We start from the raw sequence: 57671 nt of genomic DNA on the forward strand, positions 1-57671 counted from the left end.
TCCATTTTAATTGGAATGGACAGACTACTAAAGTTTTCTTTGACGTAGGTCAAACCTTCATTTACTGTTAAAGCTTTTGCCTTTTGCGGTTCACTTAACTTTGAAACCTTACTTAAATGCTGTTGAGCATAACATAAATTGGAGGCAGAAATAAATAGAATTATTAATAATGTTTTCATAGTTTTTAATTGTTACAAGGTTTTTTACCAACAGCGCTATTGTTATTTATCATTTCAAGTGGTTCGTAGTCGTTAGAGCCGGGATCAGATTTATATAAGTTTAAAAAAGCACCAAATTTCAATAAAAATCTAAGGCCAGTAGGAAGATTTCCTCCACCGCCAAGTGCTTCGTAAGCTGCGAAATATTGCGATTTGGGAGTGTTTTGATAACTATTATATTCGGCCAAAAAACCATCCCAATTTTTTACAGTCACCACAAAGTTTCCCCAGGGAGTAACAACAGTGGTAGAAACATTGGCTTTGTAATAATCAATACCAACACCACTACTTTGAACCTTGGCCAAATCTGCAGCCATATGCATTATATCTGAAGGAGATGGAGCAGTACCATCCATATGGGTGTGGGCTTCGCCAATTGTAAAACCATCCGTGATGTTCCAAGTGAAACTCGGTGCAAACCAAGATGTCCCCGCATCGGTGGTTATATTTGACGCCCTATATCCATCCGCGGAACCCAATCCAGTTTTTTTAAATGCAGTTCCACTTTCAGAAGCATTTGGATCTAAACTGCTACCATTTATCATTTTCTTTAGAGAGTCAAGAGCAATGGATACCCTTGTATTCATTGCTGTCTTTTTCACATTAGTCTTGCCAACACAAGGGTCTGTATCTAGCACTGGATCTGGATCTTGTATTGTTTCTTCATAACCGCCACTGGTATTCTCGCCGTAATCAGGTTCAAAACTCTGGATGTCACACATCTTTATGTCATAACCCACAATGCTATTGGTACAGATGTCGGCTCCACCATTCACATCACTAAAACAAAAGGTAGCATAACGAGGTGAACTGCCGCAAGGAATCATTACGGCCACTTTAGAGCCTGGAGTGGGTATTTCATACCGAGTATACTTGATGTCTATTTTTCCTTGTTTATAATGCCATCCTACATTATATTTCCCATTCAATTGGTAATACTGGACAATACCGGAAAAGCTTCCTACATTTTTGTAGCGAACGCTCGCGAAATCTTGAGTGGGACTATCAGAAACCAAATTCATGAAATTGCCAGTTATGTTACCAGTTTCAATGTTTTTCACAATGACCAGACGAAATCGGTTCCTCTTTTGATATTCTTCAATTTGCGATGTTTCAATTTCTGTCTCTGCTGTGATGATATGGTTTGGATTTAAAACATCAATCTCATAGATAATGCTGTTTCCAGCATGAATCGTTGACATCTGATCCCAATCGGGCTGGATACCGGGTAATTGCTTATCTAAACCACTAGTTTTGTTTTTGAGGTACCAGGATTCAAGTTCGGTAAGTATTGGGCCTTTTTGGATTTCTTCAGAATTGTAGTTTTTCTTACATGCCGTGAACAGTAGAAGATAGGCGATGAAGCAGATACCAAATTTTTTCCAGTAAAGACTGAAATCTTTTTGAGAGTGTTGCATTTTTAATGATTAGTTTTTTTTTGTTGAAATGTCGTTATAATTTAGCAAGTTAATATCCTGTATCCAGTATTTTATTTAAACAACATTCAAATGTTTGAATAAATATCACCGTAGAACTGCTCAAATGCTTCTACAAAGTAGAAACATAAATCTAATTTAAAATTACGGTTTCCCGTAGACGTGTTTTAAACAAGAATTGGAATTATCTTAATAGAATGACCTCTGCATCTCGGCGTCTATACTAATTGGTTCTCTGAGTACAGATTTGTTTTTCGACCAAAATAACCAATAATATTAGAATTCAAGATTTTAAACTTTTGAAATATTACTGCGCGCCTTTAGTAAGCGCGTCAACTTTAACACCTCATGTCGTGTGGCTAATTTCGCAATATAACCCGTCCACCAAGGATTTCGCGGGGTATAAAACTCATGAAGCAAAAATTAATCGCATTGTTAAAGACCTCATTTGCAAACAAGGGCTTTAATGCAAAAGAATTAGAGGCTCTGGCTGATTTAGTGATCGGACAAAATACTCTAACAGATGAATCAACAGATGAGGATTTAACCACGGCAGTTACAGCAGCAAAACCAACAGCTGATTTCGTTCAGTCTGTTGCAAGCCGCCAAGTATCTGATGTTAAAAAGCCTACTAAAGTTGATGAGCCAGCAAATCCGGCAAACCCTGTAAAACCTGCGGAGCCAACTAAAACTGATGATATGCCTGAATGGGCAAAAGGATTGGTTACAAGTATTGGTTCATTAACTCAGGGTTTAGCAGCCATTAACGCTGAGAAAGTTGGCAACACCCGCAGGGAGCAATACGCTAAAACGTTGGAGGGGACTTCTGAAGCTTTTAAAACAAAGGCGCTGAAAGATTTTGATCGGATGGCATTTAAAGATGATGAAGATTTTAATTCTTATCTGGCTGATGCTACTGAAGATGCAAAAAGCTTTATTCAGGACGAAGCTAACGGCGGTTTAGGCGGAGATAGACCAGGCGGGGGTGCAGGTGGCAATAATGCCAGCACCAAAAAAGTAAAAGAAGCAACCGACACGGAGTTGGATGCAGTAATGGAAAATTTATAAACAAATGGCTACAGTCAATTTAACAGATGATGGTGTGCAGGTAAACACTGAGAAGGACAATGTCGCTATCAGAAAAGTGTTCGCCACTGTTCCAGGCGGAAAAGCCTTAGATGTTACAGGGTTTGCGCCCTTAGTAATTAACGCTGGCCATCCCATTATTATGGAAACAGCAACAAAAGAATACAAGCCGTTGCCTGTTAATGCAGGTGCGACAGCTTATGCCGCATTGCCAGATGGTCATGCTTATGTAGGTGTTTTGATCGCCAGTATTCTTACCAAAAAAGCATCTGCGGCTATTTTGACGCAGGGAGTTATTAACCCAGAGGCCTGTCCTTACGATTTCGCAACAGTTGCGGCAGCAGTAAAAACAGCAATGCCTCTAATTGGCCAACAAGCAGACTAAGATGGAACAATCAGCATTTATTCAATGGGTAGCTAAGTATCTCCCAGGTGTTACAGTCCGTATCACTAAAAAACTTAATGACACAACTAATCCATTACCTTACCTACACAGAACGTTGTTGAAACCTCAGTTTTCTGTATCTGGTAAATGGGAGACGTTGAGTCAGGAAAACATCCTTGTATCTGCGGATTACGTGGCCATGGATAGTGATGATCCATTGAAAATGCGTGATTCAATGGGTAAAGCTGGTGGTGATATCGCAAAGATGTCAATGAAGCTTTGGTTAAACGAAACCCAGTTGACTGCATTGGATACATTAATTGCCAGCGGTGGAACTGACGCGCAAATTGTTGCGGAATTGTTCAAAGATACCCAGAAAGTATTAGGTGGTGGCTACGAACTAAACGAAGCGTCATTCCTTGAAGGTTTTTCAACCGGTATCGTAATGGTAACGGATGATGAGAACGTTGGCCAAGGTATCCGTTTGAATTATGGTTATTTAGATAGCCACAAGTTTGGAGTAACAAAAGCATTAACCGACCCAACCTACAAATTTTGGGATGATGTAAAAAAGATCGTACAGAAATCCAAAGATGATGGTAGTGTAATTCAGGTTGCCTATACTGATTCGGCGACAATTGATGCAATTTCTAACTTAACACAAACAAAAGAGCTTTATGCTTTTGGTCAAAACTTCGTTGGAGGCAACATTCCTGCACCAGATATTGATCAGTTAAACGCATTAGCAAAAAAGCGTGGTGGTTTTACGTTTGTAGCCATTGATCGGACTATTCGTAAAGAAAAGAACGCTAAACGAACTCCGGTTAAACCTTGGAAGCCAGGCACAATCATTTACACCACTGCAGGCCAAGTTGGTTTGATGGTTTATGCAAAGCTTGCTGAACAAAACCATCCTGTAGATGGCGTAACTTATCAATTGGTGGATCAATACTATTTGATTTCTAAGTATCGCCATAATGAGCCGCAGGTATCAGAGTTTACCAAAATGCAGGCTCGTGTTGTTCCGGTAATTAATAACGTTGAGGAGATTTATCTTCAAGACACAACTGTTATTCAAGCATAATGGAAAACTTTAACAAGAACTCTTTAAAAGCGGCCGTTGCAAAATACGGTCCGCTTCACTCTGACGGTAAGACCGAAGCAGAAGTGAAAGCCGAATTGGGGAAAGATGAACGTGCGTTTTCTGCTGAACAGATTGATGAGATTTATGCGGCTATAGTAACGCCTAATTTGTTTGAAGGCGGTGATGAGCAGCCAAAACATATCGAAGGCACTTTGCAGGAGAGCGAAACTCCGGAATGGGTTCAAACAATCCTTGATAGCAATCAAGCTGTTTTGGAAAGCAATCAGGCTGTTATCGCTGCCCTTGAAGATTTAAAGTCTTTTGCTGATGAGCGTTCGAGCAAAACAGATCGCCCGGTGACTACTAAAATCTTGATTGAGGATGAATTCGATGAAGATGCGGATTATGAAGTTGCACCAGGTAAAGATTTCGCTGATAAATCAGACTTTACTAAAAAGTATTCTGAAGGCGATGATGTCACTCATTTGGGTGCCGAACGCTTAAAAGAATTATTAGCTAAAGGCTTAATCGTAGAATCATAATCCAATTAGGTAAGACATGACCCTAAAAGAAGCGTTAAAAACCAAGGCTGAAAACCTTTCACTTAGTTCGGCAAAGATTGAACTTGCATTATTCGAGGGCAACCTTGAAAAGGATGCTGGGTATGATCCGAAAACCATGGGAAAGGCGATTGATCTGGTATATGTAAAGCTTCTTTTGGAATCAATAAGTGTATCAGAGGTGAGGGAGGATGATGTTAGCATTAAGTACACCTCCGACCTTAAAAGCATCGTCTCTGCAATTATGAGAAAGTGGGACCTGACTGATCCATTTGCTATTGCAAAACCAAAAGTAACCCAAAAACAAATATGGTAAGCTTAAGACCGCATATTTTGAAATGGAGCACACTTGATGGTGAGGCGGGCGAAACACCAGAAGGTTATCCTGTACCAGGCATTCCCGGAGTTGAAGTTGAGCAACCATGCAGGTTTCATCCGGACCGAAGCAAGATGCTGAAAAATGAAGATAGCACTGAAATCTTGCAGGTTGGGAAAATCCGATTAAGTAAGGGAGATGCTGTTCCTCATCTATGGGCTAATGTGTTAGTGATCGATGACGCAGGTAACGAAGTTTACTCTGGTACGGTGAAAAACCGTTTTGTTGGGCAATTATCAGGAGGGTGGGTAGAAGTATGATCACCATCACAGCAGATTTTGATTTTAAAGACCTTGACACAATTATCAATAGCGATGTACAACACTGGCTTGATGATTTGGGCACCTCATTGTTTGAAGCTGGCAAGAAAATAATTGATGTTCAGATCGCTAAACCTAAAGGGCCACCTTTTTCAGGAGAGGGATTTGGCAATATTACATACAATCTCCGTTCGTCAATGGGTGTTGGGCTAGTAGTGAAAAAGGTTGTTAAACAGGATTATTTCCCTTTCGGAAAAGGAGATGTAGGTCAAACACATGGGCGGGAACTGTTGAAAACCGTAGCTTCTGAAACTACAGAAGAAATTTGTCTTGTAGTGGTTGCCGGTGAATATTATGGTGTATTCGTGCAATCTAAAGGATATGACGTAATTAAAATGGCCGAAGGGACATTGCCTCCAGAATTTTTAAAAGAATTGCAAAATGGCTAAAGATAGCTTTGATCTGGTTGCCGATGTGCGTGGGTTGCTTAATGTTCCAGCAATAACGACTTTGTTAGAACCCGGAGGTAGAGTAGACCCATCGGTAAAAACTACAGCAAGTACTGTAAAGGGTATCGTGGTAAACTCATTAGGCATAACCTATACACAAGATCAAATTGGTTTCGGAAATATTAATTGTTATGCGCCTGCAATCCCATCAACAATCAATGGTAAGACCGTTCTGTTGCCCGACCAAGCATACCTATCTACTTTAGCGAAACAAGTAACGAAATTGATTGACGGTGTATACGCAAGCACTTTCAGAGTTTGGGTTGAGGAAGGGGCATTGATCTTGCAAGATACCGACGGAAGCTATTTCGCTAACATCAGATTCAGATACCAAAGCATACAAGAGAATTATAAAAACATTTAAAAACCGCCTCCAACCGTTTAGGGTAAAGGCATTAAAACAAATATTATGGCAACATTCGTAGTAGGCGGAATTGAAAAGATCGAATACGCCCCGGCATCCTTAGTCGGAACTGTGGAAACTTGGAAAGAAATTCCAAACATTGCGCCTGACTCGGTAACATTTACCAGAAATCAAGGTACAAAATCATCTATCGTTCCGGAAGACAAAGACGTGGCTTTTATTAATTTTTTCACTCCGGCTGAAGGTGACACTTTGGTTTTGGCAGTATTGGAGCAAAACCCAGAATTGGAACAGGCTTTATTCAATGTTGAATATACAGCGGCGACAACTACTACCAGGTTTAAAGCAAAAGAGAAAATTGCTAATCTAGCTTTCCGTATCACTTGCAGACCGATGAAAGATGGTAGAAAAGCGCAAATCACTATGTTCAATACTGACACCCAAACAGGTTATGCAAATAACTTGACAAAGACGGATGCTCAGCGTTTAGCGTTAACCGCAACATTGGGCACTTATCGAAAAGCTGGTGATACTGAAGATTTTGTGTATGATAAAACATTTCTTACGGCAGCTGGTGCAGCTATTGACTCAAGCGGTTCGTAATCATGAGGTGGGTTAAGTTTAACAGAGCCCTTTTTGTAGAAGCTACAGGGGTAGAGCATAAAGCCGGGGATGTTGCGGAGGTTAGCGATGAGTTTGCCAAACGGCATGGCGATGACGGAACTGGAATAGTCCAGCAAACAGATGAACCTGTTCCCGAGGTTAAATCGCTTAAAAAAACTAAAGTTAAAAAAGAGGAAGCCGCACTTTCAGAAGAATAAATTCCAATCGTTCAGCGCAAATCCACTGAAAATTAAACAAAATCCCTCTACAAGTTAGGGGGATTTTTAGTTAAAAACACATATGCAAGACAACGAAATTTTACATGCAATTACTGAGACAATAACAGATAAACCTGTGTATACAACCACGGTAAGCATTAAAAGACCTGTACCCATTCCGAAAAGATCTATTTGGGATAGGTTAAGAAAAAAACCGATTATTAAGCAAGAAACAGAACGAACGTTCACGATCAATCCTTGTGTTGTAGGGAACATGTATCGAATTGCTGGTAAAGCTATAGATTTGCCTGATGAAGTATTTCAAGGGACAATATCAGAAGTAGTTTTACCACTTATTTATAAACACATCAATGACATAGTATATATCATTGCAGCTGGTATCCAAAATGATCGGGATGAACCAGACCAAGAGCTTATCAATTTCATTAAGGACAATTTTGAATCCCAAGATTTATTTGATGCTTTACAGCCTGTTTTAGAAAACATAGGTATGCAGTCTTTTTTGAATACTATTGCCTTGGCGAAAGGTTCAGTAAAAATCCTAAAACCAAAAGCAAGTCCATTAGACGGGAGCGAGTTGATAGCCTCCCACACAGCGGTATAGGTAGCGCAGTTCGTTACTTTAAAGGAGGTTTGAATTTGGATGATCTTCTTTGGAAAACCAGCTGGAAGAATTATACGCTATACTTGGCGGCAATTGATAGCGAAGACGAAGAAGATGTTGCACCGGTATTAGAAACTAAAGATGCTGTCGATCTATTTTAATACCCAGTAGTGTCGGAATATTTAAAATGAGTGTCAAAGTACGTTTGGCACTCATTTAAGCTTTTAATTTGATTCCGGATATTGACATTAAACGTTTCGTAGTTCTGTTTTGAGAATTGTGTTTTTGAGATCATATCATATGTGGATTTAGAAAGTTCGCGATCACGCATATCCTCCAGGTAATGGATAAAATTATCTATGGTTAAGCCTCTATTATATGATCTTTTTCCGTTATCGCCTTTGGAAGCAAAATATTTAAGATCAGCTATTAAATTATCGATTAATCTTTGAGAGGTCATAAACTGACCAAGCATATCCATTCTGGTTTCATCCAAATCTTGTTTGGGTTGAATATTCACTTGATAGATCGTATAGCCAATACCAATAATAGCGCATATCCCGCCTATAATTTCCCAGCTCATATATTTTGGTTTTAAAACCTACAATATAAGAAATGGATAAAATAGTTCACTAAATATTGATACGCTTTTTTTAAATTAACGTAGTAGACCATTTAAAATTTAGTATTCTGTAGCTTCGCTTTGCCTAATTATTGAATTGAAATTCGTCTTCTTGTAAAATTACAGCCAACTATGCCAATGCATAAAGCAAACCACCAGATGTGATCATCTATTGGTACATTACAAGCACGAGTGAATGGTGCTGATACACTTGCATAGTATAAACCGGTTTTAGTAACCTGCCCATCAGTAACAGTGCAACTTCCCGAAGAAGTTCCATAAACTTGTATATACGTATGCGGACCGCAGGTGCCTGTCCAATTTACAAAGTTGTATCCGTTACCGGGTGTAAAAGTAGTAGCGCCAGATGCAGTTGGACGATTGAAAACTTTATCATACTGATCATATTTTGCGATAAGGCATCCTTGGCTATAGCAGATCTGAAAACTTATACTTACTAGAATTGCCGTTAAAACAATACTGCATTTCATTAGGAAGAATCTTATAATTTATCTGATAAATAATTCTTTCATGGATTCAGCCAAAATGCCTTCATATGATAGCGCTATGAGAATTGCGATTCCGAATAGAATGGCAACCACTAGTTTGACCTGTCTAAAGAGATTAGAATACTGGTCAGCAAAGCCAGTTTTCAAAACTAGCCTGTTGTAGGTAGATATTATTAAATTCATGATAGGGGATAGATCAAAAAATCAAACATCATTATTAGAACAATGTTTAAAATAAAATTATTTGTTATACAAATGTTGTTCTGATATACGACGCATTCGTAGAATAAATAATATACAAAGGTAATTGTCGGTTAGGTAATTTAATCGTTCACGGAATCTGAAATAGGATAAATTTACACGAAACCAATTTCTGCTTACACAAAAGGCTACGTTTTATTACACAAATTTGAGTAGGGCATTTGATATTTTAACTATCAATGCCTTTTCATAACTCTTGAATTAGACGAGTGTAAAACCAATGGTTGTATGTTTTCTGATACACCGTTTTATAACTATGTATCTTTGCTGGCATGTCTATCTCTTTGCGGTTATTGGCCACGCTATTTGTGCTGGCATGTACTTTTATTTCATGTTTTTCTCAGACCGGATGTTACGTTCCAGTGGCAGGTAGTGCCGGCGGTACAGAAGCGAAGGTATATTACATGCAACAACCAGGAGCAAATACCAATCCCGTAAGGTATTATTCAGTTGATTACTTTTATTATGAAAATTGCGTCGCAGGATCTACGACACATGCAGTTAATCAAGGTAACACAACAACCCCTTCAACATCATGTTATGTTCAATATAAAGGCAGTGGCAGTTATACAAATTCAGGAAGCTACATACAAAATGGCCGTCTAATTAATTACAGTATACAACAATGCCCACTTGATTCAAACATAGTGGTAATGGTACTCGGATTAGCAGGATTTGTGGCGGTTAGGCGCGGATTAGTATAAAAAAAATCCCTCGCTTGTGGCGGGGGATTTTTTAAATGGATAAAAAGTTTTTTAGCTGGCTTTTTTCTGTTTAATAACATTCATTATTTTTAAAAGCTCTCTTCTAAAAAATGGTTTTGCACTTTTAGGTGGTTTACCTTCAATTCGACGAACATCATCTATAAAACAATGAATTTCACAATGAGCGTAGTTACACTCTTTTGGATCATATACGACACTTAATCTACAAACAGAATCCTGCTTTCCATTTTGAAAATTAAACCTCATGTTTTTTGATATTTCATTTATAGGTAATGAAATAATTCCGTGATCGTCAAATATTTTGCCGTCCTCATTAATCAGTACATCTTCTGCAACAGACAAAGAAGATCTATTGTGTGAGTCATTAGTTAGGTGAAATATTCTTTCCAATACCTTCAAATCTAAATCCAAAAGATTGCCTATTAAGAGCTCATTGTGTCTCCTGTAAATTAATTCACCATTAACAAATGGCACGTCTATTGGCTTACCCTCCATACAAAGCGTTTCAGGAATACCTAATTCCAAACAACTCTGACACGACATTTAAGACAATAACTCCTTCAATTTTTTTAGTGATTGACTGAATGTAAGATCCCAGCCTTCTGGATTTTTAGCCGGTTCTTCTACATACAATGCTGCATCTCCTTCGTTATCAAATTGTAAATGAATGTATTTATTTACGTACATCATTTCAAATGCAATCCCACCCTCTTGTATCGGAGATATACTTTTAATACCTAACTTTTGATCATCAACTATTTTGAAGCTCCTGATTATTGCTTGAATACAATTTGCATCAGGTTGGAGATAATTTTGCATCTCTGCTTCAAATAATACATCAATTAGTTTAGACTTATATCTCTGTACTATTGGTGAATTAATATCAAACCTATTAATATTTGTAGTCGGTTTGTTAAATCGCTTTAACGTACTGCCCTTCGACGGTGTATGTTTGACAATGCATTGAACAGGTCGTTTTGTTGCTTCCGCTGCTAAAGCATCAGCACTAATCATTGGTGCGTACATAATATTCCGTTTATCTACTATTGGTCTTGACTACTATCAAGCTCTTTAATCTTATTTCCTAACCAAACATAAAAACTCTTGGCGGTATGCAAGTCAATATTTATTGACGAAACAATCTCCCTGACTGTATACGAATCATAATTGCCTCTTGATTTTTCCTCGCCAATTACCTTACCAGTTTCCGGATCAACATTTAGAATAACTTCCTCTGGTAAATTTACCGATTCAGTGTAAAAGTTCATGCTTATATTTGACGTCGGAAGAACTCCTCCAAATACGCCATCGATACCTATTGCAACCGTATTTTGAGATTTTACGTATTTAATAGAATGCTTCTGGTTCTTAGCTTCTTTGCTCAATTTTGTATTAGTTTTATTCTATTGGTATAAACCAAAGTTATACCATTTTTCTGTCTTTCCCTTATCCTTGATGCTGCTATTTGTCTGTCTCTCCGTAATACTGCTTTATCTTATTTTTCCTGTGATGATATTCTTTCTCGTTCTGTTGTTGCTTATACTTTTTGTTTTAACGTAGTTTTTCTGCTCTATGTTTAACGATCGCGATGCGATTAGTGTATTGTTGTGATTGTACAATACATATGCGCTTAAATCAAAAAAAAAAATTAAATAGGCTGTAAATATAATTTTCTATTGTAACTAATATATTACAATTATATTACAAGACTATCAACCTTTTAGCGTGATTTCGAAGAAAAAGCGATAAAAATTCTGTTAGATTTTGGACAAAAATGAGGACGAAAAACCGGATATTTATCTTTATAGGTTAACCTACCTATCTTACCATCCCCGCCAAGTAAGCGCGCGCAACATTTACCCCGGCGCGCGCCCGGTATTTTTGCCGTATGGCAAAAGTAAGTAGCAATAGGGGATTGAATTTTACAGCGTCTCTTGATATTACCGAGGCAAAAAGAAACGCGGCAGATTTGAAAAAGGTGCTTGCGGATCTGGGCGTGGTCGCGGCGAAGGGGATGGACACAAAACCGCTAACCGGATATCAGCAGGCGCAAATTGGTTTAAAACAATCGCTACTTGATTCGCAAAAAGAAACTGAGCGCCTTCGTCAGGAATCAGCACGCTATCGCGCAGAATTAGAACAGGGCAGGGTTGCGCAGCAGGCAAATAGAACTGAGCTCGAACGATTGAGAGCTGTTGAGCAACAGTTGAAAAATGATCTTCAGCAAGGTAAAATTGCCCAACAGCAATATAGAACCGAGATTGAACGAAATAGAGTAGCGCAGCAACAGCTATCCGCTACGCTTATTCAGGGTCGAATAGATCAGCAAAATCTGCGCACTGAGATTACGCGCATGAATCTTGCGCGCAGGCAGGAAGTAGAAGCTGCGCGGGCGGCCAGACGAGCTGAGCAAGAGGTTGCGGGGTCATATAATGAGGCTCAAAAAAGGCTTCAAGCACTTGGGAGAGAAATTAAATCTACAGCTGATGGCTTTAAGCGACTTACTCCTGAACTTCGTGCGAAGATTAAAGAATACAATGAGCTGAATGATGCGCTGAAGAAGTTTGATGCGCAAATGGGAAACCATCAGCGGAATGTAGGGAATTATCGGGGTGCGATAAAATCGGCTGCACAGGATCTATTGGGTTTTGCCTCTGCGTATTTGTCAATTGGTAATGCTTTGACATATGTATTCAACCAAACGTTAGCTTTCCAGCGGATAAAGACGCCGCTTAGTTATATTTTGGGCTCTGAAGGGGAAGCTAACAATAAACTTGCCGAGCTTAAAAAATTGGCAAATGATTTGGGCCTTCAATATTTCACAATAGCCAATTCTTATCGTGCATTTACGGCAGCGGCGCGGGCTTCCAATTTTGATCTTGCGCAGTCCGAAAAAATATTTACCTCAGTAACTAAAGCTTCTGCAGTTCTTGGATTGTCAAATGAACAATTGGAAGGATCTTTATTGGCGGTGCAGCAGATGATTTCAAAGGGAAATGTTCAAGCGGAAGAGTTGCGCGGTCAATTATCAGAAAGACTTCCTGGGGCATTCGCTTTGGCCGCAAAGGCAATGGGAGTTACAGAAGCAGAATTAAATAAGATGCTTCAAACCGGACAGGTTGTAGCGAGCGAGTTATTACCAAAATTGGCTACAGAATTAGACAAGGCCTATGGTGATAAAGCGTCTGATGGAGTCAAAGGTTTAAATGCTGAATTGGGAAAACTGTACACCAATTTACAGTCGTTTGCCGGTGAAGGTTCGAAATTAAGCGAGAATTTGTTTGAGCCTATAATTCGCGGGGCAAGACAGGTTATAGAAGAATTAACCCAATATACAAGAGGTAGCTTTATGGAAAACGTGAGGTATGCCTTCACCTTTTCGAATTCCGGACTTGCCAATCAAAGGCGAGCTTATGATCTCCGAGATGTTCGCAAGAACAATGAAAATGCCCAATCAGAAGCAGAAAAATATTCTATTGAAGGAAAATCTGTCGGCGATCTAAAAACCAAATATGATCAGCTTACGATTACCATGCGGAGTGCGGTTAAAGCGCAGAATGATTTTAAGAAAGGGGTGGCGGATGGAACGTTGAAAGAAACCAAAGATGGTACCGTTCAGACTTATACCGCAATAGCAAATGGAATCATTGAACAGCGTAAAAGGATAGGCCAGGCTTATGCTATTGCGAAATCATTGGAAAAATCGACAAATAAAGAGATTTCAGATGATGCTTTGAAATCTGTTACGGAGATAAGGAAGCGGATTGCCGAACTAAATAAATTAGCGGGGTCAGCAATTGTAGGAAGTGATATATATAATCGTATTGAAGCGCTTAAAGGGAGGTTGAAAAAACCAGGATCAGATTATCCAGAGGTTCAGGCCCAACGTGCGCTACAAGCTGAAATTGATGCCTTAAATAAAAAGGGCCGTAACAAGCAATTGAGCGATGATGAACAGGAACTGGCAGATGTAGACGCGAAGTATAAAAAGCTAACTGAAAAGGCTGTTAAATTTAATAACGACCCGAAAAATAAGGCGAGAGGTCTCCGTGTGGATACCGGTAATTTAGATTATTCCCGTAGTAGTGAAAGAGACGCATTAATAGACAAACAAGCATCTGAAAAACTAAAGGTTACCATTAGCGAGCAGAAAAAGCTATACGAAGATTTCGAGGAATACAAAACTGCTTTTGGACTAGCTAAAGCAAAGGAACGTTATAAAGATCTGATCAATGTTGAAACAACTTATGAACGTTATCTTGCTGGGTTAGAATACAACCTGCATGCCGACCCGAAAGCTAAAGGAGGCGATGAAGATGGATACATCCGAAAGCAATTAGAAGTTGTCCAGGCAGCCACTAAAATAGCCGTAGAAGAAGAACAAAAGCGTACTGATAAGTTGCTAAAGGAATTCATGGATTATTCCCAAAAGCGTGCTGTTCTCATTGAGACATACAACCGGGATTATGCAGCATTGGAAAATAATCCTCAAGAGCAGGCGCAGCGCAAAAAGGTTTATGAAAAAGATCTGAAAGAGCTTGACGATGCTAATGCAAAAAAACTAGATTCCTACCAGGTATTATTTGAAGGTATCGAAAGCCTTTCACGTAAACAGGCCCTTGCTGTATTACAATCCGCCCGTTCCCAATTGGCAAAAGATATTAAGTCAAAAGCCATTGTAGATCCGGAAGAAATTGCCAAAATAAAGAAGTATTTCAACGATGTAGAAAATACCATCAAAGAAGGTTCTGGCAAAGCACTTACAGACCTGGGAAAGCAAATCGAAGATATCGCCGGCTCAATACCCGGCATCAACGACGCATTTAAAGAAGTACTCTCTACTTTAGGCGGCGTACTCGGTCAGGTGGGGAATATTAGGAGGGGATTCTCTGAATTGAAGGTCGCTCAAAGTACTGGCAGTATTACTGGACAATTAACTGCTGGCTTCGGAATTTTTAGCGCAGGAATGGCAATATTCCAAAGTGTTGTTAAGCTATTCGATAGAAGTGAGCAGAGAGAAGCGCAAGCAGCTTATGCAAGGGATTTGCAAAATAAGCAAACTGAAGCCTTAAATAAAGCACTAGAAAGACAAGTTGCTTTACTTGACGATGTTTACGGAATTGAACGTATTAAAAATTATGATGCCGCCATTAAACAAGCCAGAGAAAATCAGGCTAAATACGCGAGTGAACTAACTTCAAGATATGTTTTAACTGGTGACAAAGATTTCGATGAAATTTTAACAAATATCAACAATGGCAATGGAACTGGAATAAAAGGTTTGTTTGCAGACAAATACATTCGAGATAATCAGGCTAAGTTTGATGCACTGAAACTTCCATCTGACCTTAACACCCTCCAACGCCTTTTGGATGAAGGTAAACTTGACGCGAACACGGCGACCATTGTAACCAATCTGATTAAGGCAAATGAAACCGCTGAGCAGTTGATGAATAATCTTCGCGCAGAAAATACCGGTACTACGCTTGATCAAATTGCGGAAGATTTCATTTCTACCCTTACTGATGGGACACAGGATTTCGGTAAAACGTTCGAAACTACTATTCAAAAAAGCATATTGAATGGATTTAAGGGAGAATTGATCCGGAAACAGTTGCAAACATTTTATACTCAGTTCGCCGATCTATCAGAAGGAGGGCTAACCAGTGATGAAATTGAAACGCTTAGAGCATCTTATTTGAAAGCAAGTGAACAAGCTAAACTGGATTTAGAAGCACTTAGTAAAGCAACCGGTATTGATTTGAGCACAGATAGTTCTAAAAACTCTTTATCCGGAGCGTATTCAGCAGCATCGCAGGACAGTATCAACATCCTATCAGGTTATACTGCGGGGGTACGTCTTCAATTAGTAAAGGTTGAAGCAGCAACATTTAATTTGGGTGGTGGTAAATCGCTCGGTGATCTTTATTTGATAGCGCAAAGTAAGCTCGATACATTATTGAGGATAGAGGCCAACACCCTTCGTACGGCCAATAATACTGATCGCCTCGCCAATATAGAGATGGCCGTGGCCCAGGTGGCAAAGAATACGTCTTCTACCGGATCATATAATCCGGCATTGAGCGCTTCAGGGACAAAGGTTCCGTAATGCTTATTTGGCGAGCTTGGTAAGCGTCAATATCGTATACGCGAGGCGCTTACCAATAACTTTGCTTTTAACAGTAAAGTGGTGTTAGGCGAATGGCATATAAATACACATTAGGCGGAGTAGACCTTGAATCGATTGGGGTTTTAGTAGAATCGGGGAGTGCTGATTTTTTGAAGCTTCCGGATATGAAGGATCCGTACAAGTATGAATGGCCGGACAAGAACGGTGTAGATGTGGATTTAGATAATCCGGTTTTTAAGGAAAAGGAAATAACACTCAATCTGGCAATCGTTGCTTATTCAGAGGATGAGTTTTGGCGTAATTACAACGCTTTCTTAAACCTTATCAAGACCCCTGGAACAAAGCGAATGTACGTTGGTGATCTTGGCCGATCTTTTTTTGTGTATTACAATAAAATGAACTCGTTCACAAAGCTTTCGCCAATATCGGGCACAAGTAAGATCGGCGCGAAATACAGCGTCACCTTTAATGAACCAATCCCAAGCATGCTTAAACCATTTGCCTTTTTAACGACAAAAGAAGGCAGGCCAATCACCACAAGTAAAACAAACAACTTAATAAACGTAGCATAAAAATGGCTGAGAATAACGAAAACCAACCCATTGACGAGATTGCACCAGCAACCTCCATCGCGGGCGCAAAGATTTTGGGAATTGCCGCTAATGGTGACACGAACCTTTTTGAAATTAGCGATATCAAAGGGGATTATAAAGGTCTTGCACTACCAGACACAAATCCTGGCGTTCCTGTTCTCGCGCAAAGCTACGACGCAAAGCCGGGCGTGACATACCCTTTATTTTTAGGAACCAATGGCCAGCCAATTTCTATTCCTACGAGCGTAGAAGGTAAACCGGTTATCGCCGCCAAGTTAATATTCAATGGGTCTAATTGGGTTGCAGAATATAATGGAACTGATATTGATTTAGTGGATTACACCAAAACGAAAGATCTACCTATAGTGGGTGGAGGAAAAAATTTAGCAAACTATCAAAGTTATATCGATAATTCTGCAATCGAAGGAAGTACGGGCAATTTGATATATTTAGATGGAGGTAGGGTATCTACCCCAATTAAGGTTAGCTCTAATACAAATTATACATATTCGGGAAATGAATATAGTCGTATTGCATTCAGAGATATGAATTTTAATAATTTAGGAGGTTTGGGCGAAGCTGGTGATCCTCATTCATTTAGGACACCTTTTAATTGCGCCTATGTTATTGTAAACCTTAAAAACCCTGGGGAAACACAGGATAATATTCAATTAGAATATGGGAGTGTTGCAACAAATTTTGAACCTTTTATTGTCGCTTTTAGCCCTGAATCAATACAAGGCGGGATAACTACTACTAGATCGCTGGGACAAGAAATGTCATCTAACTCTGATAAAAATGGGTTATATGTCCTTAATAACGATGTCTCAAATATACATAAAACCGAAGGATCATCTTTAACTTTAAATAAAAATACAAGTCCGTCGCTACAGCAATTAATGCTTGTTTTCAACACATCAAACGAAGGCTATAACCAATTTGACTTAATGACAGCAGGAAAAGTAGACTACACTGTAACTTCAGTTATGGGCTTTTGGATTGATACCACGGAGTTTACAACAAGCACAACTTTAAAATTGTTGTTGTATTTTTTTGACCGAGATATTAACGATATTGGAAATCATCAAGAACTAGAGCTTACTAAAGCTAATTTGACTTCTAAAGGTTATTTTACCCAAAATGGTGCCATTCTTGAAGTGCAAATTAAGGAAGTCATAGGAGATTGGTCATATGTTGAGTATTTGATCAAACCAAATATTGGAATCGTAAATGTTGATTATTTTCGTGTTTATTTTGTTTTAAATCCATTAGTGGCGAATAAAAATTACAATTTTTCTTCATTCACCTTCTTAAATGGTTACAATCAACTCAATGCTTTCTCGACTTATTCCTTGCCGGAACCTACCGTGCTTACCCATAATAATGATAAATGTATCTTTTTTGGCGATAGTATTACTGCAGCAGATCAATATCAAAAGGAAATTCAAAAAAGGTTAGGGATAGTATATAAAAATAATGCCGTGCCAGGGTCATGTGTAACTCCTGGATTCGGTGCTAATCCGTCCGGCGGAGTTTCTTTAGTTGATAGATTAGACGCTGTTAATTCTGAAAATGCAAAAGTGATTGGAGTTTTCGCAGGTACAAACGACTATGGCTATGAAGTTCCTTTGGGGAATATATCAGATACGGATATAACTACATTCTACGGTGCATATAGGACATTGCTAAGCTCTTTACAGACCAATAATCCTTATTCTATTATATTTACAATTACTCCATTGTTTGGGAATAACGGGATGGGTCCAAGTGCCGGAAAAACTAATGAGGAAGTCTGGAATTTAAGAAAGCCATTTGTCGACGCTATTATAGAGCTTTCTAATTTATTTTCAATACCTGTGTTTGATGCTTTTAGATTGAGTGGGATAGGTATTACAAATTATCCACAATGGTTAGCTGACACAATTCATCCGAACGAAGCTGGTTACAAAAAGATTGGTGTGCTATTTAGTTTATTTTTAAGAAATATATTATAGAATACCATGCTCCAGATCAAAAGAGGGAATAATGATATTTTAAGTGTCAATCCTGATATAGCTTCTTTCATACAAAAGCAGCGTAACGGGATTGATTATGTGTCTGTGAGTTTTCCACAAATCACAAATAGCCCCATGGATTTAGATTGGGATGATCATATTGAGGTACTTGGCACAAAGTATTTCATTATTTCCAGACTACCGACAATCAATAAAGAAGCCGAGAGGCGGTATGATTACCAGTGCGTATTTGAGGCTGAGCATTACAAGATGAAGAGAGTAAAATACTTTTTCCTCAATGCGAATAATCAATTGAAAGAAAAGGCTTTTACCGTAACCGGCAACCTTGAAACCTTTGTTGGGTTGTTATTGCTTAACCTTGATCGCGATAATAAGGGAAAATGGGAGATTGGAATTATTGATTCTACTGAGTTTCAAAACCTGTCCTTTGACAATCAAAACTGCCTTGAAGCAATTGCCACATTGGTAAGCGCTTTCAAGACAGAGTTCTGGATGGAAGGGAATAAAATGAATTTTACCAGCAAGTCTAAAGATAGCGGTCTTATTTTTAGTTATGGCAAAGGAAACGGATTATACTCCATGACCAGAGTTTACGATGATGATTTGATGCCAATCACCAGATTATTCGTTTATGGTGGCAGCAGAAATCTTCCTGATGGATACCGAAACTATGCCACATCATTGCAGCGCGATGAACCTTTAGAATTATTAAACAGTGGATTTCCTTTGAATGAGGAGACCGTTACTTTTGATGATGTTTATCCAAAATATTTGGCCACAGTTACTGCCGTTAGCGATGAGTTTACGTTTTGGGCGCAAGACCTCCCGTTCAATGTAAATGATCAGCTATTGCCTGGCGTTACTCCAAAAGTTATTTTCCAAACAGGAATGCTCGCCGGTTACACAATAGAAATATCTTCATATGAACCAATATCAAAGCAATTCGTATTAAAAGAAGTCGAGACTGAGCGTTCAATGAAAGTGCCTTCGGAAATCAATTTTGCAGATGTTGGCGACATATTTATTATTGTAGACATGGAAATGCCGGAAGTTTTTGTAACAGAAGCAGAGGATGATCTTGGAACTTTTGGTATGGATTATTTCAATCTGAATAACTTCAACAGAGCAAAATATACAGTTGCGCCTGATCGCTTAAACTTCAAACAAAGAAACATTCAGTTAACTGTTGGCGATTCTGTTAAACTCATTGACTCTGGCCTTGGTATTGATCGGACGGTACCTATAGAAAGCTTTAAACAATACTTTGTAATAAGTGAATTTTCATATGAGATGCAATTATCTGATTACCCGATTGTTGATTTAGCAACCAGATTAATCAGAGAACAGATTAAACAATCTAATGCAGGAAATCCCAAGCCGCCAATTCAAAGTCCTAAAGTTTACCCGTATACTCGGTCTAAAATTTTCACAAGAAATAATTGCACAGGATCATTAGTTGGATCTCAAGTTGGTTTTTCTCGAAAATACATTTCAAATGTTAGCATGGCAGACGCAGAAAACATGGCGAATTTAGACAATGCAAATTTCGATGCTGCAGGCCAACTAAATGCAAACACAGTTGGTGTATGTACAGTACCAAAGCCTATAAACTTTATCCGGGTTCAGCAGGTAAGTATGCCGGGAGATATCGCCGAGTTTACAATTGTCGCGGACCACCCAGTTAAAAGTGACTTAACTATATTGGTGGCAGTTACAGGCAGTGATTCTGGTATTACGCAAACGGGAACAGCAACCATCGCGGCAAACACAACGACAGCATCAGGATTTACATCCAATTCATCCGGATCATTCTATACTACTGATGAAGGATCTGGCACTATAGCCAATATCAACCCGAACGAAGATAGCGTATACAGATATTCCGGCGCCTAATCTTATCTAAGTTCATTCGTAAATACAAATACCCCATGCAATATAAAGTGTTGGGTATTTTTGGGTTATGGAAGGAAAAGACTTAATCCCATTTCTAAAAAAATACATCGGACGGCCTTATGTTTTCGGGGCGATGGCACCCAAAGACGACGCGAAATACGCTGGCGCTTTTGATTGTGCTGAACTTATTTCATATGGCGTTTTCCAGGTTTACCGTTTTCTTTATGGAACCGATATTCACGATGTAAAAAAAGCCTCTAAAGCTGATGCATATAGCGGATACTTTGGTGTTGATGCACAAAAATTAGGTATAATCATTTCGGTAGAGCAAGCAGCCCGAACTGCAGGAGCAATCCTTGTGCGTTTGCCTACCGGTAGTTCAATAGGCCACGTTGCAGCATCTCAAGGAGACGGTAAAACAGTTGAGGCATACAGTACGAAATATGGCGTTATTCAAAGTAAAGTAGATGGTCGCCGTTGGAGCTACGGAGTTTTGTTACCAGGAGTTCAATACACAGAAAACGCTTTTGTACAAACCAAAGCGCCAATCATTGTCTACCGATTAAAATCGCCATATATGAAAGATGCTTACGTGGGTAAAATTCAAAAAGCATTGAATCTTTCAGTGGACAATATCTATGGGCCAAAGACCCAGGCAGCAGTAGTTGCTTTTCAAAAGAAAAACGGATTAGTTCCGGATGGTGAAATTATGCCTGGTGGCGAAACTTCAAAAGCACTTAGCATATAATGCAAAACCTACCTAAATTAACATTTAGCCAAGCGATGAAATCGCCACCCGTATATATTATGATGGTGGCCATTTCCATTGCCTGGTTTTTTGTGTATCAATTCGCAAATACTTCATCTCAAGTAAACAAGAACTGTGAGTCCGAAAATCAACGACTACGCATTGAGCTTACAAACAAAAGCCGGCAGATGGACGATTTGACTACTGCACTTTTAGTGAAAAACGGAATAATTAATGAAATTAAAAAGGCCACGGACAGCGCCGCGAAAAAGAGTTTCGCAGATGAGGCCAAAAACATAATTCAAAAGTAATATGAAAAACTGGAAGATTTATGCAGTCATATCTCTACTGCTTTTTGCGGTGGCGGCCGCCGGAACTGCTTTATATTTTAAACATCAATTTGATAATAAAGAATTGCTTAATTCAGGCGTGAAGAAAGACATTCAAACTGAGGCATCAATAATTGCAAGGGAAGTTGATAAGAATGGCTTGCAGCACGTGACAATTGAAGCGGCTAAAAATATCGTATCTGTAGGAGATATTGATAAGGTTGCAATCAGTAAAGGTATTATGGATACAACGGCTCTGGCTTTAGGTATTCAAAAACGACAAATTGAAAGTCTTTTATCTATCAACGCAACATTAAAAGCCGAAAATTTAAAAGCCAAACAGATCATATTAACAAATGGGCAAGTGGCTTTTCAATACCAGGATAAATTCATCAAGAATTTACGGTATACTCCGCCGGCGGGGATAGATACGATGGATCACGGTAATTTTGATTTTGCATACAACGCAGATCTGAACATAGTTCAATATTGGAAGCGGAAATGGTTTTTAGGAGCTAAAAAGAGTTACATTGATATTTATTCCAACGATAAAAGAACTACTGTTAATGGTGCTCAACAATTAACAGTTCAACAAGATCAGCCTGATTTTGGATTGAGGATACAGGCCGCGGCAAATTATAACCCGCAAACAGGAGCTATGGGGTTCGGTCCCGCTGCCAGAATAGACTTAGGCCGGTTTAGCATTCAAGGCAATTATACCTGGTATCCACAATCCGATCGGTGGCGGCCATCAGTCAACGCAAACTTTGATTTAATAAGATTTTAAAAGTAGCCTTCCAGATCGGAGGGCTTTTTTGTTAATAACTGATTTTGCGTTTGCTAAAAATATTAGTAAAATTTGCATAATGAAAATCGCAGGCGGATCACATTTGGAAAGTTTTCACGACAAGCAAATGGGCACATTTACTAATATGTCTATTGTCGCAGAAGCAAAGCGGGCAAATTGCTGGCTCTACAATAAACTAACTAATACTTGGTATACACCAGAAGAATTTTATGCTAAATATGCAAATCACCGAGATACAAATATCAATATCCGAACTGTTTTAGAAAATATCTCAATTCGTGACCCGCAATCAGGAATCAAAGCGTATCACAAAGCATTAGCAGAAAAACTTATGCAGATGGAGGTTGAAACTAGATTGCTTCGGGAACGTGGTGAAAGCTTTTCCCAAAAAGTAATCGATTATTATCAAGCGAAAACAAAAAGTAAATAAAGATGAATACAGTTAAAGCAGCAACAGTACAGAGAGATATTAAAATAGGTCCGGATGTTATATCTATTGAAGGCGTGAAAGGTGATGATTTTCTTTATCGTGTATCAATCAACAAATCATTTAAGGGCTATCTACAAAAAAGGGATGGAGTTTATCACCGGCTTGACGGCAGCGATATTCATAACCTGATTTTCGCAAAAATCTGCCAGCACCTTGAGTAATGGCGGCAAGATGTATAAAATTCATTGGTGCTTTTCCAGACGGGGACATTGAAGTAGAATTAACAACTCCAAGCGGAGGCGGTGGAAGCTCGTACCACTTAATGGTTGGGAAATTCTATTGGGGACAGGTTGTTAAATATAATATTGGCTGGAGAGTATGCCTCCAGATTCCTAATCCAGATTATTGCTATGGAGATCTTTATCCTTTGGTAGATATTATTGAGGAGTGGGAGAAAACCAATTTACCATAAAAATGTTGATGTGTGCATGTACAGCTTTCACTTCAATATAAAACCACTTGGATGCCAGATAGATCAGGATTGCATCATCCATATTGATGAAGGTATTTACTATGTACATATTGAGGGCGTTTTTATTGGATCTATGATTCGTGATGCAGATTTTTTTACCACAGATAGTCCCGAACTTAAAGCCTTGCTACCAGATATTCTTCCTCACATTAGCAAGGTATTATCCAGATCAAACTTCCACGTCACATTGAAAGAAATGTTCAATGTGATCATCCGCGCTGAATACACGGATGAAGAAACAATCATGATCACGGTGCGCACCGATACTTGTTTACAAGAATTCGCTTCAGCTATTCAAGATACCATATATGACTTTATCGATTTTAAAGAAAGGATCAATCTGGTAATTTCTAAGAAAGGATTTGATGAAGTGGTGATTGTTGAAGTAAATTGATACTTTCGTACATGTGTTATCGTGTATCGCAAAAAGTTAAAGGCACTGAACTAGTGAAGCATTATAAAGCTCCATTATTTGAAGAGTTGCCAGGTCAGCCAGTATATTACCATGCAAATGGATTTTCGCATCCTGATTTATGGACTTTGGCAAATAACAAAGATGGTGATAAGCAAACTATATCCATGAAGTGGGGGCTAATGCCCAATTGGAAAAAGCCATTATCTGAAATGCTGGCATTATCCAATAACACTTTGAATGCGAAAGGTGAAACAATTTTTGAGAAGCCATCCTTTAAAGGATCCATCATGACCAAGCGGTGCATTTTACCTGTAGATGGTTTTTACGAATATAAGGAAGTCGGCAAAGATAAACTACCATACTTCATTCACCCTAAAGAACAGCCTTATTTTAATTTGGCTTGCATTTACGCAAACTATCAAAACCCTGAAACAAACCAGTGGATCAGATCATTCTCAATTATAACTGGCCCTGCCAATGAGCTAATGGCCGACATTCACAATACTAAGTTTCGCCAACCAATTATCTTGAGCGATTCGCAAATAGATTCTTGGCTAGATCCAAATATCAGTAAAGAAGAAGTTATACATCTTATGGAGCCGTGCGATGATACAGCCATGGCAGCATATCGTGTTGACCGTAATTTAATTAAAATCGGCAATAATCCGGAAGCAATGACGCAGTTTAATGATTCATTATTTTAACCTAATTGAACATAATTTTCACTGTTTTGGTTCAAATATGTTACAATTTAAATATATTTAAAATTCAAATATCTGATTTTTAAATGATTATGCATATCTCAACTCTTCTTTGTATAAAAAAGGCATCGCCGATGAGTTTTTACGGGCCTGCTGCTCGTAAAACAGAAACAAAAGTTCTTTGATTTTTAGCTCGGTAAAGTATCGTTTGTATTTCCCGCTGTAAGTGTTTCCGCAAAGGCTGGATAAAATTCTATTCATCTCCGGACTTATCGCCAAGCCACATTTATTTAAAGGATATGGTATGTTATTTTGAACGCAGCTGCTTAACTGATCATTAAAAATATTTCTTCCATAAATAGCATTTAAAAAAAAGTCTCTAGATAAAATGATACAGACGTATCGCACATTGCTATTGCCACTCATTTCAATCTGGTTTAAACTGTTTTGCTGAAAATGACAACGCATAAGACCTTCATCCAAAATAAAATCGTTTTGTTTTTGCGAATCTATAACACGGGAATGCCCTTGAAAAAAGAAAGAAAGCATCACATGCCCGCCATGCACAGCAAAACAATCGATAATCTTTTTTTGGGTTTGCATGCTGGTTTCAACAATACAAAATCCGTTGCCGTAAAACTGCCGACTTTTAAAACTGCAATATCCGTCAATTACATTTTCAGAATGCTGTTCATAAAATGATTCCTCATCATTGGACTTTGCGTTGGTGGTGATTTGGAAAATATATTTATCGGAACCGACAATTTTTGAATAGATACGCATTTCTCCCTCAATAATGTTTCGAAATTTATTGTAGGGATGTGTGTTGCAAAGTTATTTAAAATTAATCTAAATAACCTGTTAAATCAATTTAATTTTAAAAGCATAACCGCAGTAAAAGTTTTGGGAAACCTTTGGGTATAAAAACAGAAAAGAGGCCAAAGCCTCTTCTCCTGTTTTATGATTTAATAAATGTTATTTAACCAATGCAAATGGAATATATAAGCCAAATGTGATGTTTCTACCTGGATTGTATACGCCCAAATCTGGATTTTCATAACTAAATCTTCCTGGTTTGAATCTGCTTAAAGCATCATAATATTTTTGATCCAATAAGTTATTTGCCGAAACGGACAAACGTACGGGCTGTTTGCCGAATTTAAAGGTTGCACCAATACCGGCATTCAACAACGTATAACCGCTTGTTGGTGTTTCAAAAATTTGATCTACTCTACTTTGTTTAAATGCAGAATTTATACCAACCGATAAATACGCATCATTTGTACCTTTTAATTTAGGTTCAAAACGCAATTCGTTTCTCAAAGTTCCGGCAGGTGTAAATGCAAGTGGCTTGTTTAATGTTGTGTTTTGTGCATGTACGTAGCCAAAAGTATTTTCGAAGTGAATGAATGGTACCGGATGAATGGTCAATGTAGCTTCTGCTCCATATAAATTGGCATTGACCTGGCCGTAACGATAAACTGGGAAAGTTGTTCCATCAACATCAATGGTTTCGCCATTGTTGGAGGCGTAAATAAAATTGTGGATGTAGTTGTTGTAAATACTTGCACTTGCGCTTACCATTTTTCCTTCATATTCTAATGAAGCATCTACCTGGTAACTGCGCTCCGGACTTAAATTTGGGTTTCCAACTTCATAACGGAAAGTACCTTCATGAACACCGTTTGAGCCAAGTTCTGCCGGATTTGGCGCGCGGAATGCAGAACCCGCGTTTGCTTTAAAGTTCCATTGCTCGCTAAACTGATGCGTAAAACCCAAAGCTCCACTTACATTTGAAAAGTTATTTTTAAATGGCGCGAACAATTCCTCACCATCTTCTAGCAATTGTTTGCCTGTATTCTTTCTGTAATCGTATCTTGCACCAACACTAAACGTACTGTTTTCCCAGTTTTTCTTTGCATAAGCAAATACACCAACGCCGTAAGTATCATAAGCAGGAACTAAAAATTCTGTTCCTTTGTTCTGGCTATTGCCAGCATCGGCACTTACACCAAAAACAGGTTGCCATCCATTGGTTTCGTGGATGTAATATTTCAAATCTGCATTATATGTTTTCAGGTCGAAAAATAACGATGGATCAGGGCCATCTTCTAATTCTCTGCGCTGGTTTTGTTGAAAACCGAAATCGGCCTTCAAATTTCCATTGCCTAAAATAAAGTTATTGTTTAATGCAATTTTGAAATGTCTGATGTCCTGACGGGGATATGCCAAGTCGCGGCTTTTATAATCGCCGGTAATAAATGCAGATCCATCTTCTTTTACAAAGTTTCCATTATCATCTGTATCTCCTTCAAAAAAACCAATGTTGTTTCTAAAGCTAGATACATTTAAGTGAGTATAACCCCAGCTTTTGTTTAATCCAACCATTCCGCTTATATCGGTTTCATTAAAACCAGAATTTGGAAAATAACCGGTTGGTGTTTTAAATGAGTAGGCATTTTTATACGTGCCACGAGCTCTCCAAACAAAACCATTCTGGTTTCCGGTAAGCATCAACGAATTTGCGGTTAAGCCATTGTTTGTAGAATAATTGCTGATAAACTCTCCGTTTACCTGGCCTTCTGGTGCAGTACTTGGCTCAAGTAAATTGATTACACCACCAAGTGCATCAGAGCCATACATTAACGAAGCCGCGCCGCGTAAAATTTCTACACGGTCTGATTTGAATTGATCAATTTCGATACCGTGCTCATCGCCCCATTGCTGTCCTTGTTGTTTAATACCATCGTCTAAAGTTACAATACGGTTGTAGCCCAAACCCCTGATTACGGGTTTTGAAATGGATGGTCCGGTTGTAATTTGCGATACGCCTGCAACTTTTGCCAACGCATCAATCAAATTGGTAGAAGGCTGCAACAATTGATCTTTCCCTACAACTGCAGAAGATGCACTGTTTCTTTTGCTGGTACTGCTAATTAAACTTCCGGTAATTACAACCTCTCTGGTTTCTATTGCAGTTGGCTGCAGTTCAAAATCCAACGCTCCGGAAGCAGCCAGATTTACAATTTTAGTTGCAGTTTTATAACCAACGTAATGCACTTCAATAAGGTAAGATCCTTTCGATGGCAAATTGTTCAATGTAAATTCTCCATCATTGTTGGTTACTGCAGTAACTTTTAAGTCTGGTATATAAATGGTTGCTCCAGGGAGCGATTGTTGTGTAGCGGCATCGATAACCTTTCCTTTAATATCTTTTAAAACGCTCGCAAACGCAGTTGTGCTGAGTAAAGTATATAGAATTACAAGGCCAATAAGCTGTAATTTTTTCATATTTATAATGTTAAATAGTAAATTTCCGTGCATTTGCGCTGATGCAAATTGCCGGATCTTATAAGAAATAAAAAATTAGACTACGCGTAATTATGGCGTTTCTGAATAAGGAATAATTACGATAAAGGAGGCCCGCGGAGAAAACAGCGCTTAATTTGAACAAAAGAACTTTTTAAAACAGGCGCTGTCGGATTAAATATCTTGGCTGAAAGAAAAACCCTGTACACATTATGTGTTTGTACGTAATTCTTTTCAAAACTTGCATTACAGATTAAACAATTTTCTGCACTGGCTTTAACATGAGTAATGTGTTTGCAGTTTTTTTCGTTTTTTATAACAGGAAGCGGCTCATGATGGTGTAAAACACTCCAAGGCGTTAGTGCAATAGCAAAAACAACCAGCATAATTGCTGAGAGATATTGTTTAATATGTTGTTTATGCTTTTTCAAGTCCGCTAAATTAGGAAATACAAATTGAATTTGTGTTTCTAAAAGGTAACATTGCTTTTATAAGCCAGCATAAACGGATTTTATTAGCTGATTGTTTTCCCGAAAGGCGTAAAAGCCAGGTTCATTAATTTGAAATGCTGCCTGCCGAATGGAATCCCGATGATGGTAATGCAAAGTAAAATCCCGAAGAAGAAATGCGTTAAAGCAATCCAGAAACCACCACAGCACAACCAGATTACATTCATCACAGTAGAAAGACAACCCGTGTTTGAAGAGGTATCTGTTATCCGTACACCGAAAGGCGCAAGTCCGACTATTGCAAATTTGAAACATTGAATGCCAAATGGAATGCCTACAACCGTAAGACAAAGGATTAAACCTCCAATAATGTATTCAAAAAAGATAAAAATGCCGCCGAAGATAATCCAGATAATGTTGCCTAAAAAATTCATATCAGTTATTTAACTATAGATCGGCTCAGGCCAAAAATGTTACAATATATGGATTTAAGGGTCTTTGTAGGTTTAGAGCTTCTTGCTATATTAGGCAAATACTAATATATTCCGATATGAGAAAAATCATTTTTTTAATGATCGTCCTTGGGGCGTTCGTTATAGAAAATCTTTGCGCGCAAACCGTTAGTGGTTTTAAACTTGCAGATATTAAAACAGAATACGTAGAAGCTGCTGTTACACAATTTTCAAAAACTGCCTGGATTAATCTGGATTTCGGCCAGAGAGTAAGCGATAACTTCGTTCGAACAGAGGATGGCAAAAAATTGGAATATAGCTCTGGAATTGAATTTGTCAATAAAATGGCCGCTCAGGGTTACGTACTTTTTCAGGCTTATACCACACCATCGGGGCAAAAAATATACATTCTCAAAAGAAAATAGGTGATAACCTTCGGCAACCGCCTTTTTGATTTTAAAATATAATGTTAAGAGGCCATTACATCCAATCAATATTATTGATGAAACAGCCTCTTGATTACAAAACCGTTAAATAAAATCCAGTGAATTAAATTTTTTATTCAGGATATCTGCATTGTTTACATCAAGCCATTTATCGAGGATCGTACCATAAACTTCTCTAAAATCAATCTGGTACTTTAAGTCGCCAGTATCAAGATCTGTTAGATTAGGCGCGGCATTAAAAATGCCTTGTTTTTTTAATCTTCCGCCAAAAACAAACATATTGTTTGCTGTGCCATGGTCGGTTCCATTACTCGCATTTTGTTCTACACGCCGGCCAAATTCAGAAAATGTAATAACCAGTGTATCATCAAGTTTGTTGTTCGATTTCAGGTCTTTGATAAAAGCAGCCATGCCTTCGCTATATTGTTTAAGTAAATTGCCTTGTTGTCCAATCTGGTTTACGTGTGTATCAAATCCACTTAACGAAACGTAATAGACGCGGGTTTTTAATCCAGATGAAATAAATTTCGATACCGTTTTTAGCTGATTGGAAAAGCCGGTTGTTGGATAGGTAAATTTTGACTGGTATACTTTTGAGGTATTTTGGATGTAACTAGCCGATGAGGAGGTTTCAATCATCGTTTTATATAAATAGCCCAAATTGTCTTCATCCAGATGTTCTTTATCATTTTGAAGCATGGATTTGAAAAATGGATCATTAGTATTGCGGAACAATGCCGCTGGATCTTTCAATGCGATGCCTTTTTTAGATTGCCCTTTCAGCGCCAGTGATAAAGAATCGTCTACTTCAATTGCCGTATATGGAAACTTGCAGGTTTGGCAATTGCTATCCAGATATCGGCCAATCCAACCGGTAGAAAGAAACTGACTGCTATCGCTACCCGTTTGCCAAATATCCATCGATCTGAAATGTGAACGGTCTGGATTTGGATAACCCACGTCGTTAATGATTGTCATCCATCCCTGATCATAAATTTCTTGCAAAGCAGCCATGTTCGGATTTAGGCCCTGCATATCATTTAGTTTTATAATTTCTTCGGGTTTTATTGCAATACTTTTTCTTTTCTGATAATAAATATCATTACCGAAAGGAATTACCGTGTTAAGGCCATCATTTCCCCCAGAAAGCTGTACCACAACAAGGTTTTTATAAAGCGATAATTCATCAAGCGCCATCGCTTCCAAAGGTTTCATAAACGCAGGAACAAATAACGATCCGGCAGCTACAAAACCCGTATTTCTTAAAAAATTTCTTCTGTTCATCTCGAATTTTGGTTGATTGTAAAACTTAACAGAGCTGATATTCTGGCATGCTGGTTATCTCTACTGCAGTATTTCTTAAACCTTTATTGTCTTTAACCAATGAAGTGATTTTGTTAGTTATTTTTGGCTGAAGTAAGAAATCTGCAAGCGCTACCGGGCTTAAATCTTTAGGAAAAGTGTCTAGAAATTTTGGCCAATCCGCCTTTGCATCAACAAAAGATTTAGGTTTTGCTTTAGTATTGGCATTTGCTGTCGCATTTTTATTGAGTGCAATTACCGCTTCATCTTCCGGATCGGCTTTGCCGCTGAAATCAATCTGGCCATCATTTAAAACCAGCGATGGAATACGCATTCTTAACATAAGCGAGGAACTGTCTATCCAATTTTGCCCGCCAGGCCAGCCCGCAACATTTGGCGGATTAAACAGGTATTGCCCCAAACTGCTTTGCAATTGAATTAATACCTGAGGTTTGTTGTAGGTGACAAAAAACTCTCGACTTAAACCCACTAAAAATTCTGCCGGAGATTTAATTTTGTTGCCTGTATTTTCTGTGCTGTAAAACCAATCGGCATTAAAAAGTTTTTTCATCAATGCGGTAATGTCATATTTAGAGTTGTAGAAATGATCAGCCAACTCCTTTACATGTTGTTCATTTACCTGATCGTTTACAAAAAACTTATAAATTTTTCTCGAAATAAATTCGGCAGCCACAGGTTTTTCCAGAATAATATCAATAATGTTTTCGCCATCAAGATTTCCGGTTTTACCGAAAAATGTTTTAGTTCCGGTATCGTGTTGGTTTTGTCTGAAGATGAAAGAACCATCTTTATCATACATCCATCCCGTAAATGCGCGTGCAGATTCTTTAACATCTTGTTCGGTATAATTGCCGCGGCCAAGCGTAAAAAGTTCCATCAACTCTCTTGCAAAATTTTCATTTGGATGGTCTTTTTTATTTTGTTGGTTATTCAGATACTGCAACATGGCAGGCGATTTAGATACTTCAAGAAGTAAAGTTTTGAAACTCCCAAGTCCATTTGCCCTTTGTATATTATTCAGCTGTTGTGCAAAATATGGGTTGTTGCTTCGGCAGGCAAAATGGCCATGCCAAAACAGCGTCATTTTCTCTCGTAAGGGCGTTGGCGTGTTAATCATCCGTTCTACCCAGGCAATATTCAAATCGCGGCTTACTTCATTTTGCATCCGCACAATTTCTTGCCTGGTTTTCTTTTCCTCTTCTGTAAGATCCTTTTTTGCATACAGGCCAGCTTGTACCAACAGTTGTCGTTTAGATTCAAAATTGTCTACCTGTTTAAGATCGTCATTTTCTTTCGGCGTTTTTAAAAGCGTATCGATTACTTTTTCGGGTTTTTTGTGGCTTAATTTTTTCAATTCGGCATAAGAAATGCCAAAGGCCGCACGGTTGTAGAGATGCTTTACTTTATAAAAATTGTCATTTGCATTCATAGTGGGATGATTTTAAGCTTTTTGACATATTTAAAACGTAAGGGTTTAATGTTTGTTTTCTTGTTATTTTTGTGCATGTTTTTTCAACTGCCCGATGATGAATTGATTTTTCCAGATCCTGCGCTTGCAGAAGAGGATGGTTTGTTGGCCATTGGTGGCGATTTAAGTACGGAACGTTTGCTTTTAGCTTATCAGAACGGAATTTTTCCCTGGTTTAGTGAAGGCGAGCCTATACTTTGGTATTCGCCACATGAACGTTGCGTAATTTATCCCGATAGGATAAAAATCAGTAAAAGCATGAGAAAGGTTATGGCTTCCGGAATTTTTGAAATCTCCATTGATCGGGCTTTTGCCGATGTGATTTACAATTGTGCCGAAACACCAAGAAATGGACAGGAGGGAACGTGGATTACAACTGAAATGCAGGAAGCTTACGTTGCATTACACCAAAAAGGTTATGCCCACAGTGTTGAAGTCTGGATGGATAAAACGCTGGTTGGCGGTTTATATGGAATAAAAGTTAACGATGTTTTTTGTGGCGAGAGTATGTTTAGCCAGGTAAGTAATGCATCTAAAGCTGCGCTGATTTTTTTAAGCGAACTGAATGTAGATTTAATTGATTGCCAAATGCCCAATGATCATTTAATGAGTTTGGGTGCGGAAATGATTAAACGCGAGTTATTTGTCCAATACTTAGGTGCAAAAAAATAAAAAACCTGCAGTTGCCTGCAGGTTTCAGTATTATAATTCTCTAACCCAGATATTTCTGTAGCTAATCGGCGGACTCGGATCTCCGTGATCTTGTAGTTTTATAGATGCTTCTCCATGTTTTTTGTACTCTGGTGCACCAATCCATCTGGTTTCTCCTTTTAGTACGTAGTGATTTTGAAGCAAAACACCATTTAAAAATACTGTCACATTTGCCGGCGTCTTTACTGTTCCATCTTCATTAAAACGTGGCGCATTCCAGATAATATCGTAATACTGCCATTCACCTGGTTTTTTATTTGCGTTTGCCAGGGGAATACTTTGTTTGTATACACTTCCGGTTTGGCCATTTACGTAGGTTTTGTTGTTGTAGTTGTCCATAATCTGGATTTCGTAACCATCATCGCCACCACCGGTTGATGCCAAAAACACACCGCTATTGCCACGTGCCTGACTTTCGCCAGTTATATTGCTTGGGATTCTCCACTCCAAATGAAGTTGGTAATCGGTAAATTTCTTATTGGTTTCAATATTTCCAGTTCCTTTTTTTACCGTGAAGAAACCATCATCAATGGTCCAGCCGGCAGGTTTTGAAGCATCTTTTACAGAGTGCCATGCATCCAGATTCCGGCCGTTAAACAATACAATTGCATCAGAAGGTGCATCTTGCGGTAAATTGCCCGGCGTTACAATTTTCGGTACGGGTTCCCATACCTCTGTTTTTGCGGCTTCTTTTGCCGGATCATTTTTTTTATCCTGTGCCAATGTTTGCATTGCAAATAAAGTAGGGATGAATAGTAATGCGTACTTGCTCATAATAATGGTTTAACATTTAAAGTTAACCAGTTTCTTAACAAATGGAAATTTAGTATTGAATTTATTACGACAAATCATCTACTACATAGGTTTCTTTTACAATGATTTCGTCTGGAATGATTTCTTCTTCCTGTTCAACAAAATCTTTAACAGGGCAATATCCTGTAATTCCTCTAAATAGAAGTCCGGCGCCAATTGCGGCTCCCGTAAGTCCAATTACCGGGTGGCGGAATAAGCCTGTTAAACCTTTAATAAGTAAATAACTTCCTGTTGCGCCAGATAACCAGCGTTCTGATGCAGAAACATTTTGAAAAAGTTCTGGATATTTTAGTGCGTCTTTTACGTTTTTAAGAACGATATCTATTTTTTGAGCTGCCATGTTTATGTTTTTTGTCCAAAGGTTTAACAATAGTTAGGCTTCAGAGTTTTAACATTAACAATTATTTACATGACGCCTAATTTAGAATTTCGCGGATGTCATCTTTACTTAATGATTTAAAGAAACTTTCTTCTGTAGTAATTAAAGAACTGGCTAAAGATTTTTTTCTGTTTTGCAGGGCAAGAATTTTTTCTTCTACAGTATCTTTAGCGATGAATTTGTAAATGAAAACCTTTTTTGCCTGGCCTATGCGGTGTGTACGGTCAATAGCTTGTTGTTCTACCGCCGGATTCCACCACGGATCAAGAATAAATACATAATCTGCCTGCGTAAGGTTTAAACCCACACCTCCAGCTTTAATAGAAATCAGAAATACTTTGAGATCAGTATTTTGCTGAAATTCAGAAACAATTTCTCCGCGGTTTCGTGTTCCACCATCTAAATATGCGAAAGGAATATTTTCGCGTTCAAAGTGTTTTTTAAAAATATCGAGGTGTTTTACAAACTGCGAGAAAACCAAAACTTTATGACCGCCTTTTAAAACGTTATCTAATGTGTGGATCACGTTCTCAAACTTGCCAGAGTCTGAAACGTAAGAACCATCAATCATTAACGGATGATTGGCCAGCTGCCTTAATGCGGTTAATCCTTGCAGTAGCTGAACTTGTTTTTGAGCAAAAGTACCATCATCCATACTTTGAAGTAAATCGTTCCGGTAGGCAGATTTTGTTTTTTCATAATATGCTGCCTGATCTTCGCTCATATCACAATAAATTACCTGCTCTGTTTTTGGAGGCAATTCTGCCGCAACCTGCTCTTTTGTACGTCTTAACACGAAAGGTTTGATGAGCGACTGCAATTTTCTGGCTTTGTCTTCATCTTTCTTTTTTTCAATTGCCTGAACGTATTCTTCGTAAAAGAAAGCCTGTGTGCCCAATAAACCCGGATTCAAAAACGTCAATTGCGACCAAAGATCGCTTACGGAGTTTTCTACAGGAGTACCACTCAAAATTAGTCTGTGCCGCGATTTTAAACTGCGTACCGCTTTGAAAGATTTTGAAGATGGATTTTTTATATTCTGGCTTTCATCCAGAATGATGTAATTAAAATAGAAACTCTTTAACTCATCAACATCTACGCGGGTAACGCCATACGTAGTTACAATAACATCATAATTGGCAAAGTTGGCTACATCTTTATTTCTGTTAGAACCGGTATGTGCCAGTATCTTTAACTTGGGTGTAAATTTCTTTGCTTCCGTTAGCCAGTTGTAAATGAGCGATGTTGGCATTACGATTAAAGATGTGGTATGAGAACCAGCCAAATGATCGTCTTCCTTTGCTTTCTGCAACATAGCCAGTGTCTGGATGGTTTTACCCAAACCCATATCATCTGCAAGGCAGCCACCAAAATTATACTCGCGCAAAAAGCTGAACCAATTGTAGCCTGCTTTTTGATAATCGCGCAAATGGCCTTTAAAATGTTCGGGCATTTGCGTATCGGCAATATCCTCAAAATTGGATAAACGTTGTAGCTTCCGCTCAAGCGTAACATTGGCCAAACTGTCTTCAGCCAAATCATTAATTAAACCAATGTGGTGTTTTTTAAGTTTCAGGTTTTCGCCGGTTTCGGCAAGACTAAACAAACTTCCATATTGTGTAAACCACTTTTCTGGTATAATTGCCACTTCACCGTCTGGAAGTAAATATTCTCGCTTTTTGTGTAATATATGTTGTTTTAAAGAGAGGAAAGGGATTTGATATTTGCCAAACCAAACAACGGCATGAATATCAAACCAATCGTTTCCTTCTTTAATTTCAAGATCTATTTTACTGGCACCTAAAACAAATCTTTTCTGCCCGGTTGCCTGTTCAATTTCAAAATCAGCTGCTTTTAAAATTTCAATATGTTCATTTACCCAGTTAATTGCCGCATAACTTGGATTGTCTTCTTCATTTGCAACTTCCAGGTTGCTGAATAAGGCACTTGCTTTTCGCAAACCCAAGCTAAGCAAAAGGTTAAATTGTTTTTTCTCCCAGTCTGCAGATCGTTTTATGCGGTGGAAAATATAATCGTCGCCAATTTTTTCTAAACGAACGGTTACTTTATGTGCGTTTTCTACAGAGAAAGTATACTCGCCATATTTAAAGTATAACTGAATTTGAGAAATTCCACCATCTACGTACAAAACCTTGATTACCGGGATGGCTTCAAATTGTTCTGTTCTAATTTCAAATCCTTCAGCATACACATGGTGTTTTTCAATCAGCGGAGCTACAAATTTTTCGAAATAAGTGGCTTCTGTTGCTTTTGGAATGGCAATGTATCTTTTTGCTAAAAAGGGTTGCAGTTTTTTTCCTTCAATATCCTGATCAAAAAAATACAACACATCATTTAATAAAAGCCATGCAGGTTTATTGCTGATGATCTGTGCATCTTTAAACATAAATTCGATACGCAGATTTTGATATTTTATGGTTGGGAAATAGCGTGTTTCAATTTCATTACGTCTAAAATGAAAGAGGATAGAAGCAGGCTGATCGGCCAGTTCAATTTTACGCTCAACCGGCCAGCCATCTTTATCCATCAAATACAATTCATCATGTACTTTCATGATTTCCAGCGCTTCACCTAGTTTTTTTTCAATTTTTGGCCTTACAGTTTCATAAAATTTACTATCGAAAATTTTTGTGAAAAATTCTGTAGGGCGGATCAGCTTCTTATAATGTTTTTTGATTAATGCATCTTGCTCTATATCGTCAAGTAATTTAATCAGTTTATAATCTACATCCGTTAAACAAGATTTAAATTCTTCAGCTGTGCTGGTAAAAATACGCTGGTAGGTGAAAGAGAAATCGCCATGCGGATTTAATTGAACAACATGAGGTTCAATTAAATAGCCCAAATACTCATGTTTGCACAAAGAGTATACAATTTTACAAGGTTTTGAGCTATCTACGCGTAACATTGAAGATGATGAAAATTTTATTTAATTAGTCGCTTAAAAAACTTTAAACATACAATATTTTGGTATCACATCAAAAAAAAGTGTGTCTTTCAGGTTAGAAAAACACATTTTTATGTAGAATGACGAGAATATGAGAAACACAAAAAGTAGCTGAAATTTGATGATATAAAAAAGGGCATCTTGAGTTAATCAAGATGCCCTTTTTAGCAATATTGCTTTTCCGGGTTATTTCCAGCCGCCACCTAAAGCGCGGTAAAGCTCAACTACGGATTGCAGTTTCTGCAAACGATCATTTATAGAACTTAGTTGCGCAGTAAGTAAACTTTGCTCAGATGTTAAAACATCTGTATAGTTGGTTGCAGAACTAAAACGCAACAATTCTTTTGTAAAATCTACTGCTTTTGTTAGCGATTCGATTTGTTTCGCACGAGTGATTTCTTTTTCTTCTGCGGTTTGATAGGCATACAAAGCGTTAGAAACTTCTTGTCCGCCGGTAAGCAATGTTTGCTGAAAAGCGAAGAACGTTTGTTGCTGAGTCGCTTGTGCTGTTCTCAAACGTGCTTTATTCTGGCCATTTGCAAAAATCGGTTGTGTTAGTCCGCCAATCAGATTGTAGAAAATTGAATTGTCGAAAAAGTTTTTCAATTGCAAGGTCGAAAGTCCGCCTGTGGCGGTTAGTGTTAACGAAGGATAAAAATATGTTTTCGCAAGATTGGTGTTTTCAAATGCAGATCTGAATTCAAATTCTGCTGCAATTACATCCGGACGATTTTGCAAAAGCTGAGCAGAAACACCGGTTTTTAAATCGCTGTATGGAATTTGCTGATCCAATGTTGTTCTGTTAATGCTTCCTGGTGCTTGAGCCAATAAAACATTCAATGCATTTTCGCCTTCTTTAATGCTTCTTTTTAAATCCGGAATGGTAACCTCTGCAGCATATAAATTGGCTTCGCTTTGTACAACAGCTGCGCCATTTACAATTGCACCATCTTTTAATGCACGCATGGTTTCTACGTCACTTTTTCTGATTTCTATTGTTTGCTCTGTAATTTTTAGTTGCTTGTCTAAAGCAAGTAAATTGTAATAGGCATTTGCAATTGAAGAAATTAATTGCGTTTGAACAGCTCTTTTTGCCGCATCTGTTTGTAATAACGTTGCATATGCAGCTCTTTTAGCGCTGCTTAATTTTCCCCAGATATCTGCTTCCCACGCCGTACTTAACTGTGCTTTGTAGGTTTGTGTTTCCAGGTTAATACCAATTCCTGCCGGAAAATTTAATGCAGCCGCAGATTGTTTTGCATCTGTAACCGATAAATCGCCTTGTAAGCTCGGTAAAAAAGCGGCTTTACTTTGTCTCAACGTTGCATCGGCAATTTTTATGCGCTCAATAGCCTGTTTTAAATCCAGGTTTTGATTTATGCCTTGCTGAATCAAGGTTTGTAAAGTGGTATCTGAAAACAAACTTTTCCACGGCAAATCTGCCATGGTTGTTGTATCAGTCGTATTTTGCCCACGGTATAATTCATCTTTAGTAAGCTGCGGGCGTGTGTACTTTTGGGTTACACAGGCGCTCAGACTCAGTATGGCTACACCGATAAAAATTGAATGCTTATATGTGAATTTCATATTCTTTAAATTAATGTTTGCTGGTAGTAGCCAATTTATATTCTTCTTCACTTTGCTCGTGGTCTACACCTTCATTGAATGGAGACTTATTACTTACTCTTTCCTGTAAACTTTGGAATATGATAAATAACGCCGGGATCACAAATACTCCGAAAATTGTTCCAATTAACATACCACCAACAGCACCTGTACCAATTGATTTATTTCCGGCTGCACCTACGCCGCTGGATAACATCAATGGCAATAATCCGAGGATAAATGCAAAAGAAGTCATCAAAATCGGTCTTAAACGTGCCGTTGCACCATCAATTGCCGAGTTTACAATACTCATCCCTTTTCTACGTCTATCCACTGCGTACTCTACAATTAGAATTGCATTTTTGGCCAATAGACCTACAAGCATAATTAATGTAATTTGTGTATAGATGTTGTTATCGATTCCGAAGATTTTGTCAAAAACAAATACACCGGCCAAACCAACAGGTAGTGAAATCAATACTGCAAAAGGCAGGATATAACTTTCATATTGTGCGGCAAGTAAGAAATACACAAAAATTACGCAAAGTAAAAAGATGAAAATGGTTTGACTACCACTGCTGATCTCCTCACGGGATAATCCAGAGAATTCATAACCATAACCTGCCGGAAGTGTTTTCGCAGCTTCTTCTTGTACTGCGGTTAAAGCATCTCCTGAGCTGTATCCAGGATTCGGGTTACCAGTAATAGAAATTGAAGTAAATAAGTTGAAACGCGAGATTGCCTGAGGTCCGTAAACTTTTGTCAGCTTAATAAATTCAGAAACCGGAGCCATTGTACCGCTCGAATTGCGCACGTAGATGCTTGTTAAACTTTGTTCGTTGGCTCTGAATTGTGCGTCGGCCTGATACATTACCCTGAATTGTTTCCCGAATTTATTAAAGTTAGATGCATAAACACCACCATAATAACCTTGTAAAACACCCAGAACATCCGTTACCGTTAAACCTGCCTGTTTCACTTTCGCAACATTTACCTCAATTTGATATTGAGGAAAGCTTGGATTAAATGAAGTTGCAGCGTATTGAATTTCAGGCCGCTTGTTCAGCGCTGCAAGAAAGGAATTTCCGATATCGTTGAATTTATTGATATCGCCACCTGTTTTATCCTGAAGCTGGAATTCAAAACCTCCACTTGTACCAAAACCCTGAATGGTTGGTGGAGCAAAGAAGATGATTTTTGCACCTTTAATGCTTGCTGTTTTAGCAAACAACTCGCCGATGATGGCTTTAACATCACGTTTTCTTTCATCCCATGGATGTAACCTTGCGATAACCATTCCGTAAGAACTTCCAGAACCACTGATCAGACTTCTCCCCACAACTCTAAGAGAGTTTTTAATTTCCGGAATAGTATGTACGATACTGTCAATTTGCGCAATTACCAGATTTGTCCCTTCCTGTGAAGTTGAAGCCGGCAAGGAAATGTCAGACATAATTGTACCTAAATCTTCATTGGGCACAAAACCTTTAGGTGTTGTACTCATTGTCCAAACCAAAACGGCAGTAAATACCACAATTGCAACACCAACAATCCATTTTGCACGAGACAAAAAGCTAACTGATTTTTTATATTTCGCAGTTACACTATCGAAAGCTGTATTAAAAGCACCGTAAAAACGTTGCAAGAAATTTTTAGATTTTTCATGGTCGTCTGCATGTGGCTTAAGGAACAATGCACACAAAGCAGGACTTAATGTTAAAGCGTTAATGGCCGAAAGGATGATGGAAATAGCCAGTGTTAAACCGAATTGTTTATAGAATACACCAGAAGATCCGGAGATAAAACTCACCGGAATAAATACAGCCGCCATGACTAACGTAATCGATATAATTGCTCCGCTGATTTCGTCCATCGCATCAATAGTTGCTTTTTTAGCATCGGTATACCCTTCATCCAGCTTGGCGTGCACCGCCTCAACCACAACAATCGCATCATCTACCACAATACCAATGGCGAGTACGAGGGCGAAAAGAGTTAATAAATTGATGGTAAAACCGAAAAGACTAAGGAAGAAAAAAGTACCTACAATAGCCACCGGAACACTGATTGCTGGAATTAAGGTAGAACGGAAATCCTGAAGGAAAATGAACACTACAAGGAAAACGAGGATAAACGCTTCTACCAAGGTGTGAATTACTTTTTCGATTGATGCATCAAGGAAATCATTCACATCAACCAATGTAGCGTAGTGAACGCCGTTTGGGAAAGTTTTTTGTGCTTCTTCCAAGGTTTTGATTGAGTTTTCGATTACTTCCTTTGCGTTAGATCCGGCAGTTTGGTTAATGGCAATACCCAATGCGGCTTTGCCATCAAAACGTACACTACTGGCATAACTTTGTGCACCCAGTTCTATACGTGCAACGTCTTTTAGACGCAAGGTTTGTCCGTTTGCATTTGCACGGATAATGATGTTGCTAAATTCAGTTTCGTCTTTTAAACGACCTGTATATTTTAGCGTATATTGAAAAGCCTGGTCTCCAAGTTCACCAAATTGGCCCGGAGCTGCTTCTACGTTTTGCTCAGCAAGTGCAGTGTTCACATCTTCCGGCACCAAACCGTAAGTTGCCATTACATCTGGTTTTAACCAGATCCGCATGGTGTAATCCAGCGTACCGAAAGCACTTGCATCACCCACACCATTAATACGTTTAATTTGAGGAATGATGTTGATGTTGGCGTAATTTTGAAGGAAAGTTTGATCGAAAGATTTATTGTCACTGTAAATAGCGAAAATCAATACGTTACTTGCCTGTCTTTTTGCTGTGATTACACCAGATTTTGTAACCTCTGCAGGAAGTAAACTTGTTGCACGTGCAACCCTGTTCTGTACGTTTACTGCAGCCAAATCCGGGTTTGTACCCAACTTAAAGTTGATTGTAATGGTTGCAGAACCGTCATTACTTGCTGTAGAGGTCATGTATGTCATATCTTCTACACCATTTATTTGCTCCTCAAGCGGAACTACTACACTATTCATTACCACATCGGCATTTGCGCCCTGGTAAGATGTAGATACTTGTACGGTAGGCGGAGCAATCTCGGGATATTGCGATACCGGAAGTGTGGCTAAGCCTAAAACCCCCAGAATTACAATAATGATGGATATTACCGTAGATAAAACCGGCCTCTCTATAAATTTCTTAAGCATATATTCTAATTCATCCGATTGTTAATCGGTAAGTAAGCGGATATTATTTCTTTAATTCGGCATATACCGAATCGGCACTTTTTTCTTCAGGCTTAATCTTGGTATTGTCTCTTAATGACTGAAAGCCTTCCAAAACAACTTTATCGCCTGCCTTTAATCCTTTGGTTACCACGTAAAACTTGCCTTTGGCCAATTGATTCACTTCTATTTCTGTATTCATTACTTTAGAAGAATCACCCAATACATATACAAACTTTTTCCCCTGCACATCCATTGTTGATTTCTGAGGAATTAAAATTGCATTTTCCACGTGCTGAGGAATTCTTACAGATGCACTCGCCCCGGTTTTCAATAAAGCAATTGGATTTGGAAACGTTGCACGTAAGCTGATAGATCCAGTGCTAGTGTTAATTTGTCCGATGATAGATTCAACCTTACCGTTTTCAGCGTAAGTAGTTCCATCTGCCAATACCAGGCTAACCGGTGGTATATTTTTCATCTGCTGACTCAGCGTTTTTCCATTATATGTTTTGGAAAAATCTAATATTTGTTTTTCATTCAAAGAAAAGTAGGCAAATACCTTAGAAATATTAGAAACAGTAGTTAAAGGTTCAGTACTTGTACTGCTTACCAAACTACCTGTTTTAAAAGGAATAGTACCAATTACGCCGTTTACCGGGCTAGAAATGGTGGTGTAGCCTAAATTTACCTGCGCATTTGCTAAAGTGGCTTTGGCTTGTGCCAGTGTAGCTTTTCTGCTTTGTAAAGTAAGCTGGGCAGATTGAAGTTCGTATTTGCTAATGATGTCCTTATCAACCAAAGGCTTGGTTTTGTCCACCTGAAGCTGCGCCGCATTAACATCTGCTTCTGCACTGCTAATTGCTGCTCTTGCTGTTCTTACTTCCTGCTCGTACTGTGGAGCATTTATTGTAAATAAAACCTGACCTTTCTTTACAACCGCACCTTCATCTACAAATATCTTTTCTACAAAACCATCAATTTTTGGGCGAATATCAATATTTTGAACGCCTTCAATTGTTGCTGGATAGTCAGAATCGAGTGTTGTTGATTGAGCCGATAATGTAAATACCGGATAGGCTTGTGGTGCAGCTGCTGCTTCGGCAGATTTTTTCGCATCATCGTTATTGCCGCAAGATGCTAAAAGCATCCCGATGCTTATACTTAAGAGGAGAGTTGTTCCTTTTCTCATGGATATTCTGTGTGTTTAAATTTTTTAATTCCGGAAGTTGAAAGCGATACGGTTTTGACCTTGGATTCACTTTAAAAACGCCCAAAAATAAAGCCTAAAAAAAAATAAATCTGTCCAAATTCTGTCATTTAATCAATCGATTGATTTATTTTTGCTGAAATAGGTTCTTTTTTCGAGTTTAAGTCTTTGATATTAAATGACTTATTTGGTTTTTTTAAGGTTGTTGTAATCTGTAATTATATTGCGACAGATGTTAAATGCTGTTAAAAGTTACAGTATTAGGATGTTTTTTGGTACATAATAATGTTGTTATTTCTACTCATTGTATGGTTTTTAGGCAAGTATTATTTTTTCAACTTTAGGCAGAATAACAGGTATATAAATTCCTTTTGCAAGGGTATAATTAGTGTTACAGTTGATCAACATCACCTTCAAAAACCAGTTTTGCCGGGCCACATAAAAATACGTTGTTAAAAGTGGTGCCATCATAGTCAAACTCTACGCGGATTTTGCCACCCAAGACTTCAATATTGGTTTTAATATGGCCCGTTTGGTTTTTGTGTTTTGCCATAGCCATTGCAACCGCAGTTACGCCGGTACCACAGGCATAAGTTTCATCTTCTACGCCGCGCTCATAGGTACGCACAAAAAGATGATCGCCTTTATCTTCCACAAAATTTACATTAATGCCTTCGGTTTTATAAGTTTCGTTGTATCTGATTTTTTTCCCTTCCTGAAATACATCGAGGTTTTTCAAATCCTCTTTCAGCTCGACATAATGTGGAGAACCTGTATTTAAAATATAGGCTTCAACATCCCGTGTTATGGTATTTACATCAATCATTTGTAAATCAACCCAATCTCCATTTTCTGAAATTCTGGCATAGTGCGGTCCATCAACTGCCAAAAAGTTTGTTTCATTGGTGATGATGCCCAGATGTTTAGCGAAAGCCACAATGCAACGCCCACCATTTCCGCACATGCTTCCTAACTTGCCATCCGCATTAAAATAATGCATTTCAAAATCGTACTCGGCGTGCTTTGTTAAAAACATTAATCCATCTGCCCCAATACCAAATCTACGGTGGCAAAGCTGCTCAATGTAATCGTTATCGACATTTTTTATCGGAGATGCAGTATGGTCTATTAAAATAAAATCGTTGCCGGCGCCTTGATATTTATAAAAATTGATTTTCATTTATTCTTCATTTTGATGTACAATATTTGAGATGCGCAATTCGATTGATCTGGTATTAAAATGTTAATTTAACATTTTTTAACACCGATTATGATGTTTCGATTATGCAAATATCGTTCTTATGGTATTAAATTTGAATAATCTAACGAAAGAAATTTAAGCAGGCGAATAAAGTAAGAGCATGCTGCTTAAAGGGAAACAATGCTCTGCAATCTTTTAGAATTATTAATCTAATAAGCAAATGAAAAAGATACTAGGAATTACAGTTTTAGCTGCATTTATAGGTGGTGCGGCTGCAGTTGGAGGTTACAAACTTTTTGAACGTAACCAGGTAGGCGGGACAATTTCTGAAAAACAAGATTTGTATTTTGCCAACAATCCACTAAAAGTTTCATCGGCAGGAACTGCCGATTTCACTCAGGCGGCCGCCGCAGTTGCACCGGGAGTCGTTCACATTAAAACAACATATGCTGCGGCAAGTGGCGGTAGAGGTTCATCTTCTCCTTTCGATATGTTTGATGATTTCTTTGGCGGCGGCGGTCGTCAAATGCAACGTCAACCAAGAGCAGCTTCAGGTTCTGGAGTAATTATTAGTCAGGATGGTTACATCGTAACCAATAATCACGTGGTAGAAAATGCCGAAAAAGTGGAAGTGGTTTTAACCGACAGACGTAAAGTTGAAGCGAAAGTAATTGGTCGCGACCCAAATACCGATTTAGCACTAATTAAAGTAAATGCGAACAACCTTCCGGTAGTAAAAATGGGAAATTCTGATAATGTACAGGTTGGAGAATGGGTTTTAGCAGTAGGTTTTCCGCTAGATCTGAATACAACAGTTACAGCAGGTATTGTTAGTGCTAAAAACAGAAGTATTGGTATTATTGGCCGCGAACAACAAGGCAATGAAATAACTGAAGAAGAATATAGAGAATACCAACGTACAGGTAAAAGACCAGATCGACCTGCGAATACGAGTATCGAATCTTTTATTCAAACAGATGCTGCTATTAACCCTGGGAATAGCGGTGGTGCTTTGGTAAATGCCAGTGGAGAATTAATTGGTATCAATTCTGCGATTGCATCACAAAGCGGATACAACCAAGGTTATGGATTTGCAATTCCAGTAAATCTGGCTCGTAAAATTGTAGACGATTTTATGAAATACGGCTCAGTTAAACGTGGATATATCGGTGTAAATTTTGTTCCGCTTAGTGCTGATGAAAAACCAGAAGGCATTAAAACCAATGAAATTAGTGGTTTATATGTGAATGATGTTGTTGATGGCGGTGGTGCTGCGTCTGCAGGAATAAAATCAGGAGATGTAATCAAAAAAGTTGATGGTGTAGTAATCAATGATTCTCCAGATTTGCAGGAACGAGTTGGTCGTTTAAACCCTGGCGATAAAGTTAAACTTACTGTGTTGCGTGATGGAGCTTTAAAAGATTATACCGTAACCTTAAAAGGCGAGGCAAGTGTAGGTTTAACAGCAAATAAGGCGAGTGAAAAAAGCGTAGAGGTTTCGAAATTAGGGGCCACATTTGCACCGGCAACCGCCGCTCAAAAAACTAAATACAGAATTAACGGTGGTGTTGTGGTAACTTCTGTAACTACCGGAAAAGCTTTTGATAATATTGGTGTAGAAAAAGGATTGATTATTACAAAAGTAAACGGACAAGCAGTTAATTCAGTGTCTGACATACAGAAAGCATTGCCCCAAACCAGAAATGGTAATGTGTATATCTCAGGCGTGAGTGAACAAGGTACATTTAACTTTAGCTTCCCGGCACAATAACTGAAAAGCAAATAAGAAAAGGCTTTCGATTTCAAAATCGAAAGCCTTTTTTGTTTAGTCCTGTTGTATAGGTTCATGATTGGCGTGGCAAGCTTGGGCGCATTCTTCACAAGCAATAGCACATTGCCTGCAATGTTCGTGATCGTGTTGCCCACACTCCTCCGCACATAGCCTGCAAATTTCTTCACACAATAATAAATACTGACGGGCAATCGCAGAGTCGCGTTGCAACAATCTTGCCGCTTGGGTGCAGATATCCGCACAATCGCGATCCAGGCGAATGCAATTAATCATCATTTCCAAATCCTCTTCTTTTAAGCAAGAAGTTGCACAATGTTCACATGCCAATGCACAATCTAATAAAGTTTGGATGAGCGCACTATTTCTATTTTCCATTTTAATACGATTAAGTGAATAATTGTTCTGTTGTTATATTAACCGAATTGTTGTAGAAAGGGTTTTTGAAATGAAATCTTACCTGTGTTTAGAAAGTGTGAAGCGAACAATTATTATACTGACAACAGTTTGATAGAACGCCGATTTCTGGATTATATCATCTCTGTCTAAATATCGAAGATAATACCTTGCTTTAAAGCCAAAAAAACTAAATTTGCCTAACAAAAATTCAAAATGATTATGAGTTTCAGAATAGAACACGATACCATGGGTGAGGTTCAGGTGCCTGCCGACAAATACTGGGGTGCACAAACCGAACGCTCACGCAATAACTTTAAAATCGGGCCGGAAGGTTCAATGCCAAAAGAAATTATTCATGCTTTTGGATACCTTAAAAAAGCGGCTGCATTAGCCAATACTGAACTTGGTGTATTGTCTGCAGAAAAAGCAGAATTGATTGCCAAAGCTTGCGACGAAATTATTGCCGGAGAATTAGACAGCGAATTTCCATTGGTGATCTGGCAAACCGGTTCTGGTACACAAAGCAACATGAACGGTAATGAAGTTATCGCGAACCGCGCACATGTGATCAATGGTGGTCAGCTTTCTGATGATAAAAAAATTCTTCATCCAAATGATGATGTAAATAAATCACAATCGTCTAACGATACTTATCCAACTGCAATGCACATTGCAGCATATAAACTTACCGTAGAAAATACCATTCCAGGGTTGGAAAAACTTAGAAATACACTGGCTAAAAAAGTTCAGGAGTTTTCTGGAATCACAAAAACCGGCCGTACGCATTTTATGGATGCAACGCCATTAACACTCGGACAAGAGTTTTCCGGTTATGTTCAGCAAATTGACAACAGTATCCGTGCAATTAAAAATGCATTGGTTATGGTTGCAGAACTTGCTCTTGGCGGTACAGCTGTAGGAACAGGTTTAAATACACCGAAAGGTTATGATGTACTCGTAGCACAAAAAATTGCCGATTTAACTGGTTTACCTTTTGTAACTGCACCGAATAAATTTGAGGCACTTGCTGCACATGATGCAATGGTAGAACTTTCTGGCGCTTTAAAACGTACATCTGTAGCGTTGATGAAAGTTGCAAATGATATTCGTATGTTAAGTTCTGGCCCGCGTTGCGGAATTGGAGAAATTGTAATTCCAGACAATGAACCGGGATCATCAATTATGCCAGGCAAAGTAAATCCGACACAACCAGAAGCTTTAACAATGGTTTGTGCACAAGTTATGGGTAATGATGTTGCAGTTTCTATTGGCGGTGCAACAGGCCACTTCGAACTTAATGTTTTCAAACCTTTAATTGCCGCAAACGTTTTGCAATCTGCACGTTTAATTGGCGATGCTTGCGTTTCATTTAATGATAAATGTGCAGAAGGAATTACTGCAAATTTACCTGAAATTGAGAAACACCTTCAAAATTCATTGATGCTGGTAACAGCTTTAAATCCGCATGTTGGTTATGAAAATGCAGCCAAAATTGCTAAAAAAGCACATAAAGAAAATAAAACACTTAAGGCCGCTGCGGTTGAGCTTGGTTTGTTAACAGAAGCTCAGTTTGATGAGTGGGTACGACCAGAAGATATGGTTGGCAGCTTAAAATAATTTACAATACAGCCGGTAAAGCAATGCTTTACCGGTTATAAAAAACCACTTGATGCAGAAACGCTATCCGGCAATACAGCTTGCGTATTTTTTTCTTTTTGCAAGCTTATTCTTTTCAGCTTGTGTGGCAAGTCCGAACGTTCAAGGGAAAGGCTCAGACGCTGTACAAGGCGTTTGGAATGAAGATTCTGTTGCGTTTAGCTATAAGCTGAGTAATTACACCCAACACCATTTTAAATTTTCATGCGATTCTGTTTACATAGATTTTGTAACGCACAGCAAAGTCAATTTCTATGAAGATTCTTGCTACAACAATGGGATTTGGAATGAATATGCTAAAGGCGTTTACGCTATAAAAGGCGATACTTTATTTGTTGGCGCGACTTTTACCCACGAAAATTATAAACAAAAAATTTCTGGCTGCTATCGCATTGGGCGTTACGACCGTAATTTCCTGATTAAAAAGTTAACCGCCGATACCTTGCTGCTGGAAAGTTTAAGTGATCAGCGCCAGATTGAAATGATTCTGAAAGAAAAAACAACTTGTGTACAAAAAGAACTTTAAAATGAAACAAACATTAAATGGTACAAAAACCATCCTTGTACTTATACTCGCTTGCTTATTGTATATGCCAATGCGCGCCAATGCGTGGGGCATGCTTGGGCACCGCATTGTTGGTGAAGTAGCAGATAGTTATTTAAAGGCCAAAACCAGAAAAGCAATTGCAGGGATTTTAGGCAGTGAATCTTTAGCGATGTCTGCCAACTGGGGCGATTTCATTAAATCGGACTCTACGTACAACTACATGTACAACTGGCACTTCGTAAATCTTCCGGCAGGATTAAACAAAGATGGCGTGTACAATTTCCTCGAAAAAGAAAAAGGACCAAATGTATATTCCAAGATTCCAGATCTTGTTGCGGTATTGAAAGATAAAACAAGTCCAATTGATCAGAAAAAACTGGCAATCCGTATGTTGGTACATCTGGTTGGCGATTTACACCAGCCAATGCATACCGCCAGAAAAGAAGATTTGGGCGGAAACCGTGTTTCTGTTTTGTGGTTTAATGAAAAATCTAACATCCACCGCGTTTGGGATGAACAGTTAATCGATTATCAGCAATTGAGCTATACGGAATATACCAGATACATCAATCATCCGTCGGCAGTTCAATTGTATAACTGGCAAAATACATCGTTGAAAGATTGTGTTTATGAATCTTATCTGGTTTGCAACAAAATATATGAAACAACCAAACCCGATTCTAAATTAAGTTACCGTTACAATTTTGATTGGATCTCTACATTAAATGAGCAATTGGTTAAAGGTGGCGTTCGTTTAGCGAAAATCCTGAACGATATTTACGCGTAAAAAGAACCTGTTTGAAAAAAGAAGTAATGCCCTGACGATAAGTTGGGGCATTTTTTTGAGCTGTATAAAACGCCAAAATAAAAAGGGCAATCAAAAAACCCAATTTACATCAGATTTTTTGCTGCCCTTAATTGCTAATTTAGATAATTTTTATTGCTGAAAAGAGAATGTTGTGCTTGCGCTCAGAATCTGTCCAGTCGATTTTCCTTCTGCTTTCATTACGCCGTCTACCCAAACTTGCATGGTCAACGTAGAATTGGCATCTGGTCCGGTAGCATTTACAGCACCACCAAGCACAATTGCTGAAGAAGAAATGGTGTATTCAGGACTTGTCCACGTAGAGCCACTTAGACTTGTAAAGCTTTCAGTTGCACCCAATCCGGTACTCACTACCGCTACACCGATATTTGTACCCGAAGAACCGACAGCTTTGTAAACCACTTTATGGGTAGAACCCGATGGGGTTTCATCATTGTCTTTCTTGCAAGAAAACAAAAAGGTTAAACTAAGAATTAAAGCTAAGGATAGTGCTTTGGAAATGTTTTTCATAGGTAGATAATGTGTTTTAATTTCTACCTGCAAGAGCCAAAAATGCGCCAAAAGAGGGCTTTTTAACAAAAATACCCATAAGCCAGTAGAGTGTACTACTGGTTTATGGGTATTTTTTATATAATTGTTGAAAAAATGTACCTGTCTAAAAAACAGACAAATTATTTCATTTTCTGTACAAAATCACGGATCGCTTCTCCAGGATTTTCTGTTTTCATGAAGTTTTCTCCAATTAAAAAACCATTAAAACCTGCAGCTTTCAATTGATTTATAATTTTCGGATCACTAATAGCACTTTCAGAAATTTTCAAAAATTCACTGGGTATTTCATTTACGAGGTCGAAAGAAGTTTGGATGTTTACCGTAAAATCTGCAAGGTTGCGGTTATTTACGCCAATTGCATCTAAATCTCCACAAATGCTTCTTTCTAATTCATCGTGATTATGCACCTCTAGCAGCACATTCAGGCCGAGATTGTGGGCAAATTTTCCAAATTGTTTAATTTGCTGCGGTGTTAAAATTGCGGCAATTAATAAAATAATGTCTGCACCCCAGGCTTTTGCTTCGAGAATTTGGTATTCATCAATCATAAAATCTTTGCGGAGAATCGGGATGTCATTCGCTGCCCTTGCCGCGAGAATATCATCGGTTTTACCTCCAAAAAAGTCGACATCTGTTAGCACAGAAAGCGCAGATGCGCCCGCTGCATTATAGGCTTGAGTTACTTCCGAGACATCTGCAGTGCCGTTAATTAAACCTTTGGAAGGTGACCGTCTTTTAAACTCTGAAATAATACCCGTTCTGGTTTCATCCAAAAGAAAATCTTTAAAAGAATACGTTTCGCGTTTAAAGTGAGTTGCATTTTCGAGCTCGGAAACCGAAATCATCGCTTTTGCATCTGCAACTTCCTGCTTTTTGCGTTCAACAATTTTATCTAAAATGTTCATATGCTAATTCGTTAACCAGTTTTCCATCATTTGTTTCCCATGCTCAGTGAGTACACTTTCAGGGTGAAACTGTACGCCGCGTACATCGTACGTTTCATGTCTTAAAGCCATAATTTCACTGGTGTGGTCTCTTGCGGTAATTTTAAGACAAGTAGGGAAATTCTCTTTACTCACTACCCAACTGTGGTAACGGCCAACATTAATGGTTTGTGGGCATTCCCAAAACAGAAACTCATCACCATCTACAACAGTAACGGGTGTTGCAACGCCATGCATTGGTCTTCCCAGATTTAGAAGATTGCCGCCAAATACTTCGGCTATAGCTTGCTGTCCGAGGCAAACCCCAAAAATACTTTTGGTAGGTGCGTAGGTTTTAATTACCTCCAGCAATAAACCTGCTTCTTCAGGAATGCCAGGTCCGGGAGAAAGTAAGATTTTGTCAAATTGAGCAACGTCTTCAATCTTAAACTTGTCATTTCTCCAAACCACTGCTTCATATCCAACTTCATTAATCAGGTGAACAAGATTATAGGTGAAACTGTCGTAATTGTCGATAACTAAAACAGTTTTTTTATCGTTATTTTCCATTTTGAATCTTTAAATGCTTTCTGCCATTTCAATTGCTTTTCTCAGCGCAGCAATTTTATTATTTACCTCTTGCATTTCTGTCTCTGGTACAGAATCGGCAACAATACCAGCACCTGCGCGATAATGCAATTCATTATTTTTGCTCATAAAAGTACGGATCATGATGGCGTGGTTAAAATCTTCGTTAAATCCCATAAAGCCAATCGCTCCGGCATAAAAATTACGGCCGAGTTTTTCATTTTCATCAATAAGCTGCATTGCTTTATATTTTGGTGCGCCACTTAAAGTTCCGGCGGGATAAGTATCCGAAACTACTTTAAATGCAGTAACATTTTCTTGAAGATGGCCGCTTACTTTACTCACCAAATGAATAAGATGTGAGTAATACTGCACTTCTTTGAACGACTTTACTTCTACATTGCTGCAATGTCTGCTTAAATCGTTTCTTGCCAAATCTACCAGCATAACATGTTCTGCACTTTCTTTCGGATCTTGCTCTAGTTTACGCGCCTGTTCTGCGTCTTCAATATCGTTTCCACTACGTTTGAATGTACCCGCAATCGGGAAAATATTAGCCGAATTGTTTTTAATGGTAATTTGAGCTTCCGGCGATGAGCCAAACAATTTGAAATTCCCGTAGTCGAAATAAAATAAATATGGCGATGGATTGATAGACCTGAGGCAACGGTACACGTTAAACTCATCTCCGGAGAAAGCCTGTTTGTAAGCTCTTGATGGTACAATCTGAAAAACATCGCCCCGGTAAATATGTTTCTGAAGTTTTTCTACCAAATCCATAAAACCCTGATCGCTTAGGTTTGAAGTTTCCTTTCCACGTGTTTGAAATTTATATTCGGGGTAATTTTTATTCTGGATCAGGTATTCCATTTTATCCAGTTCATTTTCTTCTTCACCCTCAAAAGAATTTGTGAATAAAGTAATTTCGTTTTTGAAATGATCTATTGCAATGATATATCGATACAGATGATATTGCATTTCTGGAATTTCTTCTCCCTCTGGTGTTTCAGAAACAAACTTTATATCCTCAAAATGTTGTACAGCATTCCACGTAAAATAGCCAAACAAGCCGCTTGAAATGAATTTAATTTCTGGAAATTCTGTTTCTTTAAACTTCCCTTTAAATTCTGTAATTTCTTCAATCAGGTTTTTACTTTCTTTAAACTCTACAGTTCCATCCGGAAAATAGGTTTCCAGGCGCGTGCCTTTCAAAACAATGCCCGCTACCGGATCTGCGCAAACAAAACTCATAGAGTTTTCGCGACTGTGGTAATCCGAACTTTCAAGCAATATGCTATTCGGATAAACGTCGCGTAAGCGCAGATATATACTCACTGGAGTGGTGGTATCTGCAAGTAGCTTTTTGTATTTTGTATTAATCTTGAACATGATATGTTGCTTTTCTGGTTTTTGACCGTCTTTTAAAATTTTGTACAATAAAAAACCCGGCGTGTGGTTCTACGCCGGGCTTTAATGGTTCTTTAATAAGGTTTAGGTTGATAAACTATATTTTTCATACGCAGCCAGCGCAATTCGATTGAGAATTACGACGCCAAAGCCATGTATGTATATTGCTGATCATGAGCCACAAAAATATAAAGAATTTTAAAAAAGCAAAATATTTTTAATCTTTATACGAAATAAAATTTCGGATTGATAAAGAAGGGGAGTGTTGTAATGCCAGATAATGTCGCAAACAGGCCGTTTGGATTATTGCAGCTATGGATACAGGCAAATATTATACTGCTGTAAGTTTTAGGATTTTTCTGCCAGATGCAGAGTAGAGTTCTGTATAAAACCAGTAAGATGGTAAAACCGATAGAAAATTGCAGCAGCACATGTGCTGCTGCAATTTGAAAATATGGTGTTAGGACACACCAAAAAATGTTCTTCCCGGAACACTTTTGGTCATCAACAAGATGGTTACAATAATTATAATTAATGCCAAACCAAAAAAGATTGCAATGGTACGGTGTTTGGCTACGCCTTCAATGGCTTTTTTAGATTTTGAATTTCCAATAGTAATCAGAATGATGGCAACAATCATTAAACTGATGTGCTCCATTTTAAAGTAACGAACTGCAGGTGCACCTTTGCTGCTTAAACTGTACCAACCTTCAGTAAAATAAAGTACAAGGCCAATAAGCAGTTGAATATGTGCGCTAATTAAGGTGAAAAGATTCAACTTGCGATCGCCTTCTGTATAGTTTTTACTTCCAAACCAACCAGAAAGTGCCTTGATCAAAGCAATAATCAGCAGAATAAAAACTACGTAGCGCCACCCGGAGTGCGCACTTTTTAAAATTTCGTTCATAAATAATATTTTCTAACGTCCAAAAATAGCCAATAATTGTAAAAAATAGGTTATCCACAACAAATCGTACTTATTTATATTAGTTTTAAACAAAATAAACCCCTAAACTCAGTTATGAAGAAAATTTTACTTGCCATTGTGCAGGTATTTTTCACAACCGTTCTTTTTGCACAACAAAATACTTTTCCTGTAAACGGCTCTTTTGATACCCGGCCGGGAATGTATGCGTTTACAAATGCAACTATTGTGGTAAATGCCAGTCAGACTTTAACCAATGCAACGCTTTTAATTAAAGGACAAACCATTCAGAATGTTGGTGCGGGCATTGCCGTACCTAAAGGTTATGTTGTTGTAGATTTAAAAGGGAAATTCATTTATCCATCAATGGTTGATGCTTTTACCAGCTACGGAATTACAGAAGCACCGGCGCAGCAACGCGGTTTTGGTGGCGGCCGGCAGTCGATTTTTGTATCTACAAAAAAAGGCGCTTATGGATGGAATGAAGCCATACGACCAGAAACGTATGTGAAAAACATTTTTACTGTTGATTCAAAGAAAGCAGATGAACTTAGGAAAGTAGGTTTCGGAAGTGTAAATGTGATTAGCAGAGATGGAATTGCACGTGGTGTTTCTGCAGCGGTAACGCTCAATGAAGATGCAGACAATGCGGTTTTTCTTAAAGATGAAACCGGCGCAAATTATTCCTTTAGCAAGGGCAGTTCTGCTAACGATTATCCAACTTCATTAATGGGATCAATCGCTTTGCTTCGCCAAACTTATTTCGATTCGCAATGGTACGGCAAACAAAAAGACGAGTACAATATTTCTTTACAAGAGTTTGCAAAACAGCAAACTATGCCGCAGATTTTTGAAGTAGATGGTTGGGCAAATGTACTTCGGGCAGATAAAATTGGTAAAGAATTTGGCAAAAAATATATTATCAAATCTACAGGCGATGAATATCAGCGTATTAATGAAGTAAAAGCAACGGGTGCAACTCTGATTATTCCATTGGCTTTTCCGAAAGCGTATGATGTTGAAGATCCGGCAGAAGCCAGAAACCTTAGTTTAGCTCAAATGAAAGGCTGGGAGTTGGCACCAACAAATGCTTCGGTATTGGAAAAAGCAGGTGTTAATTTCGCATTAACGGCATTTGGTTTGGATAATAGCCGCGATTTTTGGGCTAATATCCGCACTGCAATTGAAAATGGATTATCCGAAAAACAGGCATTGAAATCGGTAACCGAAATTCCGGCCAATATTTTAGGCATATCAGATAAAGTAGGTTCACTGGAAAAAGGAAAAGTAGCTAACTTTTTAATCTCGTCTGATAATCTTTTCAAAAACGGAAACATCATTTTCGAAAATTGGGTACAAGGAAAACGTTACGTGGTTAATAAAATGGATGTAAGCGATGTACGTGGAAATTACAATCTGAATGTTGACGGCGTTGGTGCTTTACTTTTAAAAATTACCGGTACCGCTGGCAGTTCTACTGCCGCTATCGAAAGAACCGGAACAGATAGCGTTAAAACTTCTGCAACTTTTACCAGAAATGGAGATTGGGTAAGCATAAGTTTTAACCTGAAAAAGAATCCAAAAGGCGATGTTCGTTTAAGCGGATATATTACAGCTGCAAACCCAATTGTAATTAAAGGTGAATCTGCATTGGCAGATGGATCTGCAGGCCATTTTACAGCGACGTATAAAGAAGCCGCAAAAGAAACCCCTAAACGCGATGAACCTAAACCTGTTTTAGCAGTTGGTCCGGTTATTTACCCATTCTCTGCTTTCGGCTCTGCCGTACTACCCAAGCAAGAATCTGTACTGTTAAAAAATGCGACTGTTTGGACGAATGAAAAAGAAGGTATTCTGCAGAACGCGGATGTATTGCTGGAAAACGGAAAAATTAAAGCTGTAGGTAAAAATTTATCTGCTGGCGCTGCAAGGGTTATCGATGCAACCGGTAAACACATCACTGCAGGTATTATTGATGAGCATTCACACATTGCTGGTTCTGGCGGTATTAATGAAGGTGCACAATCTGTTTCGGCAGAAGTGAGAATTGCAGATATCATCAACTCAGAAGATGTAAACATTTATCGTCAGCTAGCAGGTGGTGTAACTACATCGCATATTTTGCATGGTTCAGCAAATCCTGTCGGCGGACAATCACAGCTGATTAAATTACGCTGGGGAAAATCTCCTGAAGAATTGAAATTTGCTGGCGCAGATGGCTTTATCAAATTTGCTTTAGGCGAAAATGTGAAGCAAAGTAATTTTGGTACCGGCGCACGTTTCCCGGTAACCCGTATGGGCGTTGAACAAACTTTTGTTGATGAATTTACCCGCGCAAAAGAATACCAGAAAGCGCTTGCTGTAAAAGGAAATAATGTGCGTAGAGATTTAGAGTTGGATGCAATAGTTGAAATTTTGAACAACAAACGTTTTATTACCTGCCACTCCTATGTGCAGAGCGAAATTAATATGCTTATCCATGTTGCAGACAGCTTAGGTTTCAAAATAAACACATTTACACATATTCTGGAAGGATATAAGGTTGCAGATAAAATGAAAGCGCATGGCATTGCCGGATCAACTTTTTCTGATTGGTGGGCGTACAAAAACGAAGTTGCAGAAGCCATTCCGTACAACGGTAAAATTATGCATAATGTAGGCGTTACAACGGCTTTCAATTCTGACGATGCAGAAATGGCCCGTCACTTGAATCAGGAAGCCGGCAAATCTGTTTTGTATGGTGGCGTTCCGGAAGAAGATGCATTGAAATTTGTGACTTTAAACCCGGCGCGAATGCTTCATATAGACGATAAAGTTGGAAGTTTAAAACCAGGTAAAGACGCAGATGTAGTCGTTTGGTCTGCAAATCCACTTTCCATTTACGCTAAAGCGGAGAAAACTTTTGTAGATGGTATCGCCTATTGGGATATTGAAAAAGATGCACAAACCATTAAATCACAGCAAACAGAAAAAGCGCGTCTAATCCAAAAAATGTTAGAAAGCAAAACTAAAGGAGGCCGTACACAACGCCCTATGGGAGATGCGCCACGTTTATACAATTGCGAAACTTTAGAAAATTACTCAGCAGAATTAAACGAAAAAGAACATGCACAATAATATAAAAACAACTTTTTTAGGCTTAGCATTGTCAGCATCCAGTTTGATTTGCTTTGCACAGGCCAACATATCGCCTGCAAAAAAACAGTCTAAAACCATTGCCGTTACCGGCGCCATAATCCATATAGGGAATGGAACAATTATTGAAAATGGAACAATCGTTTTCAGCAACGGGAAAATTATTTCGGTGGGCGCTGCGGGTCAGGTTCCGCAGGGCGATGTTGTACAAATTAAAGCCAACGGAAAACATATATATCCGGGTTTTATTGCTGCGACAACGAATCTGGGTTTAACAGAAATAGAGGCTGTAAAGGCTACATTAGATTTTCGTGAAATTGGCGATTACAATTCTCACATTCGCTCCATTGTAGCTTACAATACAGACTCTAAAGTTCCGGCAACTTTAAGAAGCAACGGCGTTTTGATGGCACAACCTACGCCGCAAGGCGGTGCCATTTCAGGAAGTTCTTCAGTTGTGCAATTAGATGCCTGGAATTGGGAAGATGCAGCATTAAAAACAGATGATGCCATGCATATGACCTGGCCGGTTACACCACGCTTTCGTGGTGGATTTGGCGGCGGCGGTCGTTTTCAAAGCTCGCCAGAAGCACTTGCGGAACGCACTCAAGCTGAAATCGCAAAATTAAATGCTTTTTTTGCAGAAGCAAAAGCTTATTCCGAAATGGGAAAGCCAGAAGTTATTAATACACGTTTTGAAGCTATGAGGCGTGTTTTTTCTGGCGATGAGAAATTGTTTATCGCTGCAGAAAGCCAGAAGGATATTGTTGCTGCGGTAAATTTTGCCAAAAAATATGGCATCACGCCGGTTATTACTGGTGCAGATGAAGCCTATTTAGTTGTCGATTTTCTCAAAGAGAATAATATTGCCTTAGTCGTTAAACAACCTCATGCTTTGCCAAATAATAACGATGATGATGTGAATATGCCTTATAAAAATGCTGCGGTTTTGGCCAATGCGGGTTTAA

Annotated in this window: 56 protein-coding genes (2 of these 56 running past the window's edge); 31 read left to right on the forward strand and 25 right to left on the reverse strand. The window is 38.5% G+C overall.

The annotated features are described in order from the left end of the window. Together ACJVDH_RS00345 and ACJVDH_RS00350 are read right to left on the reverse strand one after the other, a co-directional pair. On the reverse strand, nt 1-179 hold the beginning of the coding sequence (locus ACJVDH_RS00345) for a hypothetical protein (protein WP_443945593.1). It extends 331 nt beyond the left edge of the window; only the first 179 of its 510 coding nucleotides appear in the window; it begins with the start codon at nt 177-179; its stop codon lies beyond the left edge, outside the window. Nucleotides 180-184: 5 nt separating this feature from the next. Beyond that, on the reverse strand, nt 185-1636 hold the full coding sequence (locus ACJVDH_RS00350) for a hypothetical protein (protein ID WP_443945594.1): 1452 nt from the start codon (nt 1634-1636) through the stop codon (nt 185-187). A 429-nt stretch (nt 1637-2065) separates the two neighbouring features. Between ACJVDH_RS00350 and ACJVDH_RS00355 the strand changes: the two genes are divergently transcribed. The 11 genes from ACJVDH_RS00355 to ACJVDH_RS00405 all read left to right on the forward strand — a co-directional run bounded on the left by ACJVDH_RS00355 (nt 2066) and on the right by ACJVDH_RS00405 (nt 7724). Further along, nucleotides 2066-2722, forward strand: coding sequence for a hypothetical protein (locus tag ACJVDH_RS00355; RefSeq protein ID WP_443945595.1), 657 nt, complete (start codon nt 2066-2068; stop codon nt 2720-2722). Between the two features lie 4 nt (nt 2723-2726). Then, a complete protein-coding gene (locus tag ACJVDH_RS00360; RefSeq protein WP_443945596.1) occupies nt 2727-3125 on the forward strand; it encodes a hypothetical protein in 399 nt (132 codons plus the stop codon). A gap of 1 nt (nt 3126) precedes the next feature. After that, a complete protein-coding gene (locus ACJVDH_RS00365) occupies nt 3127-4209 on the forward strand; it encodes a hypothetical protein (RefSeq protein WP_443945597.1) in 1083 nt (360 codons plus the stop codon). Then, nucleotides 4209-4751 carry a hypothetical protein gene (locus tag ACJVDH_RS00370; protein ID WP_443945598.1) on the forward strand — a complete coding sequence of 181 codons (543 nt, stop codon included), beginning with the start codon at nt 4209-4211 and terminating at the stop codon, nt 4749-4751. The genes ACJVDH_RS00365 and ACJVDH_RS00370 overlap by 1 nt, the downstream gene beginning before the upstream one ends. 16 nt (nt 4752-4767) lie before the next feature. Then, nucleotides 4768-5085, forward strand: a complete 318-nt coding sequence (locus tag ACJVDH_RS00375) for a DUF6706 family protein (RefSeq protein WP_443945599.1) — start codon at nt 4768-4770, stop codon at nt 5083-5085. Next, nucleotides 5079-5405, forward strand: a complete 327-nt coding sequence (locus tag ACJVDH_RS00380; RefSeq protein WP_443945600.1) for a hypothetical protein — start codon at nt 5079-5081, stop codon at nt 5403-5405. Before ACJVDH_RS00375 ends, ACJVDH_RS00380 begins: the two co-directional genes overlap by 7 nt. Continuing rightward, entirely contained in the window at nt 5402-5854 is a 453-nt protein-coding gene (locus ACJVDH_RS00385) for a hypothetical protein (RefSeq protein ID WP_443945601.1), read from the forward strand. Before ACJVDH_RS00380 ends, ACJVDH_RS00385 begins: the two co-directional genes overlap by 4 nt. Beyond that, nucleotides 5847-6278, forward strand: coding sequence for a hypothetical protein (locus ACJVDH_RS00390; protein WP_443945602.1), 432 nt, complete (start codon nt 5847-5849; stop codon nt 6276-6278). The genes ACJVDH_RS00385 and ACJVDH_RS00390 overlap by 8 nt, the downstream gene beginning before the upstream one ends. Nucleotides 6279-6323: 45 nt before the next feature. Further along, nucleotides 6324-6881 (forward strand): hypothetical protein, encoded by a 558-nt coding sequence (locus ACJVDH_RS00395; protein WP_443945603.1) that lies wholly within the window; start codon nt 6324-6326, stop codon nt 6879-6881. A 2-nt stretch (nt 6882-6883) separates the two neighbouring features. Continuing rightward, a complete protein-coding gene (locus ACJVDH_RS00400; protein ID WP_443945604.1) occupies nt 6884-7099 on the forward strand; it encodes a hypothetical protein in 216 nt (71 codons plus the stop codon). Nucleotides 7100-7181: 82 nt separating this feature from the next. After that, entirely contained in the window at nt 7182-7724 is a 543-nt protein-coding gene (locus ACJVDH_RS00405; RefSeq protein ID WP_443945605.1) for a hypothetical protein, read from the forward strand. Nucleotides 7725-7881: 157 nt separating this feature from the next. On the opposite strand, the gene ACJVDH_RS00410 is transcribed toward ACJVDH_RS00405, so the two are convergent. The 5 genes from ACJVDH_RS00410 to ACJVDH_RS00430 all read right to left on the reverse strand — a co-directional run bounded on the left by ACJVDH_RS00410 (nt 7882) and on the right by ACJVDH_RS00430 (nt 11226). Next, nucleotides 7882-8307 carry a hypothetical protein gene (locus ACJVDH_RS00410; RefSeq protein WP_443945606.1) on the reverse strand — a complete coding sequence of 142 codons (426 nt, stop codon included), beginning with the start codon at nt 8305-8307 and terminating at the stop codon, nt 7882-7884. A gap of 128 nt (nt 8308-8435) precedes the next feature. Further along, complete coding sequence (locus ACJVDH_RS00415; protein ID WP_443945607.1) at nt 8436-8837, reverse strand: hypothetical protein; 402 nt, start codon at nt 8835-8837, stop codon at nt 8436-8438. Nucleotides 8838-9871: 1034 nt separating this feature from the next. Beyond that, nucleotides 9872-10366, reverse strand: coding sequence for a hypothetical protein (locus tag ACJVDH_RS00420; RefSeq protein ID WP_443945608.1), 495 nt, complete (start codon nt 10364-10366; stop codon nt 9872-9874). Nucleotides 10367-10384: 18 nt separating this feature from the next. Continuing rightward, on the reverse strand, nt 10385-10867 hold the full coding sequence (locus tag ACJVDH_RS00425) for a hypothetical protein (RefSeq protein WP_443945609.1): 483 nt from the start codon (nt 10865-10867) through the stop codon (nt 10385-10387). Nucleotides 10868-10884: 17 nt separating this feature from the next. Beyond that, entirely contained in the window at nt 10885-11226 is a 342-nt protein-coding gene (locus ACJVDH_RS00430) for a hypothetical protein (protein ID WP_443945610.1), read from the reverse strand. A gap of 503 nt (nt 11227-11729) precedes the next feature. Between ACJVDH_RS00430 and ACJVDH_RS00435 the strand changes: the two genes are divergently transcribed. From ACJVDH_RS00435 to ACJVDH_RS00490, 12 genes are all read left to right on the forward strand, one after another. Further along, nucleotides 11730-15950 (forward strand): tape measure protein, encoded by a 4221-nt coding sequence (locus ACJVDH_RS00435; RefSeq protein WP_443945611.1) that lies wholly within the window; start codon nt 11730-11732, stop codon nt 15948-15950. A gap of 92 nt (nt 15951-16042) precedes the next feature. Continuing rightward, the gene (locus tag ACJVDH_RS00440) at nt 16043-16543 is read left to right on the forward strand and encodes a hypothetical protein (RefSeq protein WP_443945612.1); all 501 of its coding nucleotides are present in this window, start codon (nt 16043-16045) and stop codon (nt 16541-16543) included. A 2-nt stretch (nt 16544-16545) separates the two neighbouring features. Further along, a complete protein-coding gene (locus ACJVDH_RS00445) occupies nt 16546-18558 on the forward strand; it encodes an SGNH/GDSL hydrolase family protein (RefSeq protein ID WP_443945613.1) in 2013 nt (670 codons plus the stop codon). Nucleotides 18559-18564: 6 nt separating this feature from the next. Further along, nucleotides 18565-20472 (forward strand): DUF5977 domain-containing protein, encoded by a 1908-nt coding sequence (locus ACJVDH_RS00450; protein ID WP_443945614.1) that lies wholly within the window; start codon nt 18565-18567, stop codon nt 20470-20472. Nucleotides 20473-20539: 67 nt separating this feature from the next. Then, nucleotides 20540-21220: a peptidoglycan-binding protein gene (locus ACJVDH_RS00455; RefSeq protein ID WP_443945615.1), complete on the forward strand. Its 681-nt coding sequence runs from the start codon at nt 20540-20542 to the stop codon at nt 21218-21220. Continuing rightward, complete coding sequence (locus ACJVDH_RS00460) at nt 21220-21531, forward strand: hypothetical protein (RefSeq protein WP_443945616.1); 312 nt, start codon at nt 21220-21222, stop codon at nt 21529-21531. The genes ACJVDH_RS00455 and ACJVDH_RS00460 overlap by 1 nt, the downstream gene beginning before the upstream one ends. A 1-nt stretch (nt 21532) precedes the next feature. Beyond that, nucleotides 21533-22336, forward strand: coding sequence for a hypothetical protein (locus ACJVDH_RS00465; protein ID WP_443945617.1), 804 nt, complete (start codon nt 21533-21535; stop codon nt 22334-22336). A gap of 79 nt (nt 22337-22415) precedes the next feature. Continuing rightward, complete coding sequence (locus ACJVDH_RS00470) at nt 22416-22787, forward strand: hypothetical protein (protein WP_443945618.1); 372 nt, start codon at nt 22416-22418, stop codon at nt 22785-22787. Nucleotides 22788-22789: 2 nt separating this feature from the next. Next, nucleotides 22790-23008 (forward strand): hypothetical protein, encoded by a 219-nt coding sequence (locus ACJVDH_RS00475; protein ID WP_443945619.1) that lies wholly within the window; start codon nt 22790-22792, stop codon nt 23006-23008. Further along, nucleotides 23008-23259, forward strand: coding sequence for a hypothetical protein (locus tag ACJVDH_RS00480; protein ID WP_443945620.1), 252 nt, complete (start codon nt 23008-23010; stop codon nt 23257-23259). Before ACJVDH_RS00475 ends, ACJVDH_RS00480 begins: the two co-directional genes overlap by 1 nt. A 16-nt stretch (nt 23260-23275) precedes the next feature. Next, nucleotides 23276-23713 carry a hypothetical protein gene (locus ACJVDH_RS00485; RefSeq protein WP_443945621.1) on the forward strand — a complete coding sequence of 146 codons (438 nt, stop codon included), beginning with the start codon at nt 23276-23278 and terminating at the stop codon, nt 23711-23713. Between the two features lie 11 nt (nt 23714-23724). After that, nucleotides 23725-24438, forward strand: a complete 714-nt coding sequence (locus ACJVDH_RS00490; RefSeq protein WP_443945622.1) for an SOS response-associated peptidase — start codon at nt 23725-23727, stop codon at nt 24436-24438. An 87-nt stretch (nt 24439-24525) separates the two neighbouring features. On the opposite strand, the gene ACJVDH_RS00495 is transcribed toward ACJVDH_RS00490, so the two are convergent. From ACJVDH_RS00495 to ACJVDH_RS00505, 3 genes are all read right to left on the reverse strand, one after another. After that, entirely contained in the window at nt 24526-25218 is a 693-nt protein-coding gene (locus ACJVDH_RS00495) for a hypothetical protein (RefSeq protein WP_443945623.1), read from the reverse strand. Nucleotides 25219-25410: 192 nt separating this feature from the next. Further along, a complete protein-coding gene (locus ACJVDH_RS00500; RefSeq protein ID WP_443945624.1) occupies nt 25411-27726 on the reverse strand; it encodes a TonB-dependent receptor in 2316 nt (771 codons plus the stop codon). Nucleotides 27727-28258: 532 nt separating this feature from the next. Next, on the reverse strand, nt 28259-28627 hold the full coding sequence (locus tag ACJVDH_RS00505; protein WP_443945625.1) for a YccF domain-containing protein: 369 nt from the start codon (nt 28625-28627) through the stop codon (nt 28259-28261). Between the two features lie 116 nt (nt 28628-28743). On the opposite strand from ACJVDH_RS00505, the gene ACJVDH_RS00510 reads away from it, so the two are divergent. Next, nucleotides 28744-29070: a hypothetical protein gene (locus tag ACJVDH_RS00510; protein ID WP_443945626.1), complete on the forward strand. Its 327-nt coding sequence runs from the start codon at nt 28744-28746 to the stop codon at nt 29068-29070. Between the two features lie 105 nt (nt 29071-29175). On the opposite strand, the gene ACJVDH_RS00515 is transcribed toward ACJVDH_RS00510, so the two are convergent. Together ACJVDH_RS00515 and ACJVDH_RS00520 are read right to left on the reverse strand one after the other, a co-directional pair. Beyond that, complete coding sequence (locus tag ACJVDH_RS00515) at nt 29176-30375, reverse strand: DUF1501 domain-containing protein (RefSeq protein ID WP_443945627.1); 1200 nt, start codon at nt 30373-30375, stop codon at nt 29176-29178. Between the two features lie 25 nt (nt 30376-30400). Beyond that, nucleotides 30401-31843, reverse strand: coding sequence for a DUF1800 domain-containing protein (locus ACJVDH_RS00520; protein WP_443945628.1), 1443 nt, complete (start codon nt 31841-31843; stop codon nt 30401-30403). A 75-nt stretch (nt 31844-31918) separates the two neighbouring features. Here ACJVDH_RS00520 and aat point away from each other — a divergent pair, with 75 nt between their 5' ends. Next, the gene (gene aat, locus ACJVDH_RS00525; protein ID WP_443945629.1) at nt 31919-32554 is read left to right on the forward strand and encodes a leucyl/phenylalanyl-tRNA--protein transferase; all 636 of its coding nucleotides are present in this window, start codon (nt 31919-31921) and stop codon (nt 32552-32554) included. A 30-nt stretch (nt 32555-32584) separates the two neighbouring features. On the opposite strand, the gene ACJVDH_RS00530 is transcribed toward aat, so the two are convergent. From ACJVDH_RS00530 to dapF, 7 genes are all read right to left on the reverse strand, one after another. Then, nucleotides 32585-33367, reverse strand: a complete 783-nt coding sequence (locus tag ACJVDH_RS00530) for a 3-keto-disaccharide hydrolase (RefSeq protein WP_443945630.1) — start codon at nt 33365-33367, stop codon at nt 32585-32587. A 64-nt stretch (nt 33368-33431) separates the two neighbouring features. Then, a complete protein-coding gene (locus tag ACJVDH_RS00535; protein ID WP_443945631.1) occupies nt 33432-33746 on the reverse strand; it encodes a YgaP family membrane protein in 315 nt (104 codons plus the stop codon). A gap of 76 nt (nt 33747-33822) precedes the next feature. Then, nucleotides 33823-36714: a DEAD/DEAH box helicase gene (locus ACJVDH_RS00540; protein WP_443945632.1), complete on the reverse strand. Its 2892-nt coding sequence runs from the start codon at nt 36712-36714 to the stop codon at nt 33823-33825. 225 nt (nt 36715-36939) lie between these two features. Further along, a complete protein-coding gene (locus ACJVDH_RS00545; RefSeq protein ID WP_443945633.1) occupies nt 36940-38340 on the reverse strand; it encodes an efflux transporter outer membrane subunit in 1401 nt (466 codons plus the stop codon). A gap of 10 nt (nt 38341-38350) precedes the next feature. After that, complete coding sequence (locus tag ACJVDH_RS00550) at nt 38351-41527, reverse strand: efflux RND transporter permease subunit (RefSeq protein ID WP_443945634.1); 3177 nt, start codon at nt 41525-41527, stop codon at nt 38351-38353. A gap of 43 nt (nt 41528-41570) precedes the next feature. After that, nucleotides 41571-42737, reverse strand: a complete 1167-nt coding sequence (locus ACJVDH_RS00555) for an efflux RND transporter periplasmic adaptor subunit (protein WP_443945635.1) — start codon at nt 42735-42737, stop codon at nt 41571-41573. Between the two features lie 409 nt (nt 42738-43146). Then, entirely contained in the window at nt 43147-43935 is a 789-nt protein-coding gene (gene dapF, locus ACJVDH_RS00560) for a diaminopimelate epimerase (protein ID WP_443945636.1), read from the reverse strand. A gap of 241 nt (nt 43936-44176) precedes the next feature. Here dapF and ACJVDH_RS00565 point away from each other — a divergent pair, with 241 nt between their 5' ends. Next, the gene (locus ACJVDH_RS00565) at nt 44177-45727 is read left to right on the forward strand and encodes a trypsin-like peptidase domain-containing protein (protein WP_443945637.1); all 1551 of its coding nucleotides are present in this window, start codon (nt 44177-44179) and stop codon (nt 45725-45727) included. A gap of 54 nt (nt 45728-45781) precedes the next feature. On the opposite strand, the gene ACJVDH_RS00570 is transcribed toward ACJVDH_RS00565, so the two are convergent. Next, complete coding sequence (locus tag ACJVDH_RS00570; protein ID WP_443945638.1) at nt 45782-46123, reverse strand: four-helix bundle copper-binding protein; 342 nt, start codon at nt 46121-46123, stop codon at nt 45782-45784. Nucleotides 46124-46363: 240 nt separating this feature from the next. Between ACJVDH_RS00570 and fumC the strand changes: the two genes are divergently transcribed. The 3 genes from fumC to ACJVDH_RS00585 are packed head-to-tail and all read left to right on the forward strand — an operon-like array spanning nt 46364 to nt 49134. Then, nucleotides 46364-47761, forward strand: a complete 1398-nt coding sequence (gene fumC, locus ACJVDH_RS00575; RefSeq protein ID WP_443945639.1) for a class II fumarate hydratase — start codon at nt 46364-46366, stop codon at nt 47759-47761. Between the two features lie 52 nt (nt 47762-47813). Further along, nucleotides 47814-48326 (forward strand): fumarate hydratase, encoded by a 513-nt coding sequence (locus ACJVDH_RS00580; RefSeq protein ID WP_443945640.1) that lies wholly within the window; start codon nt 47814-47816, stop codon nt 48324-48326. A gap of 1 nt (nt 48327) precedes the next feature. Then, complete coding sequence (locus ACJVDH_RS00585; protein WP_443945641.1) at nt 48328-49134, forward strand: S1/P1 nuclease; 807 nt, start codon at nt 48328-48330, stop codon at nt 49132-49134. 150 nt (nt 49135-49284) lie between these two features. Here the strand turns inward: ACJVDH_RS00585 and ACJVDH_RS00590 are convergent, their stop codons facing one another. From ACJVDH_RS00590 to ACJVDH_RS00610, 5 genes are all read right to left on the reverse strand, one after another. Then, nucleotides 49285-49683 carry a hypothetical protein gene (locus ACJVDH_RS00590; protein WP_443945642.1) on the reverse strand — a complete coding sequence of 133 codons (399 nt, stop codon included), beginning with the start codon at nt 49681-49683 and terminating at the stop codon, nt 49285-49287. A gap of 161 nt (nt 49684-49844) precedes the next feature. Further along, a complete protein-coding gene (trpC, locus tag ACJVDH_RS00595) occupies nt 49845-50630 on the reverse strand; it encodes an indole-3-glycerol phosphate synthase TrpC (protein WP_443945643.1) in 786 nt (261 codons plus the stop codon). A gap of 3 nt (nt 50631-50633) precedes the next feature. Continuing rightward, complete coding sequence (locus tag ACJVDH_RS00600) at nt 50634-51218, reverse strand: anthranilate synthase component II (protein ID WP_443945644.1); 585 nt, start codon at nt 51216-51218, stop codon at nt 50634-50636. Between the two features lie 9 nt (nt 51219-51227). Beyond that, nucleotides 51228-52625: an anthranilate synthase component I family protein gene (locus tag ACJVDH_RS00605; RefSeq protein ID WP_443945645.1), complete on the reverse strand. Its 1398-nt coding sequence runs from the start codon at nt 52623-52625 to the stop codon at nt 51228-51230. A gap of 478 nt (nt 52626-53103) precedes the next feature. Beyond that, on the reverse strand, nt 53104-53550 hold the full coding sequence (locus tag ACJVDH_RS00610; protein ID WP_443945646.1) for a cytochrome B: 447 nt from the start codon (nt 53548-53550) through the stop codon (nt 53104-53106). A 114-nt stretch (nt 53551-53664) separates the two neighbouring features. On the opposite strand from ACJVDH_RS00610, the gene ACJVDH_RS00615 reads away from it, so the two are divergent. After that, entirely contained in the window at nt 53665-56685 is a 3021-nt protein-coding gene (locus tag ACJVDH_RS00615) for an amidohydrolase family protein (protein ID WP_443945647.1), read from the forward strand. Beyond that, nucleotides 56675-57671: the 5' portion of an amidohydrolase family protein gene (locus ACJVDH_RS00620; protein WP_443945648.1), read on the forward strand. The gene runs 326 nt beyond the window's last position; 997 of the gene's 1323 nt are visible here — the first part of the coding sequence; its start codon is at nt 56675-56677; the stop codon falls past the right edge of the window. The genes ACJVDH_RS00615 and ACJVDH_RS00620 overlap by 11 nt, the downstream gene beginning before the upstream one ends.

This window comes from Pedobacter terrestris (assembly GCF_052343045.1).
Classification (GTDB): Bacteria; Bacteroidota; Bacteroidia; order Sphingobacteriales; family Sphingobacteriaceae; genus Pedobacter.

Coding starts and splice junctions, on each gene's coding strand:
- ACJVDH_RS00360 (WP_443945596.1), top strand. CDS start 2,727: ATGGCTACAGTCAATTTAACAGATGATGGTGTGCAGGTAAACACTGAG.
- dapF (WP_443945636.1), bottom strand. CDS start 43,935: ATGAAAATCAATTTTTATAAATATCAAGGCGCCGGCAACGATTTTATT.
- ACJVDH_RS00580 (WP_443945640.1), top strand. CDS start 47,814: ATGCAGAAACGCTATCCGGCAATACAGCTTGCGTATTTTTTTCTTTTT.
- ACJVDH_RS00365 (WP_443945597.1), top strand. CDS start 3,127: ATGGAACAATCAGCATTTATTCAATGGGTAGCTAAGTATCTCCCAGGT.
- ACJVDH_RS00370 (WP_443945598.1), top strand. CDS start 4,209: ATGGAAAACTTTAACAAGAACTCTTTAAAAGCGGCCGTTGCAAAATAC.
- ACJVDH_RS00480 (WP_443945620.1), top strand. CDS start 23,008: ATGGCGGCAAGATGTATAAAATTCATTGGTGCTTTTCCAGACGGGGAC.
- ACJVDH_RS00375 (WP_443945599.1), top strand. CDS start 4,768: ATGACCCTAAAAGAAGCGTTAAAAACCAAGGCTGAAAACCTTTCACTT.
- ACJVDH_RS00475 (WP_443945619.1), top strand. CDS start 22,790: ATGAATACAGTTAAAGCAGCAACAGTACAGAGAGATATTAAAATAGGT.
- ACJVDH_RS00585 (WP_443945641.1), top strand. CDS start 48,328: ATGAAACAAACATTAAATGGTACAAAAACCATCCTTGTACTTATACTC.
- ACJVDH_RS00350 (WP_443945594.1), bottom strand. CDS start 1,636: ATGCAACACTCTCAAAAAGATTTCAGTCTTTACTGGAAAAAATTTGGT.
- ACJVDH_RS00490 (WP_443945622.1), top strand. CDS start 23,725: ATGTGTTATCGTGTATCGCAAAAAGTTAAAGGCACTGAACTAGTGAAG.
- ACJVDH_RS00590 (WP_443945642.1), bottom strand. CDS start 49,683: ATGAAAAACATTTCCAAAGCACTATCCTTAGCTTTAATTCTTAGTTTA.
- ACJVDH_RS00615 (WP_443945647.1), top strand. CDS start 53,665: ATGAAGAAAATTTTACTTGCCATTGTGCAGGTATTTTTCACAACCGTT.
- ACJVDH_RS00385 (WP_443945601.1), top strand. CDS start 5,402: ATGATCACCATCACAGCAGATTTTGATTTTAAAGACCTTGACACAATT.
- ACJVDH_RS00455 (WP_443945615.1), top strand. CDS start 20,540: ATGGAAGGAAAAGACTTAATCCCATTTCTAAAAAAATACATCGGACGG.
- ACJVDH_RS00460 (WP_443945616.1), top strand. CDS start 21,220: ATGCAAAACCTACCTAAATTAACATTTAGCCAAGCGATGAAATCGCCA.
- ACJVDH_RS00470 (WP_443945618.1), top strand. CDS start 22,416: ATGAAAATCGCAGGCGGATCACATTTGGAAAGTTTTCACGACAAGCAA.
- ACJVDH_RS00610 (WP_443945646.1), bottom strand. CDS start 53,550: ATGAACGAAATTTTAAAAAGTGCGCACTCCGGGTGGCGCTACGTAGTT.
- ACJVDH_RS00510 (WP_443945626.1), top strand. CDS start 28,744: ATGAGAAAAATCATTTTTTTAATGATCGTCCTTGGGGCGTTCGTTATA.
- ACJVDH_RS00570 (WP_443945638.1), bottom strand. CDS start 46,123: ATGGAAAATAGAAATAGTGCGCTCATCCAAACTTTATTAGATTGTGCA.
- ACJVDH_RS00440 (WP_443945612.1), top strand. CDS start 16,043: ATGGCATATAAATACACATTAGGCGGAGTAGACCTTGAATCGATTGGG.
- ACJVDH_RS00505 (WP_443945625.1), bottom strand. CDS start 28,627: ATGAATTTTTTAGGCAACATTATCTGGATTATCTTCGGCGGCATTTTT.
- ACJVDH_RS00445 (WP_443945613.1), top strand. CDS start 16,546: ATGGCTGAGAATAACGAAAACCAACCCATTGACGAGATTGCACCAGCA.
- ACJVDH_RS00540 (WP_443945632.1), bottom strand. CDS start 36,714: ATGTTACGCGTAGATAGCTCAAAACCTTGTAAAATTGTATACTCTTTG.
- ACJVDH_RS00410 (WP_443945606.1), bottom strand. CDS start 8,307: ATGAGCTGGGAAATTATAGGCGGGATATGCGCTATTATTGGTATTGGC.
- ACJVDH_RS00400 (WP_443945604.1), top strand. CDS start 6,884: ATGAGGTGGGTTAAGTTTAACAGAGCCCTTTTTGTAGAAGCTACAGGG.
- ACJVDH_RS00435 (WP_443945611.1), top strand. CDS start 11,730: ATGGCAAAAGTAAGTAGCAATAGGGGATTGAATTTTACAGCGTCTCTT.
- ACJVDH_RS00600 (WP_443945644.1), bottom strand. CDS start 51,218: ATGGAAAATAACGATAAAAAAACTGTTTTAGTTATCGACAATTACGAC.
- ACJVDH_RS00380 (WP_443945600.1), top strand. CDS start 5,079: ATGGTAAGCTTAAGACCGCATATTTTGAAATGGAGCACACTTGATGGT.
- ACJVDH_RS00395 (WP_443945603.1), top strand. CDS start 6,324: ATGGCAACATTCGTAGTAGGCGGAATTGAAAAGATCGAATACGCCCCG.
- ACJVDH_RS00565 (WP_443945637.1), top strand. CDS start 44,177: ATGAAAAAGATACTAGGAATTACAGTTTTAGCTGCATTTATAGGTGGT.
- ACJVDH_RS00535 (WP_443945631.1), bottom strand. CDS start 33,746: ATGGCAGCTCAAAAAATAGATATCGTTCTTAAAAACGTAAAAGACGCA.
- ACJVDH_RS00515 (WP_443945627.1), bottom strand. CDS start 30,375: ATGAACAGAAGAAATTTTTTAAGAAATACGGGTTTTGTAGCTGCCGGA.
- ACJVDH_RS00550 (WP_443945634.1), bottom strand. CDS start 41,527: ATGCTTAAGAAATTTATAGAGAGGCCGGTTTTATCTACGGTAATATCC.
- trpC (WP_443945643.1), bottom strand. CDS start 50,630: ATGAACATTTTAGATAAAATTGTTGAACGCAAAAAGCAGGAAGTTGCA.
- ACJVDH_RS00555 (WP_443945635.1), bottom strand. CDS start 42,737: ATGAGAAAAGGAACAACTCTCCTCTTAAGTATAAGCATCGGGATGCTT.
- aat (WP_443945629.1), top strand. CDS start 31,919: ATGTTTTTTCAACTGCCCGATGATGAATTGATTTTTCCAGATCCTGCG.
- ACJVDH_RS00520 (WP_443945628.1), bottom strand. CDS start 31,843: ATGAATGCAAATGACAATTTTTATAAAGTAAAGCATCTCTACAACCGT.
- ACJVDH_RS00390 (WP_443945602.1), top strand. CDS start 5,847: ATGGCTAAAGATAGCTTTGATCTGGTTGCCGATGTGCGTGGGTTGCTT.
- ACJVDH_RS00545 (WP_443945633.1), bottom strand. CDS start 38,340: ATGAAATTCACATATAAGCATTCAATTTTTATCGGTGTAGCCATACTG.
- ACJVDH_RS00450 (WP_443945614.1), top strand. CDS start 18,565: ATGCTCCAGATCAAAAGAGGGAATAATGATATTTTAAGTGTCAATCCT.
- ACJVDH_RS00355 (WP_443945595.1), top strand. CDS start 2,066: ATGAAGCAAAAATTAATCGCATTGTTAAAGACCTCATTTGCAAACAAG.
- ACJVDH_RS00405 (WP_443945605.1), top strand. CDS start 7,182: ATGCAAGACAACGAAATTTTACATGCAATTACTGAGACAATAACAGAT.
- ACJVDH_RS00500 (WP_443945624.1), bottom strand. CDS start 27,726: ATGAAAAAATTACAGCTTATTGGCCTTGTAATTCTATATACTTTACTC.
- ACJVDH_RS00415 (WP_443945607.1), bottom strand. CDS start 8,837: ATGAAATGCAGTATTGTTTTAACGGCAATTCTAGTAAGTATAAGTTTT.
- ACJVDH_RS00425 (WP_443945609.1), bottom strand. CDS start 10,867: ATGTACGCACCAATGATTAGTGCTGATGCTTTAGCAGCGGAAGCAACA.
- ACJVDH_RS00485 (WP_443945621.1), top strand. CDS start 23,276: ATGTACAGCTTTCACTTCAATATAAAACCACTTGGATGCCAGATAGAT.
- ACJVDH_RS00495 (WP_443945623.1), bottom strand. CDS start 25,218: ATGCGTATCTATTCAAAAATTGTCGGTTCCGATAAATATATTTTCCAA.
- ACJVDH_RS00465 (WP_443945617.1), top strand. CDS start 21,533: ATGAAAAACTGGAAGATTTATGCAGTCATATCTCTACTGCTTTTTGCG.
- ACJVDH_RS00605 (WP_443945645.1), bottom strand. CDS start 52,625: ATGTTCAAGATTAATACAAAATACAAAAAGCTACTTGCAGATACCACC.
- ACJVDH_RS00530 (WP_443945630.1), bottom strand. CDS start 33,367: ATGAGCAAGTACGCATTACTATTCATCCCTACTTTATTTGCAATGCAA.
- fumC (WP_443945639.1), top strand. CDS start 46,364: ATGAGTTTCAGAATAGAACACGATACCATGGGTGAGGTTCAGGTGCCT.